The organism is uncultured Shimia sp., assembly GCF_913054185.1.
In the GTDB taxonomy this organism is placed as follows: domain Bacteria; phylum Pseudomonadota; class Alphaproteobacteria; order Rhodobacterales; family Rhodobacteraceae; genus Shimia.
In genome coordinates this window covers 1-57,671 of record NZ_CAJXIV010000009.1, presented here as the reverse complement: position 1 = coordinate 57,671, position 57,671 = coordinate 1, and the positions used below count along the sequence as shown (strand labels likewise).

The 57,671-nt window shown below is 56.3% G+C and carries 53 protein-coding genes (1 of these 53 running past the window's edge); 41 read left to right on the top strand and 12 right to left on the bottom strand.

Annotated features, from left to right (window positions below):
- The 4 genes from QZ517_RS03575 to trxC form a co-directional block, all read left to right on the top strand.
- Positions 1 to 224, top strand: partial view of an ABC transporter permease gene (locus tag QZ517_RS03575; RefSeq protein ID WP_294222209.1) — the final stretch only. The gene continues 649 nt to the left of window position 1, outside the view; only the last 224 of its 873 coding nucleotides appear in the window; its start codon lies beyond the left edge, outside the window; the stop codon is at positions 222 to 224.
- Entirely contained in the window at positions 224 to 1,069 is an 846-nt protein-coding gene (locus QZ517_RS03570; RefSeq protein ID WP_294222206.1) for an ABC transporter permease, read from the top strand. The genes QZ517_RS03575 and QZ517_RS03570 overlap by 1 nt, the downstream gene beginning before the upstream one ends.
- Before the next feature lie 194 nt (positions 1,070 to 1,263).
- Positions 1,264 to 2,244, top strand: coding sequence for an ABC transporter substrate-binding protein (locus QZ517_RS03565; RefSeq protein WP_294222243.1), 981 nt, complete (start codon positions 1,264 to 1,266; stop codon positions 2,242 to 2,244).
- A 120-nt stretch (positions 2,245 to 2,364) separates the two neighbouring features.
- Entirely contained in the window at positions 2,365 to 2,796 is a 432-nt protein-coding gene (gene trxC, locus QZ517_RS03560) for a thioredoxin TrxC (protein ID WP_294222202.1), read from the top strand.
- Here trxC and QZ517_RS03555 read toward each other — a convergent pair.
- Entirely contained in the window at positions 2,780 to 3,937 is a 1,158-nt protein-coding gene (locus tag QZ517_RS03555) for a geranylgeranyl reductase family protein (protein ID WP_294222199.1), read from the bottom strand. The two genes, trxC and QZ517_RS03555, sit on opposite strands and share 17 nt — an antisense overlap.
- An 87-nt stretch (positions 3,938 to 4,024) precedes the next feature.
- Between QZ517_RS03555 and QZ517_RS03550 the strand changes: the two genes are divergently transcribed.
- Positions 4,025 to 4,432 carry an acyl-CoA thioesterase gene (locus QZ517_RS03550; protein WP_283426925.1) on the top strand — a complete coding sequence of 136 codons (408 nt, stop codon included), beginning with the start codon at positions 4,025 to 4,027 and terminating at the stop codon, positions 4,430 to 4,432.
- A gap of 144 nt (positions 4,433 to 4,576) precedes the next feature.
- Positions 4,577 to 4,942 (top strand): BrnA antitoxin family protein, encoded by a 366-nt coding sequence (locus QZ517_RS03545; RefSeq protein WP_294222194.1) that lies wholly within the window; start codon positions 4,577 to 4,579, stop codon positions 4,940 to 4,942.
- 60 nt (positions 4,943 to 5,002) lie between these two features.
- Here QZ517_RS03545 and QZ517_RS03540 read toward each other — a convergent pair whose 3' ends face one another.
- On the bottom strand, positions 5,003 to 5,218 hold the full coding sequence (locus QZ517_RS03540; protein ID WP_294222191.1) for a hypothetical protein: 216 nt from the start codon (positions 5,216 to 5,218) through the stop codon (positions 5,003 to 5,005).
- Between the two features lie 303 nt (positions 5,219 to 5,521).
- Here QZ517_RS03540 and QZ517_RS03535 point away from each other — a divergent pair, with 303 nt between their 5' ends.
- The gene (locus QZ517_RS03535; protein ID WP_294222188.1) at positions 5,522 to 6,001 is read left to right on the top strand and encodes a transposase; all 480 of its coding nucleotides are present in this window, start codon (positions 5,522 to 5,524) and stop codon (positions 5,999 to 6,001) included.
- Between the two features lie 1,067 nt (positions 6,002 to 7,068).
- Here the strand turns inward: QZ517_RS03535 and ettA are convergent.
- Positions 7,069 to 8,724 (bottom strand): energy-dependent translational throttle protein EttA, encoded by a 1,656-nt coding sequence (gene ettA, locus QZ517_RS03530; RefSeq protein WP_294222186.1) that lies wholly within the window; start codon positions 8,722 to 8,724, stop codon positions 7,069 to 7,071.
- A 63-nt stretch (positions 8,725 to 8,787) separates the two neighbouring features.
- On the opposite strand from ettA, the gene QZ517_RS03525 reads away from it, so the two are divergent.
- From QZ517_RS03525 to QZ517_RS03500, 6 genes are all read left to right on the top strand, one after another.
- Complete coding sequence (locus QZ517_RS03525) at positions 8,788 to 9,381, top strand: hypothetical protein (protein ID WP_294222183.1); 594 nt, start codon at positions 8,788 to 8,790, stop codon at positions 9,379 to 9,381.
- Between the two features lie 114 nt (positions 9,382 to 9,495).
- Positions 9,496 to 9,834 (top strand): hypothetical protein, encoded by a 339-nt coding sequence (locus QZ517_RS03520; protein ID WP_294222180.1) that lies wholly within the window; start codon positions 9,496 to 9,498, stop codon positions 9,832 to 9,834.
- Between the two features lie 49 nt (positions 9,835 to 9,883).
- Complete coding sequence (locus tag QZ517_RS03515) at positions 9,884 to 10,414, top strand: YcnI family protein (protein WP_294222178.1); 531 nt, start codon at positions 9,884 to 9,886, stop codon at positions 10,412 to 10,414.
- Positions 10,415 to 10,521: 107 nt separating this feature from the next.
- Positions 10,522 to 11,127, top strand: a complete 606-nt coding sequence (locus tag QZ517_RS03510) for a nicotinate-nucleotide adenylyltransferase (RefSeq protein WP_294222175.1) — start codon at positions 10,522 to 10,524, stop codon at positions 11,125 to 11,127.
- A gap of 317 nt (positions 11,128 to 11,444) precedes the next feature.
- Positions 11,445 to 13,175 carry a methyl-accepting chemotaxis protein gene (locus QZ517_RS03505; protein ID WP_294222172.1) on the top strand — a complete coding sequence of 577 codons (1,731 nt, stop codon included), beginning with the start codon at positions 11,445 to 11,447 and terminating at the stop codon, positions 13,173 to 13,175.
- A gap of 158 nt (positions 13,176 to 13,333) precedes the next feature.
- Entirely contained in the window at positions 13,334 to 13,459 is a 126-nt protein-coding gene (locus QZ517_RS03500; protein ID WP_294222169.1) for a hypothetical protein, read from the top strand.
- Positions 13,460 to 13,474: 15 nt separating this feature from the next.
- On the opposite strand, the gene QZ517_RS03495 is transcribed toward QZ517_RS03500, so the two are convergent.
- A complete protein-coding gene (locus QZ517_RS03495; protein WP_294222166.1) occupies positions 13,475 to 14,263 on the bottom strand; it encodes a family 16 glycosylhydrolase in 789 nt (262 codons plus the stop codon).
- A gap of 151 nt (positions 14,264 to 14,414) precedes the next feature.
- Entirely contained in the window at positions 14,415 to 14,948 is a 534-nt protein-coding gene (locus tag QZ517_RS03490; RefSeq protein WP_294222163.1) for an OmpA family protein, read from the bottom strand.
- Between the two features lie 155 nt (positions 14,949 to 15,103).
- Between QZ517_RS03490 and QZ517_RS03485 the strand changes: the two genes are divergently transcribed.
- Genes QZ517_RS03485 through QZ517_RS03465 form a run of 5 tightly spaced genes read left to right on the top strand, consistent with a single transcriptional unit; the run spans position 15,104 to position 21,806 of the window.
- A complete protein-coding gene (locus QZ517_RS03485) occupies positions 15,104 to 16,243 on the top strand; it encodes an acyltransferase (protein ID WP_294222160.1) in 1,140 nt (379 codons plus the stop codon).
- A gap of 27 nt (positions 16,244 to 16,270) precedes the next feature.
- Entirely contained in the window at positions 16,271 to 17,782 is a 1,512-nt protein-coding gene (locus QZ517_RS03480) for a sugar phosphate nucleotidyltransferase (RefSeq protein ID WP_294222154.1), read from the top strand.
- Positions 17,779 to 18,618, top strand: coding sequence for a hypothetical protein (locus QZ517_RS03475; RefSeq protein ID WP_294222151.1), 840 nt, complete (start codon positions 17,779 to 17,781; stop codon positions 18,616 to 18,618). Before QZ517_RS03480 ends, QZ517_RS03475 begins: the two co-directional genes overlap by 4 nt.
- A gap of 31 nt (positions 18,619 to 18,649) precedes the next feature.
- Positions 18,650 to 20,509: a cellulose synthase catalytic subunit gene (locus tag QZ517_RS03470; RefSeq protein WP_294222148.1), complete on the top strand. Its 1,860-nt coding sequence runs from the start codon at positions 18,650 to 18,652 to the stop codon at positions 20,507 to 20,509.
- Positions 20,484 to 21,806, top strand: a complete 1,323-nt coding sequence (locus QZ517_RS03465; protein ID WP_294222145.1) for a DUF3131 domain-containing protein — start codon at positions 20,484 to 20,486, stop codon at positions 21,804 to 21,806. Before QZ517_RS03470 ends, QZ517_RS03465 begins: the two co-directional genes overlap by 26 nt.
- Before the next feature lie 105 nt (positions 21,807 to 21,911).
- Here QZ517_RS03465 and QZ517_RS03460 read toward each other — a convergent pair whose 3' ends face one another.
- Entirely contained in the window at positions 21,912 to 23,084 is a 1,173-nt protein-coding gene (locus tag QZ517_RS03460; RefSeq protein ID WP_294222142.1) for an HlyD family efflux transporter periplasmic adaptor subunit, read from the bottom strand.
- Entirely contained in the window at positions 23,065 to 25,038 is a 1,974-nt protein-coding gene (locus QZ517_RS03455; protein WP_294222139.1) for an ATP-binding cassette domain-containing protein, read from the bottom strand. The genes QZ517_RS03460 and QZ517_RS03455 overlap by 20 nt, the downstream gene beginning before the upstream one ends.
- 183 nt (positions 25,039 to 25,221) lie before the next feature.
- On the opposite strand from QZ517_RS03455, the gene QZ517_RS03450 reads away from it, so the two are divergent.
- The 5 genes from QZ517_RS03450 to modC all read left to right on the top strand — a co-directional run bounded on the left by QZ517_RS03450 (position 25,222) and on the right by modC (position 31,272).
- Complete coding sequence (locus QZ517_RS03450) at positions 25,222 to 26,910, top strand: DUF3131 domain-containing protein (protein WP_294222137.1); 1,689 nt, start codon at positions 25,222 to 25,224, stop codon at positions 26,908 to 26,910.
- Positions 26,911 to 26,921: 11 nt separating this feature from the next.
- Positions 26,922 to 28,508: a hypothetical protein gene (locus QZ517_RS03445; RefSeq protein WP_294222134.1), complete on the top strand. Its 1,587-nt coding sequence runs from the start codon at positions 26,922 to 26,924 to the stop codon at positions 28,506 to 28,508.
- A 210-nt stretch (positions 28,509 to 28,718) separates the two neighbouring features.
- Entirely contained in the window at positions 28,719 to 29,498 is a 780-nt protein-coding gene (modA, locus tag QZ517_RS03440; protein ID WP_294222131.1) for a molybdate ABC transporter substrate-binding protein, read from the top strand.
- The gene (modB, locus tag QZ517_RS03435) at positions 29,495 to 30,190 is read left to right on the top strand and encodes a molybdate ABC transporter permease subunit (RefSeq protein ID WP_294222128.1); all 696 of its coding nucleotides are present in this window, start codon (positions 29,495 to 29,497) and stop codon (positions 30,188 to 30,190) included. The genes modA and modB overlap by 4 nt, the downstream gene beginning before the upstream one ends.
- The gene (modC, locus tag QZ517_RS03430) at positions 30,187 to 31,272 is read left to right on the top strand and encodes a molybdenum ABC transporter ATP-binding protein (RefSeq protein ID WP_294222125.1); all 1,086 of its coding nucleotides are present in this window, start codon (positions 30,187 to 30,189) and stop codon (positions 31,270 to 31,272) included. Before modB ends, modC begins: the two co-directional genes overlap by 4 nt.
- Positions 31,273 to 31,417: 145 nt before the next feature.
- On the opposite strand, the gene QZ517_RS03425 is transcribed toward modC, so the two are convergent.
- Entirely contained in the window at positions 31,418 to 31,849 is a 432-nt protein-coding gene (locus QZ517_RS03425) for a DUF1489 domain-containing protein (protein WP_294222122.1), read from the bottom strand.
- A gap of 180 nt (positions 31,850 to 32,029) precedes the next feature.
- Between QZ517_RS03425 and QZ517_RS03420 the strand changes: the two genes are divergently transcribed.
- From QZ517_RS03420 to QZ517_RS03350, 15 genes are all read left to right on the top strand, one after another.
- Positions 32,030 to 34,312 (top strand): adenosylcobalamin-dependent ribonucleoside-diphosphate reductase, encoded by a 2,283-nt coding sequence (locus QZ517_RS03420; RefSeq protein ID WP_294222119.1) that lies wholly within the window; start codon positions 32,030 to 32,032, stop codon positions 34,310 to 34,312.
- 654 nt (positions 34,313 to 34,966) lie between these two features.
- Complete coding sequence (locus tag QZ517_RS03415; protein WP_294222116.1) at positions 34,967 to 35,986, top strand: substrate-binding domain-containing protein; 1,020 nt, start codon at positions 34,967 to 34,969, stop codon at positions 35,984 to 35,986.
- Positions 35,987 to 36,138: 152 nt separating this feature from the next.
- Entirely contained in the window at positions 36,139 to 37,650 is a 1,512-nt protein-coding gene (locus tag QZ517_RS03410; protein ID WP_294222113.1) for a sugar ABC transporter ATP-binding protein, read from the top strand.
- The gene (locus QZ517_RS03405; RefSeq protein ID WP_294222109.1) at positions 37,647 to 38,672 is read left to right on the top strand and encodes an ABC transporter permease; all 1,026 of its coding nucleotides are present in this window, start codon (positions 37,647 to 37,649) and stop codon (positions 38,670 to 38,672) included. Before QZ517_RS03410 ends, QZ517_RS03405 begins: the two co-directional genes overlap by 4 nt.
- A 5-nt stretch (positions 38,673 to 38,677) precedes the next feature.
- On the top strand, positions 38,678 to 39,712 hold the full coding sequence (locus QZ517_RS03400) for an ABC transporter permease (RefSeq protein WP_294222106.1): 1,035 nt from the start codon (positions 38,678 to 38,680) through the stop codon (positions 39,710 to 39,712).
- Positions 39,709 to 40,680, top strand: coding sequence for a sugar-binding transcriptional regulator (locus tag QZ517_RS03395; RefSeq protein ID WP_294222101.1), 972 nt, complete (start codon positions 39,709 to 39,711; stop codon positions 40,678 to 40,680). Before QZ517_RS03400 ends, QZ517_RS03395 begins: the two co-directional genes overlap by 4 nt.
- Positions 40,681 to 40,696: 16 nt before the next feature.
- Positions 40,697 to 41,680: an aldo/keto reductase gene (locus tag QZ517_RS03390; RefSeq protein ID WP_294222099.1), complete on the top strand. Its 984-nt coding sequence runs from the start codon at positions 40,697 to 40,699 to the stop codon at positions 41,678 to 41,680.
- A gap of 57 nt (positions 41,681 to 41,737) precedes the next feature.
- Positions 41,738 to 43,462, top strand: a complete 1,725-nt coding sequence (locus QZ517_RS03385; protein ID WP_294222096.1) for a glycerol-3-phosphate dehydrogenase/oxidase — start codon at positions 41,738 to 41,740, stop codon at positions 43,460 to 43,462.
- On the top strand, positions 43,453 to 44,295 hold the full coding sequence (locus QZ517_RS03380) for a class I fructose-bisphosphate aldolase (protein ID WP_294222093.1): 843 nt from the start codon (positions 43,453 to 43,455) through the stop codon (positions 44,293 to 44,295). Before QZ517_RS03385 ends, QZ517_RS03380 begins: the two co-directional genes overlap by 10 nt.
- The gene (locus QZ517_RS03375) at positions 44,288 to 45,808 is read left to right on the top strand and encodes an FGGY-family carbohydrate kinase (protein WP_294222090.1); all 1,521 of its coding nucleotides are present in this window, start codon (positions 44,288 to 44,290) and stop codon (positions 45,806 to 45,808) included. The genes QZ517_RS03380 and QZ517_RS03375 overlap by 8 nt, the downstream gene beginning before the upstream one ends.
- On the top strand, positions 45,805 to 46,815 hold the full coding sequence (locus QZ517_RS03370; protein ID WP_294222088.1) for a zinc-binding alcohol dehydrogenase family protein: 1,011 nt from the start codon (positions 45,805 to 45,807) through the stop codon (positions 46,813 to 46,815). Before QZ517_RS03375 ends, QZ517_RS03370 begins: the two co-directional genes overlap by 4 nt.
- A 23-nt stretch (positions 46,816 to 46,838) precedes the next feature.
- Entirely contained in the window at positions 46,839 to 48,452 is a 1,614-nt protein-coding gene (locus tag QZ517_RS03365) for a GMC family oxidoreductase N-terminal domain-containing protein (protein WP_294222085.1), read from the top strand.
- Positions 48,453 to 48,743, top strand: a complete 291-nt coding sequence (locus tag QZ517_RS03360) for an antibiotic biosynthesis monooxygenase (RefSeq protein WP_294222082.1) — start codon at positions 48,453 to 48,455, stop codon at positions 48,741 to 48,743.
- A 555-nt stretch (positions 48,744 to 49,298) separates the two neighbouring features.
- Positions 49,299 to 50,675 carry a hypothetical protein gene (locus QZ517_RS03355; protein ID WP_294222079.1) on the top strand — a complete coding sequence of 459 codons (1,377 nt, stop codon included), beginning with the start codon at positions 49,299 to 49,301 and terminating at the stop codon, positions 50,673 to 50,675.
- The gene (locus QZ517_RS03350) at positions 50,665 to 53,691 is read left to right on the top strand and encodes an adenylate/guanylate cyclase domain-containing protein (RefSeq protein ID WP_294222077.1); all 3,027 of its coding nucleotides are present in this window, start codon (positions 50,665 to 50,667) and stop codon (positions 53,689 to 53,691) included. The genes QZ517_RS03355 and QZ517_RS03350 overlap by 11 nt, the downstream gene beginning before the upstream one ends.
- 138 nt (positions 53,692 to 53,829) lie before the next feature.
- On the opposite strand, the gene QZ517_RS03345 is transcribed toward QZ517_RS03350, so the two are convergent.
- Positions 53,830 to 54,180, bottom strand: coding sequence for a hypothetical protein (locus tag QZ517_RS03345; RefSeq protein WP_294222074.1), 351 nt, complete (start codon positions 54,178 to 54,180; stop codon positions 53,830 to 53,832).
- Positions 54,181 to 54,637: 457 nt separating this feature from the next.
- Here QZ517_RS03345 and QZ517_RS03340 point away from each other — a divergent pair, with 457 nt between their 5' ends.
- On the top strand, positions 54,638 to 54,769 hold the full coding sequence (locus QZ517_RS03340; protein ID WP_294222071.1) for a hypothetical protein: 132 nt from the start codon (positions 54,638 to 54,640) through the stop codon (positions 54,767 to 54,769).
- A 65-nt stretch (positions 54,770 to 54,834) separates the two neighbouring features.
- Here QZ517_RS03340 and QZ517_RS03335 read toward each other — a convergent pair whose 3' ends face one another.
- Positions 54,835 to 55,059, bottom strand: a complete 225-nt coding sequence (locus tag QZ517_RS03335) for a hypothetical protein (RefSeq protein ID WP_294222068.1) — start codon at positions 55,057 to 55,059, stop codon at positions 54,835 to 54,837.
- Positions 55,060 to 55,343: 284 nt separating this feature from the next.
- Complete coding sequence (locus tag QZ517_RS03330; RefSeq protein WP_294222065.1) at positions 55,344 to 56,255, bottom strand: LysR family transcriptional regulator; 912 nt, start codon at positions 56,253 to 56,255, stop codon at positions 55,344 to 55,346.
- 86 nt (positions 56,256 to 56,341) lie between these two features.
- Here QZ517_RS03330 and QZ517_RS03325 point away from each other — a divergent pair, with 86 nt between their 5' ends.
- Positions 56,342 to 56,773 (top strand): VOC family protein, encoded by a 432-nt coding sequence (locus QZ517_RS03325; protein WP_294222061.1) that lies wholly within the window; start codon positions 56,342 to 56,344, stop codon positions 56,771 to 56,773.
- A 25-nt stretch (positions 56,774 to 56,798) separates the two neighbouring features.
- On the top strand, positions 56,799 to 57,296 hold the full coding sequence (locus QZ517_RS03320) for a hypothetical protein (RefSeq protein ID WP_294222058.1): 498 nt from the start codon (positions 56,799 to 56,801) through the stop codon (positions 57,294 to 57,296).
- Positions 57,297 to 57,426: 130 nt separating this feature from the next.
- On the opposite strand, the gene QZ517_RS03315 is transcribed toward QZ517_RS03320, so the two are convergent.
- On the bottom strand, positions 57,427 to 57,671 hold a 245-nt coding region (locus QZ517_RS03315; protein WP_294222055.1), incomplete at its 5' end, for an ABC transporter permease subunit.

Below are 57,671 nucleotides of genomic sequence, written 5' to 3'. Positions count from 1 at the left end.
CGCTGAAGGTGGCCATGGCGGCCTCTCTGGTGGGGGCCATTGTCGGCGAGTTGCCAACTGGCGCGGTGGCTGGTTTGGGCGCACGTTTGTTGGCCGGTAGTTATTATGGACAAACGATCCAAATTTGGAGCGCGTTGATCACCGCGGCGGCCCTTGCGGCGGCACTGGTGGCGATCATTGGCGTGATCCAGAAAGTGGTTCTCAAACGGATGGGGATGGCGTGATGGTCTGGATTGTATTTGGAATAGTGACGTGGCTGCTTGGCTGGCGGATAAATTCATATCTGTCACAGCAGCCTAGAACACGGTTCACTGCGCTGGCAGTGCCGGTGATCTTTGGGCTGACCATTGTGATGCTTTGGGAATGCGCGGTGCGTGGGTTTGAAATCAACCCGGTGTTGCTGCCCGCGCCAACAGCCATAGCGGTTACGTTTGCCACGTCAATCCCGACGCTGTGGCAAGACTTTGTACAGACTGTGATCAAAGGCGCGATGTCGGGCTATATCCTAGGCTGCGGCGCAGCCTTCCTGACCGCATTGGTGATTGACCGCTTCCCGTTTTTGCAACGGGGCCTGCTGCCGGTTGGCAACTTTGTGGCGGCGCTGCCGATCATTGGCATGGCCCCCATTATGGTGATGTGGTTTGGCTTTGACTGGCAATCCAAGGCGGCAGTGGTGGTGATCATGGTGTTCTTCCCGATGTTGGTGAACACCGTGGAAGGCCTTCAGGCGACGGATCACATGCAACGTGATTTGATGCGGACTTATGGTTCTAACTACAAACAAACACTGTTTAAGTTGCGCCTGCCTGCGGCAATGCCGTTTGTCTTCAACGGCCTCAAAATCTCGACCACGCTTGCGCTGATTGGCGCGATTGTTGCTGAGTTTTTTGGCAGTCCAATCAAAGGCATGGGCTTTCGTATCTCCACAGAGGTCGGACGGCTTGCACTGGATATGGTTTGGGCGGAGATTGTTGTCGCCGCCCTTGCAGGTTCGCTGTTTTATGGCGGTGTGGCTTTGCTGGAGAAGTCGGTGACCTTCTGGCACCCCTCGCAAAGGAAATCGCGATGACGAAAAGGTAACTTCCTTTTCCTTCCGGGTAGGGGATGTGCAATCCTGTGCCCAGAAGATGCGGAGTTAGGCACAGGCCATTGAATTAATTCATAGCAATCCCAGAGGGTTCTGCTTTGTGACAGGCATCACGGAGATGGTGCATCAATAACAAAAAGCCAAATACCAACAAGGAGAAAGCCAAAATGAAAACGATGATGAAAGCACTGACCGCGGCAGCGCTGGGCGTTGCTGCCAGCGTGGCACAAGCGGCCGACGATGTGACGCTGCAATTGAAGTGGGTCACGCAGGCGCAGTTTGCGGGTTACTACGTGGCGCAGGACAAAGGCTTCTACGGTGAGGAAGACCTGAACGTGACCATCAAGCCAGGCGGTCCAGACATTGCCCCGGCGCAGGTGATTGCCGGGGGTGGTGCCGATGTGGTTCTGGACTGGATGCCATCCGCGCTTGCAAGCCGTGAAAAGGGCTTGGCGTTGGTCAACATTGCACAGCCGTTCAAAGCCTCTGGCATGATGCTGACTTGCCGCAAGGATGCGGGTGTGTCTTCGCCAGAGGATTTCGCAGGCAAGACATTGGGCGTTTGGTTCTTTGGCAACGAGTATCCATTCCTGAGCTGGATGAACAAGCTGGGTCTGGCAACAGACGGCTCTGACGGCGGCGTGACCGTACTGAAGCAGGGTTTCAACGTAGATCCAATTCTGCAGGGTCAGGCGGCCTGTGTATCGACTATGACCTACAACGAATATTGGCAGATCATTGACGCGGGCCTGAGCCCGGATGATCTGGTGGTATTTAAGTATGAAGACCAAGGCGTGGCAACGCTCGAAGACGGCATGTACGTCATGGAAGAAAAGCTCGCTGATCCGGCGTTTGAAGACAAAATGGTACGCTTTGTGCGTGCGTCCATGAAAGGCTGGAAGTGGGCTGAAGAGAACCCAGAAGAAGCGGCGCTGATCGTACTGGACAATGATGCTTCCGGCGCACAGACCGAAGAGCATCAGGTGCGCATGATGAGCGAGATTGCCAAGTTGACCGCGGGCAGCAATGGCGCGCTGGATGTGGCTGACTTTGACCGCACTGTAGACAGCCTGATGTCTGGTGGGTCTGATCCTGTGATCACCAAAAAGCCAGAAGGTGCGTGGACCCACGCAATCACCGACAAGGCCCTGAACTAAGTTCGTTTCAAGCGTGGGGAAAGGCCGGGTTTTGCCCGGCCTTTTTTCTTTGTGTGCAGGCTTTCAATTCTGTCGCTTGCCACATATGTGGATTGCGGAATGTGACGGCGGAGAGTGACCATGAGCGGCAAGAAATTGACCTGTTTTGACTGTGGCCAAGTGAACCGCGTGCCTTATGACAAGCTAAGTTCGGAGCCCAATTGTGGCAGCTGTGGCAAAGGCTTGATGAACGGCAAGGTGGCTGAGGTTGATCTCGCGACGTTTGAGAAGGCGGTGCGCACGGATGATGTGCCGCTGGTGGTGGATTTCTGGGCGCCGTGGTGTGGGCCGTGTCGCCAGATGGCGCCGCAGTATCAAGCGGCGGCACAGGAGGTCAAAGGCACGGTGCGTTTGGTGAAGCTGAACACCGAAGCGCATAAAAACGCGGGCGCGAAATATCGTATTCGTGGTATTCCAACGATGGCGGCTTTCACAAACGGCAAAGAGCGCGCCCGGCAGTCCGGCGCGATGCCCAAATCGGCGATTGTGAAGTGGGTTAAGGCGTCCGTCTGAACGCGTTGAGCAGGTAGCGGGGCAGGCGCGCTAGCACGCGGCGTGACAGTTCTGGATATTCCACTTCACCGGCCAGAAGACGCATATACATCATGCGCACCGTATCAGAGCGGCGGAAGGTGCTGATGAAAGCTTTCTGCCAGCGCGGGGCAAAGATGATGCGGCGCAGATTGCGGGCGATGCGCAGGTTGCGGTGCATGTCCTTGAGCCCGGTTTTGTAGCGCGCCAGAGCGGTGTGCGGTTCCGTGGCCGCGAGCGCGTCACAGGCCGCTTGGGCGGCGATTTGACCGCTTCTCATGGCAAAGGCGATGCCTTCTCCAGTGATCGGGTCCACTAGGCCAGCAGCGTCGCCTGCCAAGAGAATATGAGCGCGGCCCGGCGAGGCGTGAAAGTCGCCAAACGGCAGGTGGTGGCCTTTTATTTTCACGGCTTCAGACGGCAGGCCCAGCGTGCGCATGTAGCGCTGCATGTGGTCTTTCATATCTGGGTTTGGAGTGCGTAGTCCGCCAACGCCAACTGTGGTAGAGCCTTGTTTTGGAAAAGACCAGCCATATCCCCAAGTCGCGGCGGCGAAGTCGATCCGTAAAGGGTGGTCATGGGGGTCTTGCACCGACAGAGGGGCTTCGATTTCGAGACCAAATCCGATGGTTTTTGTGTCGAAAGATTTGCCAAATAGCTGTTTGGCGACAATGGAATTCACCCCATCTGCGCCAATGATGACCGCGGCAGTCAAGGTTGTGCCGTTGCGCAATTTTACCGCTGTTTCAGTGAGTTGGGATATGGCTTGGCCTGAGAAGTCCTCGGCGCCGGCGTCCAAGGCATGGGCAAACATGGCCGCATCCAGATCCAAGCGCATGGTGAGATGCAGGGGCGGGACTTCCTTGAGAACAGCCAGCTCACGGCCGTCATGCCAGAAGGCAATTTCATCGCGAGTGACAGCGTGAGAAAGGTCCACATCCTGACCAAAAATCTCGTGATAATAGGCGCGGCTGCGCTCGGTAAAGAGGCCGCCGCAGAGCTTGCTGCGTGGGAAGGTCGCCTTGTCGATCAGTGCCACAGATCGCCCCTGTTTCGCGGCCCATGTGGCTGCCGCACTGCCGGCAGGGCCTGCGCCAATTACGATGATGTCAAACTGGGTCATGCGCGTGTCCTTCTGGGGCGGGTTTCTACCAGCTTTTCGCGGCGGCGCCAGAGGGTTAGGGTGGGGAAAGTCTAGAAAGGATGCGCGATGAGTGATGAGAGACAGCCAGACGGGGAAGCGACGCTGCGGGTTTTGGCGATGCCGTCAGATGTGAACATCAATGGCGATATCTTTGGCGGCTGGGTGCTGAGCCAGATGGATATTGCCAGCGGGATCATCGCAGCGCAGCGGGCCAAGGGGCGGGTGACCACGGTTGCGGTGGACGCGATGCAGTTCATCAGACCGGTGCAAGTGGGTGATATCCTTTGTGTTTGGGCCTGGGTGGAACGTGTCGGGCGCAGCTCTATGGGCATCAAAATCGAGGCCTGGGCGGTGCGACACCGGCGGGGTGTTTCGGAGAAGGTGACCGAGGCGGTGTTCACCTATGTGGCAATTGATGAGGATGGAAAACCGCGGGCTGTGCCGCAAGAAGATGCGGCCTGGCCGCCGCGCTAAAATGGGCGATTTGCACGTCGGTATAACGTCTGTATCGCGGCTGTTTTGCGGAGGTGCATATTTGGGCGCGCGCAACGGCGGCGCGCGGTGCAGTTTGGTGGGTTTAACCTCTGATCGGCAGGGTGTCCTTCAAGGAGGCGCAGCATGTCTGAGGATCAGAGCGAGGATTGGCCGCCGTTTCAACGGGCCAGCAAAGGCACCAAGACACAGCGCATGGCGCGGGAGGCTTTGGGGCGCAACCTGCTGGCATTGACCGCTGAGACCTGGATCACCGAGGCGTTGCGGGAGGCGGTGCCGGAGGCGTGGCACACGCTGGAGCAGGATCTGGATGTGGCGGAGCCGAAAGAGAAAGTGACGCTGTATCTGGATCGCTCGGTAGCGAAGTTTTACCGCGCCATGGGGCAGGGGTATCAGGCGCGCATCAATCGGTTGCTCGCAACCTGGGCGCAGATGAAGATTGCCGAAGAGGTGCAACTGGACGCGCATTTGGCGGCGCGGTTGCGGGATTAGGGGCGCGGCCCCGTCACAGCGGGCTGTGACTCCCCGAGGTATTTTTAGAAAGAGAAAGCGTTAGGCTTTGTAGAGGCCAAACTCGTCTTGCTCGGCAAAGCGGCCGCGCAGGGCGGTCAGCGTCAGCGCGATGAGGCCAGAGCAGAGCGGGAAGCCGAGCGAGAAGCTCAGGTAGGTGGTGAGGGCGGTCCAGACCGAGGCGTCCTGAAACATCATCTGAATGCCACCAAGCAGGATGCCTGCGATGCTGCCAGCAAAGATGAGGATAAGGGCCATGTCTGCGTCTCCGGTTGATGTCGTTAACCATTACTAAGGTGAAATGGGGCGCAAATGTGGCACGGAAAGGGCTTTGCTGTGGGCGGTGGCTAAAACTTATCTGGCTTTGCGGGGGCGTAGGGACTGGGTGAGGGCGGTGAGCAAGTGGCGGATGGTTTGATCCCCGTGGTTTGGTTCATTCGAAGTTAGGCACAGGGCGTGGGATTTAATTGGTGTTACAGTTGGATAGCGGGGGATGTCAGGGAAAGTGGCGAGCCAATATTGGTTAATCAGCCGTTAACTGGCATTTGGTAGTCTGCAGATATGTCCCGCTACATTCGCCCCAAGGTGCCCGGTGCAACGGTGTTCTTCACCGTCAATCTGGCTGCGCGTGGCGAGGACAGTTTGATAAAGCACATTGATGCGCTGCGAGATGCAGTGCGCAAAACGCTTTCGGAGCGCCGGTTCTATATCGATGCATGGGTGGTGATGCCGGATCATATACATTCGGTTTGGACATTGCCCCCCGGGGACAGTGATTATGCAAGGCGATGGCAGGTGATCAAAGCCCGGTTTTCTCGATCCGTGCCGAAAGGACACCAACGCAGTAGCCATGTTGCACGACGCGAACGCGCTGTGTGGCAGCGGCGGTTTTGGGAGCATCATGTTCGTGATGCAGAGAGCTACCGTGCGGCGATAAGCTATTGCCATTTGAACCCGGTCAAACATGGGTTTGTTCAGAACGCAGAAGAGTGGCCGTATTCGTCGGTGCACAGGGACATTGCGATTGGGCGGTGGATGTAGGGTGTGCATTTGTTGCGCACCGTAGGAGTGTTTGGGGCGGGAGTGGTGCGCAGTGAATGCGCACCCTACGGGGGCCATTATCTGTGAAGGCACTCGTTAAAAACTTCGGATCGGGTTAGTTTTTCCGCGGAGAAAGTGCTGGAGCCACACTTCCACAAACATTCGAGTTTTCTTTCAGTTTTAGGCCAGAGGTTCCTGGAGACGCCAACTTCGAATGGGAAGAATTGTGCTCTGAGCGCGGCTCCCGAGAAATCAAAGGAGTCTTGGTTTACACTGTCTGCTAGTTCTCCGATCAATTCGGAGTAGAGATCTGAATATAGGAGAAACAGCAAAGCATCATAGTCTGCATCCAGGGTCTCTTGTAGAAGGATCTTTGTTCTCATCGCGTCAACCAGATGTAGCCGTTGCACAAGATCCTCAACAGGAAAGGGAACGAAGAATTCTCCGATAAAAGATTCCGAGTAGAGGGACACCCTTTGTTGTTCCGTGACGCCAGGGAGCGCGCAAAACTCCATTGCCAAATCCAACTTTGGATCGCAACTTTTACTGCCTTCGAGGTACTCCCCGCTAAGGAATTGGCGGGTATCTACACATGCATCGGAGCCCTGTTTGGAAAGAGGCAGATCCGATTGTGCAAATGCCAAACCATGGCAAATCAAAAGGACGGCGAAGCCGTATATCGTGTCGGTAAACCTACACAAAAATCTGTTTTGTCTGAACACTTCGATAACCTCACTATTCGCCAATTCACTGATGGCGAGACAAACTTGTTTTCAACAGATACTGGAAATTGTGCTGTAAAAAACAACTTTCGCTCGAGGTTGAATTACTTCACTTGCGCTGGACGGAGTGAAGCAAGGGGGCGGGGCGGACGCGTAAGCCCTCTTTGGGGGCTTTGGGGGGGCTAGCTATTGAGGTGGTGAAATGAAAACACCCGCGCCGGGGCGCGGGTGGATTGTTGTCTCGGTCACGCGACGCTTATGTGGTCTCCTCCGTAGGGTGCGCGGTTGCCGCGCACCGTTTTGTTTGGTCGGGAGGAGTGGTGCGCAGTGAATGCGCACCCCACGTTAGCGGCTGAACTTTTTGTGCTTGAGCCGTTTAGGCTCCAAGGCATCTGCGCCAAGACGGCGCTTTTTGTCTTCTTCGTAGTCTTCAAAGTTGCCTTCGAACCATTCCACATGAGCGTCGCCTTCAAAGGCCAGCATGTGGGTACAGATGCGGTCGAGGAAGAAGCGGTCGTGGGAGATGACCACGGCACAGCCTGCGAAATCCACCAAGGCGTCTTCGAGTGCGCGGAGGGTTTCTACGTCGAGGTCGTTGGTTGGTTCGTCGAGCAGCAAGACGTTGCCGCCTTCTTTCAGCAGACGTGCCATGTGCACGCGGTTGCGTTCCCCGCCGGACAGCAGGTTCAGCGGTTTCTGCTGATCGCCACCTTTGAAGTTGAAGGACGAGCAGTAGGCGCGGGAGTTCACCTGAGCGTCGCCCAGTTCGATGATTTCCGCGCCGCCGGAGATGGCTTCCCAGACAGTGTCTTTGTCGTTCAGGTCATCGCGGGACTGGTCGACGTAGCTGAGCTTCACGGTGTCGCCGTATTCCACGGTGCCTTCGTCCGGCTGTTCCTGACCGGTGAGCATTTTGAAGAGCGTGGATTTACCAGCCCCGTTGGGGCCGATCACGCCCACAATCCCACCCGGAGGCAGAGAGAATTCGAGGTTTTCGATCAGCTGCTTGTCGCCATAGTGCTTGGAGAGTCCGTTGACCTCAATGACTTTGGAGCCCAAACGAGGCCCGTTTGGAATGACGATCTGTGCGCGGCCGACTTTTTCACGCTCTGACTGGTTGGCCATCTCGTTATAGGCGCTGATACGGGCTTTGGATTTGGCCTGACGGGCTTTTTGACCCTGACGCATCCAGTCAAGTTCGCGCTGCAAGGTTTGTTGCTTGGATTTGTCTTCGCGGGCTTCCTGCTCCAGACGTTTGGCTTTTTGCTCCAGCCATGCGGAGTAGTTGCCCTCATATGGGATGCCCTTGCCGCGGTCGAGCTCGAGAATCCAGCTGGTGATGTCGTCGAGGAAGTAACGGTCGTGGGTGACGCAGAGGATGGTGCCTTTGTAGTCGATCAGGTGCTGTTGCAGCCAGGCGATGGTTTCCGCATCGAGGTGGTTGGTCGGTTCATCGAGCAGCAGCATTTCTGGCGCTTCGAGCAGCAATTTGCACAGCGCCACGCGGCGGGCTTCCCCGCCGGAGAGGTCTTGAATGCGGGCGTCATCTGGCGGGCAGCGCAGAGCTTCCATGGAGATGTCGACCTGGCTGTCGAGATCCCAGAGGTTCTGGGCATCGATGTCGTCTTGCAGGGCGGCCATTTCGTCAGCGGTTTCGTCGCTGTAGTTCATCGCCAGTTCGTTGTAGCGGTCCAGAATGGCCTTTTTTGCAGCCACGCCGAGCATGACGTTTTCGCGCACGGACAGGCTTTCGTCGAGCTTTGGCTCCTGAGGCAGGTAGCCGACGCGGGCGCCCTCAGCAGACCAGGCCTCGCCGGTGAAGTCTTTGTCCAGACCGGCCATGATCTTCATCAGGGTGGATTTACCGGCGCCGTTGACACCAACCACACCAATTTTCACGCCCGGAAGGAAGGACAGGTGGATGTTTTCGAAACACTTTTTACCGCCGGGATAGGTCTTGGACACACCCTGCATGTGATAGACGTACTGATAAGCTGCCATGGGAGTCGACTCCGAAGAAAAATGCTGTTTCAGCGGGTCTAGCCAAGCGCGGGCAAAAGGGCAATGATCCGCGCGATTATGAAGAAGGAATTTGCCATGCGATGGTTGGCGGTTGTTGGAATGTTGTGGGCCACTCAGGGGGCGGCGCAAGTGACCAATTATGAGGCGGATGGCAATCTGGAGAGCACTTATGATGTGGGATGTGTCGCGTTGAGCGAGCTGTCCAACGCCTATTCACCGGCGGATTTGGCTGGTGGGGTGATCCGCTGTTTTAAAGATGGTCAGGACGACCGTGCCTTTGAAATGATTGTGACCATGCAGCTGCGTACGGCGTTTGACACTTTGCGGGTGGAGGACACCACCGCACATCAGGCTGGGCAGGTGATGATGTTGGAAATTCAGTATGCGGCAGGTGAGGCCTTTGGGCCGCGCATGCAAGACGCTGCGGCGCAATTTGGCGATAGCGGCAGTCCGAGGCATTCAGCGTTGTGTGCGCAGATGGCGGAGTTCGGGCCGCCGAGCCACTCGCCGCGCTATATGGTGCAACATGGGATGACGGCGTTTACCGGACGCGAAGGCGACGGGCTGTTGGATGACTTTGATCCCGTCGAAAGCTGGGAGATGTTGTTGGAAGAGTATCTGCAGTGCGAGGCCTGACAGGGCGCAATAAAGCTGTTTTCTTCCCATGACTTGAGATAGGTCATGTCGCAGCGGTCGTCGGAGGGCGATATAGCCAAAAGTTGCCCTCGATTTTCTGAAAGACCGTTTGCGTTGAAATGTAGAGTCCCGATAAACCTCATTGTGTTGCTGTTTGCGGCGCTGAGTTTTGCGACGTTTTCAACCGCACATGTCACCCGAGTAATTGCAGAGCCCTTGGCTGAAGTCGCTGGGCTATTTGGTGCGGGCGACATCTGCGGCGATATGGGCAGCGACGCCGGGCAAGAATGCCCAAGCTGTGTTGTTGCGTCGACCGCTCTGTTTGCACAATCGCATCACCTGTCGCGCGCTGCGTTTTTCCATAAAGAGAAGTTTCAGTGGCTGTCTCAGGCATGGTCCGGGCGGGTGTCCAACGCGGTCTATCTTGCAAGAGCACCGCCCTCGTTTTCCTGACCTCTCACCGAGGGTGCGCCCTCACGTCAAAGATATCAGGAAAATGAACATGAAAATCTCGCACTTTGTATCCGCCTGCGTGTTCGCAGCGGCAGCCGGAACCGTGGCCAATGCACATGCCACACTGGAAGTTAAAGAAGCAGAGGTCGGCAGCTACTATAAAGCTGTTGTCCGCGTTGGGCATGGGTGCGATGGCTCGGCCACCAAATCCATGCGGGTTCAGATCCCCGAAGGTGTGCTGTCGGTGAAGCCAATGCCCAAGCCCGGCTGGACGCTGGAAACCGTGAACGGCGCGTATGAAAACAGCTATGATCTGCATGGGCGGACCATGACAGAAGGCGTCAAAGAAGTGGTTTGGACCGGTGAATTGGCGGCTCCTCACTTTGACGAATTTGTCTTTATGGCGAAGCTTGATAAGTCACTTCCAGCTGGCGAAATGCTGTTCTTCCCAACGGTGCAGTCCTGTTTCGAGGGCGAAAACCCATGGGTGGAAATCCCGGCCAAAGGTCAGGATCCGCATGAGCTCAAAAAGCCAGCCCCTGGGTTGATGCTGACCGCACCCAACGCGCACTCGCACTAAACCCACAAATTGAAATTGAAGATGGGCGGCCAAGATCGGGCCGCCCTTTTTGTTGGGGGTGGCGCTTTGATGTTGACTTCCTGGCTGCTCAAAGCTCTTTAGCCAGCGTGCCTTACGGATTGCCATATGTTGCGCGCGGCCAGAAAATTGGGCTGCTTGGGGGATCGTTTGATCCGCCACACACAGGTCATGTGCATATCACCAAAGAGGCGCTTAAGCGGTTTGGGCTCGATCAGGTCTGGTGGCTGGTCAGCCCGGGCAATCCGCTTAAGGATCGTGGACCAGCGAAGCTGGAACAACGCATGACAGCGGCGCGTGACATTATGGATCATCCGCGGGTGCATATCTCTGATTTTGAGAGCCACGTGGGCACGCGGTATACCGCAGAAACCATTGCGGTGTTGCAGGACAAATGCCCGCAGGCGCGGTTTGTCTGGCTGATGGGCGCCGATAATCTGGCGCAGTTTCACCGATGGCGAGACTGGCAGGACATTATGGCGCGGGTGCCGGTGGGCGTGTTGGCGCGCCCCGGTGACCGGATTGAGGCGCGCACAGCCAAGGCAGCGCAGGTGTTTCGCAAAGCCCGATTGCACCCGCGCAATAGTCGCCAGTTGAGTCGCGCAATTGCGCCTGCCTGGGCCTTTGCCAATGTGCCAATGCAGGCCATCAGCTCCACAGAACTGAGAAAAAACGGCGCTTGGCCAAAGGGTTAAAGTGTTTCATTTTTATAAGTGAAATCCGGCCGCAGCCTGTAAGCCTCTATTAACTCAGCAGTTCTAGTTTGACCGAGGAACTAAAGGCGTCTGTGCGTCTTTTGGACAAGCGGAACTGCGGTTTCCCCAACAAGACACACAGAAGCACACAGTGTTTACGGGTTTTCATTTGGCCAATTGGGCCAAGTGGGAGGTGAGGATTTGGGCCTGTCAAATTGACACGCCGTGATCGCGTAACAGATTGAAACTGCGCCGAGAAAATGGCGCCTAATCAGGCCCCGCCGCAGGATGTTGGGGTGGTCTGGCCGGAGCGAATAATGACTGGTGAAAAGAAGCGGTCCTTTGGGCTGTCGATCATGGGGCGGCTGTTGCTGCCGATCGTGGCCTGTATTTTGGTGTCCTTCATTGCGACCACTGTGTTTTGGGTGAGCAAGCAGAGCAACACGCTGATCAAAGCGTTTGAAAGCGAACTGGCGCTGTCGCAGACTTTTGTGGCGCCACCCGTAGCGGCAGCGGTTTGGGATTTTAACACCGATGGGGCCGCCGGTGCCATTGCCGGTGTGACCCAGATGGAAAATGCCTTGTTTGCCAAGGTGTTTGTCGACGATGAGCTGTTTGCGAAAGTGGCCGTAGACGGTGCGGATCAAACCGGTTGGGAAGAGGGCGTGGCCGAGATTTTGGCCATGGACGAAGCCGAAGCGCGGTTTGAATCCAACCATGTGGCTTATGTGAAATTCCCGATCCTGCACACTGATGGCACCGTTGTGGCCGAAATGGTGATGGGATTTTATGACGGCGTGATCGCTGCGGTGGTGAACAAGCTTTACATGCAATCGTTGATTGCTGTGGCTGTGATTTGCTTGGTGATGTCGGCGATTGTGTATTTCTCAGCGGCCGGTGTGACCCGACCGTTGGCGCGGATTGTCGCGCGGATCACCGCGTTGCGTGATGGGGATACGGCAAGTGAGGTGCTATCGACCGATCGCAAAGATGAACTGGGCCGGCTGGCGCGGGCCGTGCGCGAATTTGTGGAAACCATCAAAGCCAACAAAACCATGGAAGAGCAAGCTCACGCCTCGGCGCGGGAGCAATCCGAAGTGGTTAGTGAACTGGCAGATGGGTTGAACCATCTGGCACAGGGGCAGTTGAGCCATCGCATCACCACCGCGTTCAGCAGCGACTATGAAATGTTGCGGGCGGATTTCAACAAGACCGCGGAAGCGTTGGACGATGTGATTGGCCGTGTGTTGGGCACCATTTCGCAGATCGAAGACGAGACTGGCGAAATGGCAGAAGGCACGCAGAACCTGGCCAAACGTACGGAAGCACAGGCCGCAACGCTGGAAGAGACCGCAGCGGCGATTGGCTCGATCACTGATGGCGTGCAATCGGCGTCTGATCAGACCAAATCTGTTGAGAACACGGTGGATGCCACCAAATCAGAAGCGATGCGGGGTGGCGAGATTGTGAAATCCGCGGTGGACGCCATGCAGGACATCAAAGACAGCGCCGGAAAGATCAGCGAAATCAACCGGGTGATTGAAGATATCTCGTTCCAGACCAACTTGTTGGCACTGAATGCCGGGGTTGAGGCCGCGCGGGCTGGGGACAGCGGACGTGGGTTTGCTGTGGTCGCTTCAGAGGTGCGCTCGCTGGCGCTGCGCTCTGCAACCAGTGCGCATGAGATCAAAGAATTGATTGATACCTCGTCTGATCAAGTGGACGTTGGCGTCGATCTGGTGGACCAGGCGGGCAAAGCCATTGAAGGCATCATCACCAAAATTCAGGAGGTGAGCCGGCTGGCGGTGCAGATTGCGAACAGCTCGCGCGATCAGGCGACCGCGATCACCGAGATCAATTCTGGCGTGATGGATCTGGACCGGGTGACGCAACAGAACGCCAGCTTGGTGGATCGCTCCAGTGCGCAGGGGCGAGCGCTGCAGGAAGCCGCCAGTGAGTTGGCGGAGCTGGTTGGCAGCTTCCGTCCGTCTTCGGTGGGTGGGGCAAGCTCGGATGCTTATGACGAGGACTTCCGCCAGACCGCCTAACCAATGGGCATACAAGTTTGAAAGGCCGGTGCGCAGAGAATGTGTGCCGGCCTTTTTGTGTGGTGCGGTCCGCCTAAACTCTTGCCGAATTCACCTCCGTTTTACCGAATCCCACCAGCATGAATGCGTGGCGAGTGGTGCCAGAGAGAGGATTTCTTATGCAAAAACGCGCGATGATGTTTGTGGTTCTGACGGTTATGGCGGTGTCGACAATGGCTGCGACGGGCTCCGCCGAAAGAGGATTTGCGACTGTGGCACCCTTTGGGTTTTTCACGGATTATTAAACCGCAATGGCTGGGTCACGGTGTGGACTGTGCGGCGGTGTGTGTTGTTTGCAAGCTTGAAGTAAGCGTGACAAGTGGGGCGAACTGCATGTGGCCGACATAAGCCTGTGCGGAGGTTCCATCTGCGGCCACGCCAGCCCAAGAGGCGACGCTTTTGTCCACTGCCCATAGATTGGCAAACAAATAACCTGGTTCCTTTGGCAGTGGGGACTCTGCCTCGGTCACTTCGAAAATCATGGTGTCTTCGACAAACCACCGCAAGCGATCCGGATGCCATTCAAAGGCGTAACGGCGTGGGTGATCAGCGGCGTCAAACCCTAGGGGGATTTTACGGCTCCTGAGGTGGCCGTCCACAAACCAGGCAACCTGAACCTGGGTGGTATCTTGTCCGAGAAACTCTATGTCGATTTCATCATGCCGGGTGCCATAGTGCGGGCCGGTATAGGTGAAAAAACCGGTAACTATGCCGTCCCCGCGCGCCGGGTGCAGAACTGCCTCGTAGCGGCCATAGTGACTTGGCGTTTCACGCCGGATTGAAGCCCCCAGAAAGCGGTTTTCTGCGGAGGTCTGCGGCGTCACAGACAGATGCAGCCCTTGATCAAATCGCAGATTTTTGCGGCTCCAGTCGGTGTCAAATGCCGGGTGGATGAAGGTGTAATGTGCAACATGCCAACCGGCCTCAGGTGGCTGCGCAAACTGTTCGCTAAATCCGTTGATTGGATCAGCCAGCGCTGGGTTGGCCGCCGCTAAAGCCACAGCCAAGCCAAGACGCAATCTGCGCCAGCTTTCGAGTATCCCACGCATCAGGCCCCCACCCGATTAAGGTTAATGGACTATTTCCACACCTTTGAAATCATCAGGCAGGGCTGGAGGGCAAGAAAAAACGCGCGCGTTGGTTAATGCGCGTCGTGGTTAATGAATACGGCGGATTTGCCGTTATAAGCCGTTTGCCGCGTTAAGGGCAGGTCTTGGCCTGAATTTCCACGCGGCGGTTATGTACGGACGTGCTTTCCAAACCGGACAAAGGCCGTGCTTCGCCTGCGGAGCCAACGGTGCGGATGCGCGAAGGGTCTTTCAGCCCGTCGCGCAAGGCGGCGGCCACCGTTTCGGCCCGTTTGAGCGCCAGTGCTTTGTTTGCGTCCTCACCACCGCTGCTGTCAGAGTGGCCAATCAGGCGCAGGCAGGCGGATTGCATCACAGACGTGTTCAGCACGGACAGCAACACCGCAAGCTGTACCTGTGCATCGTCATTCAAACTGGTGCCGCCTTGTGGAAAAAAAATGTGGCTTTCCAGCACTTCATTGGACAGGGCCGTTGGAGAAGACGACGGCGATCCGGCGCTGGGCAAACCACATTGCGTGGGTTCCACGCCGTATTGTTCCACGGCACGGGCACAAAGTTCCGTTTCATTCAACGCAGTTGCAGCGCTTGGATCAAAAACGCCGAGCAAAACCAGTATCAGCAGATGGGGGAACCGAAAGACACACATAACAACACTCCTCGCCCCGACAGGGTAAGAACAAACTGTTGCGAAGCGGTTAATGAAACTAGAACAAAATAAAAACAAATGCGCATTTGTTCACTTTTTGTTCAGGTTTGGCAGTGACACTGAATGTGTTGTTTGTTTGGTAAATGGTGAACTGCATGGTTGCAGATGGTCCTGATACGGGGCGGCACACCTGGATCGACGCCTTGCGCCTATTTGCAGGCGTGTCGATGGTTGGGCTGCATGTGACAGCGGATGCTCAAGGGCAGCCGTTCCCGGAGGCGGATCCTGCGGCGCGCTTAGCGCCTATGGTGCTGCGCGCGCTGCTGTATACGGCGCGGACGGAACTGTTTTTGATGATCTCGATAATGTTGCTGTTGATGACGCTTTCCCGGCGCCCCCGCAGTTATGGAACAGTGATGGCTGAGCAGGCACGTCGGCTGTTGATCCCTTTTGTGTTCTGGACCGCGGCTTATGCGTTTTACAACCTGCTGAAGGCCAGGTCATTGGGGTATGAGGCTGAGGTTTTTGCCGCGCTTCAACAGCCAGTCACCTGGGCCGGGTATCTGCTGTTGGGGGATGTGAAGTATCACATGCATTTTATACCAACGCTGTTTGCGCTCTTGCTGTTTTTTCCACTGTTTGAGGTGGCAGAACGCAGGCCAATGATGGGCTTGTTTGTGGTGCCAGCCTTGCTGCTGAAGCAACTGGTAGACCCTCTGCTGTATGCCGCCCTGTGGGACACGGAAATTCTTGGCTATGCGGTGCGCGCCCTCAAGGTGCTGAGTTACCTTGGCTACGGCATGGCGGCAGGTGCGGTTTTGGGGCTGTGGCGCCAAACCACGGCAGTAGAGCGGCAAACCTGGGTTGGGCCAATTGCCCTGACTGCGAGTGTGTTGCTTGTCCTCAAACTGATTGGCACGGTCAAAGTGATCGCAACTGGCCGCTGGGTGTATGACAATCCTTTAGCCTTTTGGGCGGACTATCTGATGCCAGTTGCGCTTTTGATTTTGTGCCTGACCCTGGCCCATAAGGCCTGGCCGGCCGGGCTGTCGCGGCTTTCAAAATATGCGTTTGGGCTCTATCTGTGCCATCCGGTTTTTCTGGATCTTGCAGAAATGGCTTTGGCAGGACGGGATGTCACGCCAAGTCAGTCGGTTGTGTTGGAACTTGCCTGGACGCTTCCCGCAACTGGTTGTTTCGTCTGGACGCTGAGCCACCACAAGTTGACCGCGTGGACAGTGGGATTGGGCTCTCTGCCTGAGTTCCCTTTGCTGCGTCGCCCAGGCAAAGCCTGAACGTGCCCTAAGATCAAGGAGACCCCTATGCTTACCAATTCTGAAGATGTCGGCATGATTTCGATCCTGAAGATCGCTGCGGCACGGCTGACCTCGGCCGACTATGCCACACTGAAGGCTGCAGAAGCCCAATGTGCCGCCCGTGGGCGCTCGGCCATTTTGGTGGATCTTAGCGCGGTGCGCCGGATTGCACGGTCTGGTCTTGCGGCTTTGGTCGAGTTTCAAAGTGAAGCGCCACATCAGATGGCGGTTGGCTTTTTTGGGGCGGGCGAGCGCGTTCAAAAGGAAATCTCAAAGTGCACTTTGTCCAGATTGCTGAGGGTGTTTAAAACCCGCAAAGACGCGCTTGCGGCTCCGGTGTTTCGCGCCCGGCAATTGACCGGCGTTAAGGCTGTGATTTTGGTCGCAGGACAAGGCGCGCGCATGGCGCCGCTTAGCCATGACACCCCCAAACCGCTGCTCGACTTTCTTGGGCGGCCGGTGCTGGACCATGTGCTGCGACACCTGTCGGCGTTTGGGATCAGGGACTTTATCCTTAATCCCGGACACCTAGCCCCTCAGTTCCACGCGCATGTGCGCAGCTCGCCATTGCGCAGTTTCCAATTTTTGAACGAAGGCCAGTGGCACGGTGATCAATGGCAATCCGCTCCGCTTGGGTCGGCCAGCACCCTGCGCCATCTGCAGCGCACCACCCGTGCGTTTGACGAGGATTTCCTGGTGTTTTGCGGCGACGCGGTGACCAATATCGATGTGGCGGCATTGTTGGCGCAGCATCGCGCCAGTGGTGCGGATGTGACAATAGCCGCCCAGCACGTGCCGCCCGCCCAGGTGCAGAAGTATGGCATCATTGACGCAGAGCGCTCTGGACGTATTTGTCGGTTTGCCGAGAAACCAGCGCCCAAAGACGCCCCATCCTGTCTGGCCAGCAGCGGCATTTATGTATTTGCCCCAAGAGTTCTGAAACATGTGTCAGCGCAGTCTGAGCAAGACATCGCGCAACATTTGCTGCCCAGTCTTTTGGCTGCCGGGCGACACTTGCAGGTCTATGACGCTCCGTTCAGTTGGATCGATCTGGGCAACCCAAACGACTATTTCTCCGGCCTGTCTCGCGGGCTGCGCGGGCTTATCCCCGACCTGATGCCAAACGGGCAGCTGATACGGCGGCACGTCTGGGCCGCAGATGGAGCGGACGTCTCGCCGCGCGCGGTGATTGTTGGGCCCGCCTTTATCGGCGCCGATGCGGTGGTGGAAGCTGGCGCAAAGCTGGAGGGACCAGTTGTGCTTGGCGCCGGGGCACGGGCCTGTCGGCGCAGCTTGGTGCGCCGGTCGGTGGTGTGTGCACAAACCCGCATAAATGCGGGCACCTGGGTTGATGACATGATTGTGGCACCTGATTGGGCGCTTGATCATCGGTACATGGACAGCCATGCGCAACCGCACACGCCGCTTGACGGCATTGCGGTTGAGCCTCTTCAGGATGGGGCGCCATTGATGCAGCCTCAACCCGTGGTACGGCAGGCTGGCGGAGGCGCGCGATGAGGCAAATCAGACACCTGCAGCGGCTGACCGAAATGGCTTGGCGGCGAATTTTCCGATGGGTGGGGCAAACTGGACTGACCGGAGCCTGTATCGTTTTTATGAGCCAGCAGGCGCAGGCCGATTCTGTTACCGCAGCTTCTGCACAGGACAGGTTTTGGATTTTGTGGGAGCGGGTTACCTTTGTTGGCACACATTGCCCAGGCGGCGCGCAGTGTCAGGAGCGGCGCAGCTTTTCCAGCCGCCCTTTGGACACCAGCAACACAGGCTTCATCTATCGATTGTTTGGTGTGCGTGATGGCGGAAATCAAGCAGGAGGCCTGCCGCGTGACCATCCCGAAGCGCCGGAAGTTTGCCTGAAAAGTCAGGCTGATTTGAGCCTTGGTTTTGACCCGAAGGCTTTGCCAAGGTCTGAAAAAGGAGAGGTATTACGGGGGGTTAAGAAGCTGCACCTAGACCTGACAACCCTTAAGCCTCCGCCTGGATTTGATGGAACATTTGGGCGCCAGCTGCAAAAAGCCTTTGACGCCAAACTCACGGCTGCAGGCATTCGGATTGTCCCTCAAGATCAGCTTCATCTTGTGCCAGGCCAACCCACCTTGAACCTCTATTTTTCATTCTCCGATCCAAGCGATTTATGCAAATACGAATATTCGGTTTTTGCCAGTTTGTCGCAGGAGGTGCTGTTGACCCGGGATCTACGGATCAAAGTTGCCGCCGGTGTTTGGTCTTACTCCACAGGATCCACGGCAAAGGACCATCAGGGAACAGAGGCGGATGCAATTATGCGTGTTGTGGACATGTTTGTGCGCGATCACCAGCAGGCAAACGCGCGCTGAAGATCACAGGGCCAACGGAGGCTGAAACGCAATGACAAAGTCGTATTTTGAGATGTTTTCCCATCGTCAAGCTCCCATCTACACGCCTCTCGGGGCCTGGCGCCGGTGGGTTTGGCACTTTCTGGCCGGCGCAGCCATTGCCGCGGGCGCGGCCTATTTGCACTGGCGCTGGACCGCCTCCCTAAATCCGGACGCATTTGTATTTTCCGTTTTTGTGGCCACTGCGGAGAGTTTGTTTTTCTTGGGTACGTTGTTGTTTTACTTCGACATTTGGGATGAGGGGGATACGCCTTTTGTCGCGGTTTTGGATGGTCATCCCTGGCACGCGCCGCACTCCACAACAACCTCCGTGGATATTTTCGTCACAACTTATGACGAACCGCTTGAAGTGGTGCGCCCCTCGTTGGAGGCGCTGTTGGCTGTGCACGTGCCTCACGGGGTACGGATACGCGTGTGTTTGTTGGATGACGGCGATCGAGCTGAGATGGCTTTGGAAGCGGAGCGGCGCGGCATTGGCTATTTTTCTCGGCAAACCAATGAGGGGTTTAAAGCGGGCAACTTGCGGCATGCGCTGTTGCGCACATCCGGGGATTTTGTGGTGATTTGTGACGCGGACACAAGGCTGCTGCCGACGTTTTTGCAGAACACTTTGGGCTATTTTTGTGATCCAAAAGTCGCCTGGGTGCAGACGCCGCATTGGTTTTACGACCTGCCGGACGGGGAGAGCTGGCAGAGATGGGTAACACGCCAAAGCCCACGTTGGTTACGGGCGTTTCCCAAAGCAGAAAGCTGGTGTACGCGCCTGAGCGCGCGGGTTTTGACTTGGATGAGTGGACAGGGCCGCGTTGGGCGGGATCCCTTTTTATCTGACCCAAGTGTTTTTTTTGATGTGATCCAGCGACGGCGAAATCGAAACGGCGCCTCATTTTGTTGCGGGGCGGCGTCCATTCATCGCCGAGAAGCGGTGTTTGACGCCGCTTTGCGGGACAAGGCACACTCGATAAGCAGGGACGTGACAAAAATTCGTTTGGGCACTCAGGCCCACTTGGCGGCACATCTCTTACAGCCATACCGGTTTCACGTGTCCGAAGACCTTTCCACGTCGATTTTGCTGCACGCAGATCAAGCGGCAGGGTGGACTTCGGTTTACCACCCACAGGTGGAAGCACGCATGTTGTCGCCGTGGAGTATGTCCGCCTGGGCAGCGCAGCGGCTCAAATATGCCGGTGGCACGTTTGACATCGCGATCTGGGACAATCCTCTGTTTCGCAAAGGGTTGAACTGGCGTCAAAAGCTGCATTATGGGGCGACGTTTTGGTCTTATGTGAGCATCCTATGGGCGCCGGTCCTGCTGTTGGCGCCGGTGGTGTCCCTCGTCATGGGATTGGCCCCGGTTTCGGCCTACTCGGTTGAGTTCTTTCAACGATTCTTGCCTGCGGTGGTCTTGGGAGAATTGGCCATGGTTGCGGCTTGTAAGGGACACGCCATTGGCGCTGGACGTGTCATGACGGTTGTGGCGCTGCCAGTGCAGCTGCGCGCGCTTTTTTGTGTGTTACGTCGCCAAACGCCCCAGTTTGCCCCAACACCCAAGTTGCCCGGTGCTGAGGGCACGCCAAACATGCGACATGTCTGGCCGCATGTGACCCTTTTGGCTGTCATGGGGGGCGCGGCCGTCTTTGGTGTTTGGCAAACCGTGCAAAACGCTCCCGGCTACAGTGCGTCACTGCTGTGGGTGAACCTGTTTTGGTTGAGCGTGAACATGAACCTTGTGGTGCGTGCTGTCCAAATGGCGCGCTGGCGGCCACCTGCGCGATTGCCCCATGACCACACAACAGCTCCTCAACAGAGAACAGCGGAGATGCATCATGTCGTCCAGTCCTATTCGAACTGACGCCCCGGTTCGGCCCAATCGGGCAAGCTTTGCGTTCCTCACCGGGCTTTTGCTGACAGCAGGGATTGCGGTGCAACAAGACAGTTGGGGCCGCGTTATGCGTGACACCGGCTTGGCGCAACTGCCACAAGCCGAGGGGCTTCAGCCCAAACCTGGTCTTGGAATGACAACACAGGATTGGCGCTCTGCCGAGACGGCTTGGCGGTATTTCGAAAGCCATTACCGGGCTGAAACCGGGCTTGTCGATGCCATCCACGACCACCCCAGCGCAACCCTTTGGGATCAAGGCAGCTATCTTATGGCGCTTCTGGCTGCAAAGGGCCTGGGGATTGTGGATGACGGCAAATTTTTAAGCCGCAGCGCCGCGTTTTTGAGCGGATTGGAGCGCTTGCCTCTGTTTGAGGGGCAGCTGCCAAATAAGGCTTATGATACCCGCAGTCTTGCCATGGTGGACTATGCCAACACCCCGGTGCCGGAGGGCATCGGCTGGTCTGCGCTGGATGTGGCGCGGCTGCTTATGGCCTTGCGTATTCTGGAGATCCAAACGCCGGAATACGGCCCGCGCATTCGGGCGCTGCTTGCAACCTGGGACCTGGCAGCGATGACCGCTGAGGGGCGTCTTTGGGGTAGTAGCCGGCAGGACGGCCAAACACGATATCATCAGGAAGGGCGTATTGGCTATGAACAGTATGGTGCACGGGCGGCCGCGCTCTGGGGATTGGATGTGTTGGGCGCAAGCACTGCGCGCCCAATCATGGCGTGGGAAGAGGTGTCAGGCGTAAACATTGCCATCGATCGACGGCGTGCCAAAGATTTTGGAGCGATCACACCAGTGGTCAGTGAGCCTTATGTTTTGCAAGCGTTTGAAACAGGTTTGAACGCAGAGGGGCGGCTTTTGGCCAGTCGGTTGTATCAGGCACAGGAGGCGCGGGCAAAACGGACTGGCAAGATCACTATGGTGAGCGAAGATCACATTGATCAGGCGCCGCATTTTTTGTACGGGGCAGTTTTTGGCAACGGGGCAGATTGGGCGGTGTTGGCCGAGGACGGCAGCGCGCATGATGTGCTCAGGACTGTCAGTTTGAAAGCCGCGTTTGCCTGGCAGGCCCTGTATGGGACCCCGTATACAGAGGAGGTGGTAGGTGGTCTGGATCATCTGGCTGGTGAACACGGCTGGTATGCGGGGCAATATGAGGTGGATGGCCGTGTCAATATGGCGCTGACCTTGAACACCAATGCGGTTGTTTTGGAAGCCCTGCACTATAAACACAAAGGGCCATTGCTGTTGGTTGATTGACGGCGGTCGCAAATCCTAAGGGCAAGAAAAGTGCTGCAATAGAAAAGCTCCGGTGTGGTTCCGGGGCTTTTCTATTGTCAAATCACGGGTGGGGTGGCTGGCGAGCTAAAACGACTGTGTCAGGCGGTCAGTTGCCGCGCTTAAGAGGCTACCAAGCTGTTGCGCTGGCAGGTCGACCTGCATGGAAGAGCGTGTGCCTGCAGGCAGGGTGCGCAGCGCGTCTTGTGTTTGTTGGTTTGGCGTGGACAGGCGCACAAGCACTTCGCTGGTGTTGCTTGCGTTGGTGCCCATGCTCTTGATGGTTTGCACGCGGGCTGGAAAGCGGTTTTGCGGCACCGGTATACCTGCCAGGGTGACAAACAACGGATCCCCAACATGGAGGGTGTCCGCTTCTGACATCGGGATCACAAACCGGGCTTGATACGTATTGGGGGCGTCTGTTTGAATTTGCGCCAAAGTGACATTCCAAGCCCGCCCGGCGGTGTCCGGCAGCCGGCGGAGGCGCTCGATCCGCCCGCCCTGTGGGGCGTAGAGCCATGGATCCGCGGCGATCTCTTCCAGAGACAGCAAGCGAGTGTGCAAGGCAGCGGAGTCCGCCTCCAACGCAGTTAGCTGCTGCAGACGACTGGCCTCTTGAGATTGAATAAGGTCAGCCAATTCAAACTCCACATCGCGCACCACACTGTTGAGGGTTTCCCGCTCCACCGCGGCACGCAGCATCAGGATTTTTTGCACAGACGCTGGCGTATTTTTTGCGCGCAAGACCAGTTCGCGCACGGCAAGCGCGGTTTCGCGTTGCAGGCTAAAGCGGCGGTGCATCAGTTGCTCCCGCGCCAGTTGCTGGTGACGTTTGGCGTTGTGACAGGACTGCAGCGCTGTCGAGAGCGCTTCTCCGGAGCTTGCGGGGGGGAGGGAGGGATCCCGCCAGCACGTGCTTTCGGCTGCATTTTCCGCGAGATCTGCGCGCAGTCGGTGGAGCAGCTCATGGAGCGCAATTTGGTCCAGTCTCGCGAGCTTTTGCCCTGCAACAACTTGATCACCATCAATAATCAGAACTTCTGTCAGAGTGACGCCAGCCGGCAAAACCACGTCAACAGAGGGCGTTTGGCTTTCAAAGGAGCCAACGACACTGCGCGCGGACTGTACCGGAAAGCGGGCGGCAAAAGCCCAAGCGCTGATCACCAAAAGGCTTGTCGCCAAAAGCGCCCATAACACCCACATCCATTGCAAGGGATTGAGGCTGCGCGGCGGGTGAAGATCAAGTTTGGGACGGTGCATCGGCATGCCCTTTGCGGTTTTCCTGCAGCCGAGGATCATAGGTCTTCATTGTGACCTGAAGATAGCCATGCCCTTCTTCGCCACCGGTTTCGACTTCGAGGCTGTCGCGCATGATTTTGGCAAGTGGCGACAAACGCTCGCCTTCGACGGAGGTGTCCGCGGCGACCCGGGCTTTTTGCATGGCGCCAGAGGACAGAGCCAGGCGAGGGTCAATCAAGCGCAGCTGGCACTGTCCCACAAAGTGTTTGAATTCAAACGAGACGTCGTCGGCGTGGAGATTGTTATCGCTTGGCGCCTGGCAGGCCACCGCCAGCATTTCATTGGCAACCATACAGACCGCGCGGCGGTTTCCTTCGTCCCCGTCGCGGCGAAATTGGCTACACAGCCAGGCATCCAGTGCCTCTTCATTGTCCAGCTCTCGTGTGGTGACAAAACGGCTCCAACCGGAAGACAATCGGGCCCGGATTTCTGCAGTTGAGGCAAATTCAATCACGCGCCCGTTTTGCATCATTAACAAGCGGTCGCAGCGTTCCAGGAGCTGGCGGTTTTCGGTGGCGAGCAATGTGGTATGGCCCAGTCGGGCCTCAGAGCGCAGTCGGTCACCAAGGGCCGCAAGCAAGCTTTCGCTGGCACCATCCTCGGGGCGGTCGATCAAAAATAGCCCAGGGCGCAGTGCCAATGCGCGTGCCAGAGACAAGGCTTTTTGCTCCGTGCGAGAGAGATGGCGTACATCGGATGCATTGAGAATTCGAGACACGGTGTCCGCGGTAAAGACCAAAGATTGCAGGGCTTTGCGGGCTCGGTCCAAGTGCGCGTCTCCGCAAAAGCAGGATAGGTTTGCCGCGCCGCCACCCGGCACCGCCAGAGTGCCCGGAGGCACCATCACACTTTGGACGGGGCGGTCTTTGCCAGTGCGCCCCCAAAGAGAGGCGCCTTGCAAGGCGACATATCCTTCAACCTGTAATCCGGTAAGGTCATGTGGCGCGTGCAGGGCCTGCATCAAAAGGGATTTGCCGGAAAAGCTGTCGCCGGAGAGGCCAATCACCTCGCCCGGCTCAACGCGAAAGGACACATCGGACAGAAGGGACGCTCCGTTCGCGGTACGAACAGATAAATGGTGCACTACAAGCGCGGTGTTGTCCCCTTCCGGGTCCGCAGAATAGGGTGGGGGTAAAAGCACAACCTCTTCGGCGCGGCCAAAGCGTTCGGGATCTGCCACGGAGCGTTGGCGGAAATAGGCAAAAAACGCGTCCACAGACCAATATGTCACCAACGCAATGGTGGCGATGGCCGCGATGTTGATGACCTCGTTGGCGGAGAGCCAGCTGGCCACAGCAAAACCTGCGATAAGCGCACCAAGGCTCAGCACTTTCTGCAGCCCTTCCAGTACTGCGCTGTCGCCGCGGGCGGCGTTTGCCAAATCAATGGCTCTTTGATCTCGCCCGGACAGGAAGCTGGCGGCCTCTTGTGGCAAAAACTCCCACATGGGTTCGCGGCGGGTCCATCGGGCGGCCATGCTACACAGAAGCCAGCTCAATACACCACCGATAACAAAGGGGGCTGCCATCAACGGGTGCAGAAAGCCAAACACCCCTCCCGCCAGCACCGCAACAAGGGCCTGACCGGTCACGGCGTTGCGCTTTCGGATGTGGCGGTAGCCGGATAACGCCCGGGCGTGTCCAACATCAAAAATCAGAATGCCCAGGATTGGCACCACGGTCCCCAAGGCAAGTAAAACCGCAAGAATGCGTTGCCCCTCCTGCGCCACAAGTTCGTAAAAAAACACAACAAAAATAGCGACTGCGAGGAGGCATATGCCGCCACCAAACGAAAACAGAAATGACACCCCATGGGTCCACATGGGCACCGTACGATCCCGAAAGGCACTTGGCTCATTTGAAACGGTGCCAATGGCATCCAGGGGTAGGTCAGGCAGCGCGCGATCATGAGACATAAAACAATACCCGGTTACTCAAAGAACATGGAAAGAATATCGATCTTAGGTTAAGGAGGTGTTTGCGTTTTATTTTTTGTTCTTATTTTGTCCAATATCGTTAATTTATGGGGATAATATCGAAGTTGCCAATTCTTAACCATTTTCGGTTTATATGGATGTATTCCGTTTGGAGTGTGTTTGATGAAGAGTGCTGTTGGTTCCAGCAAGCGAGCCCCGATTGTGGGTGTCTTGATGTTCTGTCTTGTGGTGGTGTGTATCACCGGGGCGAGTTACGCAGTGGGCGTGTCTGCGCGCCGTGTGTTTCTGGCTCAGGAAGACGAGGTCATTCCGATCATAGCCGGGGGCGCGTTGGATGAAATCCCCGCCCTTATGAGAGGAAATTTGCCCAGCGTCACCAGTAGTATGGTCATCGATGAGCGACGCCGTGAAAAGCCACCGCGCATGTGCGACATGCCTGCGGACTTCTTTGACGACCTTCGGCGGGGGGAGAACGCCCCGCATGGCTATGACAAGCACAACGCTTACGTGCGCAAGTACCGCAGCCGCCGTGGGTTCCTAAACGAGCGCGACCTGCGAGCGGCGCAGGTCGCGTGGCACTATTTTGAACAGTTTACGCAGGAGTCCACCGGCTTGGCTAATTCCGTGGGCAATTATCCCTCCACCACGCTGTGGGACACCGCGTCTTATATGGCAGGGTTGGTCAGCGCTTATGAGTTGTGCCTCATTGAAAAGCCAGAATTTGACCGCCGCATCACGCAGTTGTTGACGACCATCAAGGGTTTGGATTTGTTTCGCAAAGAGATGCCCAACAAAGTGTATCACACCAAAACCGGCGCAAAAGTGGATTATACCAATAAGCCGGGTGAAATTGGATTTTCCGCACTGGATATCGGGCGCTTTCTTGTGTGGATGCGGATTTACAAAAATCGCTACCCCTATTTGGCCAACACCATCGATTCCGTGCTTCTGAAGTGGGATTTTCGCAATGTGATTGACGACGAAGGGCTTATGTTTGGCGCTTATGTCGACAAGGAAACAGATGAGACGGTCTATGCCCAAGAAGGACGGCTGGGGTATGAGGAATATGCAGCCAAAGGTTTTGCGCTCTGGGGGTTTCGGCCGCGATTGGCCCATCGTGCCGAGCCGTTTTTGACAGCGTCCATTTTTGGTATTCAAGTGCCGTATGATGGCCGCGACCCTCGGATTTTTCACTCCCAAAACTATGTGGTGACAGAGAGTTACCTGCAAGACGGGTTGGAGCTGGGCTTTGATCTCCCACATGACGACAGCAGCCCGGAGTGGGTGCATACCGATGGGTGGCGCGCCGAGTTTGCCGATCGGATCTATCAGGTGCAGGAAAACCGTTGGCGTCAGACCGGGTTTATGACCGCGCGTTCAGAACACAATGTCAAAGGGCCGCCGTATTTCACCTACGATACAATTTTTTCAGACGGCTACCCGTGGAACACTGTGACGCCACGCGGCGACTACGTCCCGGATCATTCCGCAGTGGCGGCCAAGGCGGCGCTGGGTCTCTGGGCCTTATGGGAGACCGAGTACACCGATGTGCTCTATGAGGCGATGATCGAGCTCTACGACCCGGAAAATGGCATGTACGAAGGGCTCTATGAGCGCGGGCAGGGACGGGTTGGCATTTTTACGGCCAACAACAATGGCATTATTCTCACCGCCTTATTGCACAAGGTGCAGGGCACAATTTTGACGCCTTACACGGGCGACACTGAGGTCTGGTACACCGCGTTCCGCGATCAAGACATACGATTGCTGCGCCATTATCCGGATCCCCCCCAGAAAGACGACTGGCTGCCGGCTTTGCGTCATTCAGTACAAGAGAAGGCTGATTTCTAATGCGACATACCATGCAGGTACTAATTCTCTCCTTGGCCGCTTCGACCGGCGCCGCGTCCTTTGTGGCGGCGCAACCAGCATTGGGTCAGGATCGGAGCGCTGAGGCGTTTGCCTCGGAAAATGCCATCCTGGATACGGCCATTCCTTTTGCGATTGGCGCGCGGGAGGCGCGACAGGCGCTGCGGGGCGCGTTTGGCTGGCCCAGCTTTCAAGAAGGGTTGGTGCAAGGGGTGTATTTTCGGTTTGACCCAGACGGGTACGCGCGGTTTGCCCCTACGCCGCGGTTGGATGTGGACGTGTTTGAGGTGATCTGCCGACCGCGCACCTTTGCGTGTGCGGCGCGTAAAGACGGGCTTGAGGTGTTCCTGACGGAGCGGGGGCAGCTGCAGATGCGACTGGAACACGCGTTGGCTGGCGACATGTTTTATGTGTCTGAGGGCGTCTCGGAGATACAGGTGCCAGAGCGCATCTTACAGCCATTAGATGTGCAACTTGAATTGCTTTTGGGCGCGGGTGGGGAGCTGAGCACCCGGCGGGGGGCCACCGAAGTTGGGCGGGTGTCGCTCAAAGGGTTTTCGGCTGTTACAGCCTATTTGCGATGGATTGCCGCGCGGCAGGATTATTCGGTGTTGCCAAGAGGGTGGCCCGTGCCAAATGCAGAGAGCGCTGGGGGAATGACACAACCGGCGGCGTGGAACTCTCCGATGCCACAGCCGCAAGTGGTTGCGCCGGGGTACGGAACCCCAATGACAACCGGGATTGCGCCGGCAACCTCGGCTGCCCCACTCACGTACTCTGCGCAAGCGCCGCAGACCACCTTGGTGCAAAGCAACACTCTTCCGCCCCTGCAAGTGCAACCATTGACGATCCAGCCGGTACTGTCACCCTACAATGCGGATGCACCAAACGTGCTAGATGCTGAAACTTTGCGACGAGAATTGGCCACGTTGAAAGACTTGTTTGTTGAGGCACAAGAGGCGGGCACGATGCGTGCCAGACCCTCGGAGCAGTTTTCGCAGCAAGGTGCTGAGCCTATTGGCCCACCATCGCAGGCCGAGTTGAACAAGCTGTTTGAGGCGATGGAGCGGCTGCAGGTGCGGGTGTCTCAATTCCAGCCCAATGCACCAGGTGTGTTTGCCGCATTAAGCAACTCAGCTCCGCAAGTGCATTTGGGCAATCCGGGACCAGACGGCGCGATGTCGGGTTCTTCTGCGCCAGATCAGGATCAGAACAGCGCCCGCATGACCTATTTGGTTCAACACCTGGGATTTGATGCACAGACAGCGCAGGCAATTTTGCTGGCGAATCCAAACAATGGGGCCAAACCCTCTCAGGTTGGCGCAATTCCAGTGCAAAGCACCGAGACAGAAATTGCTGCAACACCGTCGCATGTTTTGTTTGAAAACGCGATGGTGGATCAAATTCTGGCAGAATTGGAGGCCGAAATGGCCGCCGCCGGTACGGTGGCACGCCAAGGTACAGCGTTGTCGGGGCAGGCGTCAGTGGAAGAGTATCAACTGTTGTCGCGGTATTTTGTGTCCGCGGCGCTGCCAGCTTTGTTGTCGCGCACAGGGGCTGGGCATGTGTCGCAGCCGTAAGGTCTCGGTTGGCGTTCGGCAAAGGCCGCGAGCGCTTTGGCTGTCGGGTTTGACATGTGTATTGGCATCGGATGAACGATCGTTCATGGATTTGCCTCGCAAGGGGGGGGCATCCTGAATGTCCGGACGGGGCGCAAAGCCCTTGCGTAGGTTGGCCTACATTGGCTAGGCCTATGCAGGCAATAAACTTGTCTGGACACAATGGGTTCCATGCTGCGGTCTTATCTCTCTGTACTCGTTCTGGCGACCGGCATCTTCGGCGCGGCTGTGTCGCCTATCCGGGCTGAACAGATCAGCATTTTTGCCGCCGCCAGCTTACATGAAGCGGTTTCAGACATAATTTCCCGGTTTGAAGAGAAAAGCGGACATATGGTCACCGCTTCGTTTGCCGGATCTTCCACCTTGGCGCGGCAGATCGCATACGGGGCGCCTGTGGATGTGGTAATGTTGGCAAATGTCAATTGGATGACGTACTTGGACGACAAAGGCTTGCTGGCCGAAAATTCCCAAAGCACGATATTTGGCAATGAGTTGGTGCTTGTGGTTCCAGCAGATGCGGCGGTCAATTCCGATGTGACGGATAGCAGTGAATTGTCCGAATTATTAAAGACTGGTAAACTGGCGATGGCTCTGGTTGAGGCGGTGCCCGCGGGCATTTACGGCAAAGAGGTTTTGCAATCCCTTGGGCTCTGGGAGGCTACTCGACCCAAAGTGGTTGAAACAGATAATGTACGTGCGGCCTTGGCGCTGGTTGCACTGGGTGAAGTGGCCGCAGGGATAGTGTATGCCACGGATGCAGCGGTGAATGATCGTGTACGGATTGTCGCCCGGTTCTCGGCGGGTTTGCACAGTGAGATTGTTTACCCTGCCGCCGTGATAACGGGGCAAGATCGGCCTGAAGTGGTTGAATTTATGGACTATATGGAAAGCGATGCGGCAAAAGACGCCTTTGCCAATCGTGGGTTTGTTGTGTTGGAGGGTACACAATGACCGAGTGGTTGGGGCCGCAGGAATGGGCCGCAGTGGGGCTGTCTCTGAAAGTGGCATTTTGGGCAATGTTGGGGGCTGTATTGCCGGGAGTTTTTGTCGCCTACGCACTCGCGCGCTGGGACTTCTTCGGTAAGCAATTTGTTAACGTTTTGGTGCACTTGCCGCTTGTACTTCCACCGGTTGCAACCGGGTATCTGTTGCTGGTGACATTTGGCACGCAGGGGTTTATTGGCAGCGCGCTTAAAGAAATCGGTGTGGTGTTTGCCTTTCGTTGGACGGGGGCAGCCTTGGCGGCAGCCGTTATGGCGTTTCCTCTGTTGGTGCGCTCGATCCGGCTTTCAATCGAGGCGACTGATCCCAAGCTGGAGCAGGCGGCTGCCACGTTGGGGGCATCGCGCTTGTGGGTGTTTGCGACGGTCACATTGCCGTTGATGTTGCCAGGCTTGCTGGCCGGAATGGTGCTCGCGTTTGCCAAAGCGATGGGCGAATTTGGGGCAACCATCACATTTGTCAGCAATATTCCCGGCCAAACGCGGACCTTGCCAAGTGCAATCTACGCGTTCTTGCAGGTGCCCGGCGGAGAGACCGCGGCGATGCGGCTTGTGGTTGTGAGCATCATTGTTGCTGCGGGAGCGTTAATTCTGTCTGAAGTGCTTGCGCGTCGCATTGCCAAGAAGGTGGGGCAGGTATGAGTGTTGAGGTGCAAATCCGGCAAAATTTTCAAGGCTTTGATCTCGATGTGGGCTTTGAGGCACCGTCCGGGCTGACAGTGTTGTTTGGCAGTTCAGGGTCTGGAAAAACCAGTGTGATCAACGCGGTGGCGGGGTTGAGCAAGCCTGCACAAAGTCGGATTGTTGTGAATGACGCGGTTTTGAGTGACAGCGCGGCTGGCGTTTGGGTGCCAACACATCAACGCAGTCTGGGCTATGTGTTTCAGGAAGGGCGGCTGTTTCCGCATATGAACGTGCGTAAAAACCTGTTGTATGGCAATGGGTTGGCTAAAACCCGGCCAGAAATTGCGAGTTTTGTTCAGGTGGTGGACATCCTCGGCATCGGGACGCTGTTGCATCGACGTCCATCGGAGTTGTCTGGCGGCGAAAAGCAGCGGGTCGCGATTGGGCGGGCGTTGTTGGCGCGGTCCAAATTGATCCTGGCGGATGAACCTCTGGCGGCGTTGGATGAACCTCGCAAAGCGGAAATATTGCCGTATTTCGAGCGGCTCAGAGATGAATTTTCCCTGCCAATTCTGTATGTTACCCATTCGATTGCCGAGGTGGCGCGGTTGGCGACTACGGTTGTGGCACTCAAGGATGGCAAAGTTGACCGGGTTGGCCCGGCGGCCGAAGTCCTTAGTGATCCGAGCTTTACACCAATGGGACCACGGGCGGTGGGCGCGGTGTTGGATGCGACGGTGATGCGGCACCACGAAGATGGATTGACCGAGTTATCCGCCAATGGCGTGGCGTTGATGTTGCCGCAGTTGTCTCATTCTGTGGGTGATCAGGTCCGTGTGCGGGTGGCGGCGCATGATGTGATCCTCTCAAGAGAGGCGCCTAAAGGGTTGTCCGCGCTGAATATTGTGGAAGGCAGGGTGCATTCGGTCCGATCTGGTGATGGACCTGGGGCAATTGTCTCTGTTGATACCAAAGCCGGGCGCATTTTGGCGCGGATCACACGGCGCTCTGCCGCAGCGCTGGAGCTGTCAGAGGGCGTGACATGTTATGCGGTGATAAAATCCGTGTCCGTGGCACCGCAGGATATTGGCGCACGTTGATGGCGGAGTTTGTCGCGGTGTTAACCGAGGCAGATTGGACTGAATCCGCGTCGGTAATACGTCTGTATCGCGACTGCATATGAACGGTGTGTTTTTGCGAGCGCAGGGCGCGCGCAACGGTTACTGCACCGCGCGTTGCATCCCTTTAGAGCACGCCAATTTCTGCCAGGGCGCGGTTGAGGTCGTCCGGCAGGACATCGTCATTGGCGCGGTTGGCGGGAAGGTCCGCCGGAGCGTCTTCGGGCTTCAGGTAGCGCCATCCTTGGAAGGGGCGTTTTAGCGCGGCTTGTGTCAAATGTACCTCTGGTTCCAAAACAATGGCGCAGCGGCGAATGCCGTCTTCTCCGATAAACTCGTCCAGACGTAATATGCGTTGACGGCACTGGATGCTGCCCTTGATGACCCAATAGATTGAGCCTCCACTGAGAATTTCAGCTTCTCGTTTAGGCCACATACGTGTGACGTGACGAGGCAGCCCATCAGAAAACCGTGCTTTATTGGCCTCTTGCCACGCAGCAAGGGTTTCGGGGCTCTCTGAGCCCACAGACAGTTTCACAAGATGCACGAATTTATCCACAGTTTTCCCACAGGATTATGCACGGGACACACAGTATATAGTGGGGTTGTTAACCTTCAACCCCAAAATAAAGTGGTCATCTTTCGAAAAACACCATATTTGCCCGTTGTCAGATGACGTAGATTTGATATAGATTAAAAAACCCTAAACACACGCGCAGCACAACCAAGGAATCCACCGATGAGCCGTTTCGCCGCCCCCATCGCAGAGCAAATCTGGGACATGAAATACCGTTTCAAAGAGGCGGACGGTACGCCGATTGACCTGTCGGTGGAAGACAGCTGGCGACGGATCGCTCGCGACCTGGCCAAGGTAGAAAAAGACTCGGCCAAGTGGGAAGAGAAATTCTACGGCGCGTTGGAAGACTTTAAATATCTGCCAGCCGGGCGCATCACCGCTGGTGCGGGCACCGCGCGCAATGTGACGCTGTTCAACTGCTTTGTGATGGGCACGGTGCCTGACAGCATGTCCGGCATTTTTGACATGCTCAAAGAAGCGGCTTTGACCATGCAGCAGGGCGGCGGCATCGGCTATGACTTCTCCACCATCCGTCCGCGCGGCGCGGACGTTATGGGTGTGGCGGCGGATGCTTCTGGGCCGTTGAGCTTTATGGATGTGTGGGACGCAATGTGCCGCACGATCATGTCTGCGGGCTCTCGGCGGGGCGCGATGATGGCGACAATGCGCTGCGACCACCCGGATGTGGAAGACTTCATCACCGCAAAGTCTGATCCAGCACGCCTGCGCATGTTCAACATGTCCGTGTTGGTGACCGATGACTTCATGGAAGCGGTGAAAGCCGATGGCCCGTGGGAGCTGAAATTTGGCGATCGGGTGTATCACACCGTGGATGCGCGCGATCTGTGGAACAAGATCATGCAGGGCACCTATGACTATGCTGAGCCAGGTGTGATTTTCATCGACCGCATCAACCAGCGCAACAACCTCAGCTATGTTGAAGAAATTGCAGCGACCAACCCGTGTGGTGAGCAGCCATTGCCGCCATATGGTGCGTGTTTGCTGGGCTCAATCAACCTTGCACGACTGGTCAGCGATCCGTTTGAAAAGGCGGCGGAACTGAATGAGGAGGCGCTGACTGACCTGGTGGCGACCGCCGTGCGGATGATGGACAACGTTGTGGACGCGTCCAAATTCCCGCTGCCGGAACAGCAGAATGAAGCTCAGAACAAGCGCCGGATTGGCCTTGGTGTGACCGGACTGGCCGATGCACTTTTGATGCTGGGTTTGGAGTATGGCACCGAAGAGGCTGCGTTACAGACCGAAGCCTGGATGAAAGCCATTGCGCGGGCGTCTTATTTGGCGTCGGTGGACCTTGCCAAAGAGAAGGGCGCCTTCCCACTCTTTGACAAAGAGAAATACATCAACGGTGGTCTGGTTCAGGACATGGATCAGGACGTGAAAGACGCGATTGCCAAACACGGCATCCGCAACGCGCTGCTGACCTCCATCGCGCCAACCGGCACCATCAGCCTCTATGCGGGCAACGTCAGCTCGGGCATCGAGCCGGTATTTGCCTACGCCTATACGCGGAAGGTTTTGCAGAAAGACGGTTCACGGACCGAAGAGGAAGTTGTTGATTACGCAGTGCAAATGTGGCGTGACAAGTTTGGCGATAAAGAGCTTCCCAGCTATTTTGTGAACGCGCAGACATTGGCGCCAGCGGCGCATGTGCGCATGCAGGCGGCGGCGCAGAAATGGATCGACAGCTCGATCTCCAAAACCATCAACTGCCCGGAAGACATCGACTTTGAAAGCTTCAAAGACGTTTACATGCAGGCTTGGGACACCGGTTGCAAAGGCTGCACCACCTACCGTCCAAACGATGTAACCGGCTCGGTTTTGACCGTGTCTGAGAGCAGCGAACAGGCACCGGGTGAGCAGCCAGCCGACAATGTGGCTGATTCCGGTGAGGTCATTTACATGGCGGAGCCGCTGGAGCGTCCGCAGAGCCTTGAAGGCGCGACCTACAAGTTGAAGTGGCCAGACAGCGAACATGCAATTTACCTGACGGTGAACGATGTGATTATCAATGGGCATCGGCGTCCGTTTGAGGTGTTTATCAACTCCAAAAACATGGAGCACTACGCCTGGACATTGGCACTGACCCGGATGATTTCGGCGGTGTTCCGTCGCGGTGGCGATGTGTCGTTTGTGGTCGAAGAGCTCAAAGCGGTGTTTGATCCGCGTGGTGGCGCGTGGATGGAAGGCAAGTACATCCCATCGATTCTGGCCGCGATTGGCGGCGTGCTGGAGCGCCACATGATTGCGATTGGCTTCATTGAGGGCGAGGGCATGGGGCTGAAATCTGACCCGCAAGCGGAAGTGATGGCTGTTGGTGGTGCCCCACGTGGCAAAGCCTGCCCAAGCTGTGGTCAGTTTGATTTGCAGATGGTGGAAGGCTGTATGACATGCCGCAGCTGTGGCCACAGCAAATGCGGCTGATGTGATCTGAGATACAGATTTGTGTGGCGTGTCGCGCGACATGCCCAAAGCACCTCAATAGGTCCTATTGAGACGTGATACCAAAAACGGCCTCGGGTTTCATCCGAGGCCGTTTTATTGTCTGGCCGGGGCTGGCCGACTGTGATGATGGCGGACTGCCGCTGCGTTGGGTTCAATTAGAAAGACTGAAAGCCGTCCGTCACAGCAAGTCTTAAAGACCACTGGGACGCCGCTAAAGCAGACATTGAGAAAGACTTGGGTCGGGCTTTATTCCATTTTTTGGGTGGGTTTTACCAGAGTAGGTCGCACTGATTGTGGCCCTGATTGGACGCGTCGGCACATCGCTAGAGGAGAGAATCTGGCAGGCGGACGGCCCGATCCTCTAGGGGCTTTGGATCACAAGGCAACACATTCTGTGGCTTTCGAAGAAGCCGACCTGTGGTGATGTGACATTGGTCCGAGTTAAGAGGTGAATAATTTCAAATGGTTGGAGTTCTCAAAGTGTTTTTGGGAAGTTCTTATTGACACAAATCTCACTTGTGTGAATTATATTTCATCGGTTGATATTTATTGCGGATTCGGGAGGGTGCGCGGGAGGCCGGAAAAGGGAGGTGACTGTCATCTCTGTGATCCAATGCATAGGAGGAGTGTGTAATGGGGATCTTTGGAAAGAAACTAATGGCGACCACGTTGATGGTGTCATCCTTGGCGATATCGGCAGGGGCGGCGCTTGCAGACGATGGTAAGCGTATCGCGTTTTTTGTTTCAGACTTGTCCAACGTGTTTCACCAGTCGCAGGCCGCGGCTGCTGAGAAGTACGCGATGGAGGAGTATGGCGCAAAGGTTGTTGTGTTTGACGGTCAGGCCGACAGTGCGGTGATGACCCAAAACGTTGATCAGGTTGTTGCTGGTGGCTTTGACGCGGCAACGTTGCACATTTGGGATGCTGAGGCGGCAACGCCTGGTGTGATGGACGCGCTGGACGAGGGCATTGTCATGACCTCCTTCTTTAGCCCCATCACCGACACGGGCATTCCAACGGCGCGCAGCGATGAAGCGTCGGTGTCGTTTGAAATGGGCGCCCAAATGGCGACCGCATGGAAAGAGGCCCATCCCGACAAGCCGATTGTGATGGTACAGCTTGGTTGGCCAAACCACACTGAGGTCAACTCTGGACGCACAGCGCCGTTTGTTGAAGGTGTGTTGTCCGTGGATGCGACGGCCGAAAACCTCGGTGCGTTGGACTCCAGCAAAGGCCAGGAGGCGGCCAAGCAGATCATTGTTGACCTGTTGACCCAGCGTCCTGAAGTGAACCTGATCTACTCGGAAGCGTCAAACCTGACCGTTGGCACCATGGCGGGCCTGTCCCAACTTGGGCGTGGCAAGTTTGAAAACGGCAAGCCGTTGACAGAGATCGTGGCCAGCGTGGATTTTGACGCGGTTGAAGTTGACCATGTGTTTGATCCGGACTCGAGCCTGAAAGTGTCCATGGGTTTGCCACCGCTGGAAACAGCGATGGGCCGTATCGACCTGATCATGGACGTGCTTGAGGGTAAGGTTGCGCCGCAATCGGACACCGCTGAAGAGTTCTTCTACAAAGCGTATACCATTTCCAATTGGACAATGGACAAAGCAGACGCGGAGAAGTGGTTGGACAGCCAGTTCGGCGGCTAAGCCAACACTAAGGCGGCTGGCGGTTCTGACGTGACCGGGGATGGGTCATAGGGATCGCCAGCTTGCCAATATTGTTTGAGAATAGCGGCAAGCACACAACGCTGAGGCGCCGCAAGTTGAGATGAAGTGCTTCGAGCCAGGGGGAAGCAGGCATGACCGAAGAGCAGAAAATATCGGTGCTCTCCGTTGACGGGCTGACAAAAGATTATCCGGGGGTCCGGGCTGTCGACAACGTCACATTTTCTATTCAAAACAGTGTTGTGCACTGTTTGGTGGGGGAGAACGGTGCTGGCAAATCAACGCTGGTTAAGATGCTGACGGGCGCACTTGCGCCAACGGCCGGCGCAATGACGGTGAATGGTAAGGCTTATGTCCCAACCAGTCCGCAAGAAGCGCGTGACGGCGGGATCGCAACTTTGTTCCAAGAACTGCACGTGGTTGATGAGTTGACCGTTCTTGAGAACCTGACCTTGGGCATGGAGAAAAGCCGATTTGGGTTCTTTGTGAAGTCGGACCTTGAAGACCGAGTGACCCAGACTTTGGCCACGATTGAGCCTGCGATTGATCCGGCTGCGCGGGTGTCGACCTTGAGTGTCGCACAAAAACAGATTGTTGAGATTGCACGCGCGGCATCATCCGGTGCGAATATTATCATTATGGACGAACCCACAGCGGCGCTGTCAGAGCGCGAAGTGGCGCGTTTGTTCACAGTTATTCGGCGACTGCGCGAAAACAATGTCACGGTGATCTATATCTCCCACAAGCTGGACGAGATTTTTGAATTGGGTGACACGGTCACGGTTATGCGGGACGGCAAACATATCACCACCTGCCCGCTGAGCGACGTGGACGGACGCGCGGAATTGATTGAATTGATGATTGGTCGGACGGTGTTTCAGAGCTATTCACCGCGCGGCAAGATCGGGGACAAAGTGGTGCTCAAGGCCGAAGGTCTGAACACCAAGCTTCTGAAAGATGTGTCCTTTGACATCAAAGAAGGTGAGATCATTGGGTTTTACGGGCTGGTCGGGGCCGGAAAAACCGAGGTGGCACGGGCGTTGTTTGGCGCAGACACCTTTGACGGCAAGGTCATATTTCACGGCAAACCCGGCGGTAAAACACCCAAAGAGGCAATTGCCCAAGGCATTGCGCTGGTGCCGGAGGAACGCCGCACGCAGGGCCTGTTCACCAGTTTGACCATTCGTGAAAACGTGCCGGTGATGAACCTGCCAAGGGTGACGCAAAACGGTGTGTTCAAAGCTGAGGACGTGCGCGCTGCGGCCGAGGAATTTGTCACTCAGCTGGGCATCGCGACCAGTTCGATTGAGAAACACACAGAAAAGCTTTCTGGCGGCAACCAGCAAAAGGTTGTTCTGGCCAAGTGCCTGTTTTCGCAAGCAGACCTGCTGCTGTTGGATGAGCCAACGCGCGGCGTGGATGTTGGCGCAAAGACTGAAATTTATGAAATCATAAAAGACCTGGCAAACGAAGGCAACGCGGTGGCGGTGTTTTCCTCGGAGCTCGAAGAGGTTCTTGGCATTTGTGACCGTGTGTTTTTGATGTTTGACGGGTGTCTTCAGGAAGAAATCGAAAACGGCCCAAATGTGGATATCGCCCATATTTTGAATGTGGTGACCGGTGGTCAAGACGAGGACGCACGATGAGCAGCGTGACAGACACTCTCCCTACACGGCCAACGCGGTCTAAGATGAGCGACGAAGGGTTCATCTCGTCCCTTGTGGCGGCGGTTGCGATCAGTCTCTTTCTGATTGCCTCGCTGTTGGTACCCAATTTTTTCCAATGGCAGAACGTGGTCAATTTGGTCACCAACAATTGGGCGGTGATTGCGCTTGGTGTGGGGGTGTCCTTCCTGTTGGTATCTGGCAATTTTGACCTGTCGGTGGGCGGCATTGTGGCCTTGTCCGGGGTCTTGTCGGTCTGGTTTGCCCAAAGCACGGAGGGCGCAAATGCGCTGTCCACAGGGCTGGGGCTGCCTTATGGGCTGGCGATTGCATGTGCCCTGCTTGGGGCTTTGGCCATTGGGGCGCTGAACGCGTTGTTTGTGGTGCGATTTGGCATCCCATCAATCATTGTCACCTTGGGCACAATGATGGTGGCGCGGGGCATTGCGCAGGTCATCACTCACGGCTCTCAGCGCAACACAAACTTGCCAGAGGCTTTTGGGTATCTTGGAAATCTGAGTGTGTTCGGCACATCAATCAAATTTCCCGTGGTGCTTATGGGGCTGTTGTTGGTGGTTGCCATCTTTGTGGAGCGGAAAATGGTGTTTGGTCGCATCACCTATTGGATTGGCGCCAACCCAGAAGCCGCAACCCTGTCTGGCATTGATCGGGCGCGCCATATCACCAAGCTTTATCTGTTTAGTGCCGGTATTGCCGGGGTCGTTGGGATCCTTCTGGCGTCTGAGTATAAGTCCGGATTTTCCAACCGTGGCCTGCTGATGGAGTTTGATGCCCTGGTCATCGCATTGCTGGGCGGCGTTGCCATTGCAGGCGGCTTTGGCTCCGTGATTGGCATGTTCTTTGGGGCCATCATTCTCGCGGTGGTCACCTCTGCGGCCACCGGATTGGTGCTCTCGCCGGACTGGCAGTTCATTCTCAAAGCGGTGGCCGTGTTCCTCGCGATTGTCACACAAACCTGGGCGCTGGCCCGTCGGAATAAGTGAGTACAATGTCGATGTCATCTCAATCCAAAACTGCGGAACTGAGCGTCACGTCTGGTGCGGCCAACTTCCTGCGCAACTACTATATCTACTTTGTGCTTGTGGCTGTTGTGGCGCTGCTCAGCCTGGCTAATTTGGATCAATTTGCTTTGTTTGAGCGCGGCAACTTTCTCAACAAGCGCAACATCATCAATATTCTGCGTGTGTCTGCGCCCATTCTTGTGGTCGCTGGTGCGTTCACATTGCTGATGGTGTCAGGCTACATCGATTTGTCCATTGGCAGTACAATGGGGCTGACGGCGGTGATCTATGCGATGTTGGCGATCAATGGCATGCCGTTTGTGCCCGCCTTTTTGCTGACAATGCTGGCAGGTGCGGTGTTGGGAGCGATCAATGGGATTTTGGTTGTGCGGCTCAATATCACGCCGGTGATTGCAACACTGATTACGTTGAGTTTGTTCAAAGGCATTGCGCTTTTGTTGGTGCAGGACGGGGTTTCGGCGATCAAATCCGGTGGTGGATTAAAAATGCCAGCGTGGTTCAACGACTATGGCCGGGACGGGGTGTTTCTCAAATTGCCGGCTGCCTTCTGGGTTGCTGTGGCGGTGACGCTGGTGCTGATTGTTGTGCAAAACCGCGGCAAGCTTGGCAAATACGCAGCCGCAACAGGCGGCAACCCAACTGCTGCCAAACTTTCTGGCATCAATACCGGACGCACGGTTTTCCTGCTTTATGTCATCGTTGGTGTCGCCGCAGCCTTGGCTGGGATCGCCCGATCCAGCTTTATGTCTCTGGGGGACCCGCTGTCTGGCGACGGGATGGAACTCACCGCGATCCTGGTGGTTCTGCTTGGCGGGACGGCGTTCAGCGGTGGCGAGGGGCGGGTGTTGCGCTCTTTTGTCGGTGCGCTGATCATCATGGCGCTGACAGTGGGCATGTTGACGATTGTCCCTGCGTATTATCAAACACTTGTAATTGGCGCGGCGCTTTTGACAGCGGCAGCCACCAACCACCTTGTTAGTCAAAAGGGCAAAGTATCGTGAGTTCCCTGACCCCAAATCCAGAACAAATGCGGCTGATCGTGCGTGTGTTGTCGATGCATTACGAAGAAGAACGTGCGCAATCTGACATCGCCAAAGCGTTGGAGCTTTCAACCGCCAAAGTGAACCGTCTGATCAAGCAGGGCCGAGAGCTTGGCATGGTGCAGATCACGATCAAAAGCCCGTTGATGCGCTTTTTTGATCTGGAACGTGAAATTGCGGATCGCTGGTCTTTGAAGCGGTGTTTGGTGGTACCATCTGTGACGGGCAGTGAGACATCGACGTTAACCGAAGTGGGCAAAGGTGCTGCAAACCTGTTGCTGGATGCGATCCGGGACGGCGACAAGATTGCGGTCTCGGGTGGCAAAACGCTCAGCGTTATGATCGAAAACCTGTCTGCCAGCGCCGAATATGACATTGAAGTGGTGCCAATGACCGGCGGCGTTCAAGGGCAGCATTACACCGACGTCAACCACATCACCACGCAGCTGGCCGACAAGTTGTCGGGGCGCGCGCGGCTTATTCACGCGCCATTGCATGCGGATTCCGAGGGGGAGCGCGATCTGGTGATGTCGGTTAAGTCTGTGCGCGAGGTCATGAGTGAGGCCCGCAGTGCCAATGTGGCTGTGGTTGGGATCGGCGCAGTGGTTGGTGCGGATAGCACATATTACATGGCCCACCCCGTCTCAGAGGTGGAACGCAGACGCCTGTACAAAACCGGGGTGCGCAGCGAGTTTTTGGGCCACCTTATTCAGGAAGACGGCAGCGTCTCCGGCAACACTTACAACTCCCGTCTTGTGGCGCTGTTGCCGCAAGAATTGGCCCGCATTCCCGTCACCATTGCCATTGCGTCGGGGGCCGAAAAGGTCGAACCCATCGCCGCTGCGCTGAATGGTGGCTATTTCAATTCGCTTGTCACTGACGAGCACACCGCAACCGCCTTGCTGAAAGAGGAAGTGCTCAATGCTTGATCGACAGGAACATAACATGCTGACGCGTGAAATTGGCCGCTCCGGTATCCAGGCCTCTGCCATTGGGCTGGGCACCTGGGCCATTGGTGGCTGGATGTGGGGGGGCACCGATGAGGCCAAATCCATCAAAGCCATTCAGGCCTCGATTGACGAAGGCATCAGCCTGATCGACACGGCGCCGGCCTACGGGCAAGGCGTGGCTGAGGAGATTGTTGGCAAGGCCCTAAAAGGACGGCGTGACAAGGTGGTTTTGGCCACCAAATGCGGCTTGGTCTGGCACACGCAAAAGGGAAATCACTTCTTTGATTACGACAGCGGGCCGGTGCATCGCTATCTGGGGAAAGATGCGATCATCTATGAGGTGGAGCAGAGCCTGAAACGTTTGGGCACAGATGTGATCGATCACTACATCACCCATTGGCAGGATCCGACAACCCCGGTTGAAGAGACCATGGAAGCTTTGGAACTGCTCAAAACCCAAGGCAAGATCCGCTCGATTGGCGCCAGCAATACCGCGCCAGAGGACGTGAAAGCTTATCTCGCCGCAGGTCAATTGGATGCGGTGCAGGAAGAGTACTCGATGATCAAGCGCGATCTGGACACCACTTTGGCGCCGCTGTGTGTTGAACAAGGTGTGTCGATCCTGAGCTATTCGTCGCTCGCGCTGGGTCTGCTAAGTGGCAAAATTGGCCCGGATCGCGTGTTTGAGGGCGATGACCAACGCAAGGATAACCCGCGCTTCTCGATGGCCAACCGCCAGAAAGTGGCGCAGCTCATGCAGGCCATTTCAGGAGTTGCGGAAACACATGGGGCCACCTGCGCCCAAACGGTCATCGCTTGGACCGTGCAACAACCGGGCATAACCTTTTCACTCTGTGGTGCGCGTGACGCGGGTCAAGCCGCAGAAAACGCCAAGGCTGGGCGCTTGCGACTGAGCAGCGACGATCTCGAAATCATCAGTGCTGCGGCTCAAAAGAACCTGACCGACCTCGACGAGTAACCCTCGTCACAATGAAACCTTTGCAACATCGCATGTGCTGCGGTGAACGGGAAAGCTATGTCTGACGCACGCCAAAATAACCTGGCTTTGATCAAAGATAACAATGCCTTTGACGTTGTTGTCGTTGGCGGCGGAGTGAATGGGATCGGAGTCTATAGAGACCTGGCGCTGCAAGGGCTGCGCGTTTTGCTGGTGGAGAAAAACGATTTTGCCTCAGGCTGTTCTGCGGCGCCGTCTCGCATGATCCACGGCGGCCTGCGCTATCTGGAAAACGGTGAATTTGATTTGGTGCGGGAGTCATTGCAGGAGCGCGATGCGTTGCTGCGCAATGCTCCCCATATGGTGAAGCCGCTGCCAACGGTGATCCCAATCACCTCCTTTTTTTCGGGCGTGCTCAATTCTGCGGCGAGCTTTTTGGGGCGGCAAGGCAAACCGTCAAGCCGCGGTGCGCTGCCGATCAAATTGGGGCTGGGGTTGTATGACTGGGTGACCCGGAAAAGTCGAGCGGTGCCAAGACATGCGTTTTTTGGCGGGGCGGAAACCCGTAAGCGCTGGCCTGACATCACGACACAGGCCAAATGTTCGGCGGTCTATTACGATGCGTGGATTTCGCATCCGGAACGGCTGTGTCTGGAGATGATTTCCGATGTGAGTGACGCCGCGCCACATTGTGTCGCCCTGAATTATGCCGAATTGCAGAAATCTGGAGACACTTACACACTGACTTGTCAGCGCACCGGCAAAAGTTGGGGCATTGAACCCCGCACAATTGTGCATGCAACGGGCGCTTGGCTGGACAAATCCGTGTCAAACTTGGCGGGCGCACCTGAGAAAAAGATGGTTGCCGGCACCAAAGGCTCCCATCTGATCATCGACAACCCTGCGTTGGAAAAGGCGCTGGGTGGCCATATGGCCTATTTTGAGAACGCGGATGGGCGGGTGTGCGTTGTGTTCCCGTATCAGGGCAAAGTTCTGGCGGGCTCCACCGATATTCGGGTGGAAGAGGCCGCCCGGGTGCGGTGCGAAGCGGATGAGCTCAGCTACATCCTGGACTCGTTGAGGTTGGTGTTTCCCAATATCGAGATGTCCGCAGCTGACGTTGTGTTTAGCTATTCGGGCATTCGGCCGTTGCCGCAGAGCACGCAGGAGTTCACTGGGCGAATTTCCCGTGGCCATGACGTAAAAGTGCTGCCCGGAGATGTGCCCCAGTTTTGTATGGTTGGCGGCAAGTGGACAACATTTCGTGCCTTTGCGGAACAGACCGCCGACATGGTTTTGCAGGAACTGGGCAAGCCCCGGCGCCGCGACACGCGAGGTTTGGCAATTGGCGGCGGCAAAGGCTATCCTGAGCGGCCTGAGGTGCTTACCCAAGCTTTGCAGCACCGCTTTGATATCAGCGCGGATCGGGCGCAGCATTTGATCTCGCACTACGGAAGTGCAGCAGCTTCGGTCCAGGAGGTCTGCGCCTCCTTTGGGGGGGATATCTCCCTTGGCGAAGGTGTCCAGTATTCGAAAGCTGAGATACGTCGCCTTATCACCGATGAACACGTTCAGACGCTCGCTGACATTGCATTGCGACGCACCTCTTTGGCGATCACCGGGCAGATATCCTCAGGGCTCATCGAGGAGCTGGCGCAGGTGTTGTCAGAGGAGATGGCCTTGTCGGCTGCGCAAGCCACAGCACAGAAAACGCAACTGATCGAAGAATTGTCAGACTTCTACGGGGTGACCCCGCAGATGCTGGCCGAACGTACAAAACAATGGAGTATGAAATGCGCGTAAGCACTAAAGCGCGGATGAACCGCATGTTCACAAATGGCGGGTGTCTTGATGTGGCAATTGACCATGGCGTCTGTAACGAGCCCAGCTTCATGGTGGGTCTGGAAGATATGCCAAGTGTGATGGACACGCTGATCAAGGCCAAGCCGGATGCGATCCAATGTGCCTATGGTCAGGCCGATCTGTTGCAAAGCCGCCCCGAAAAGGACAAGCCCGCGTTGGTGATGCGCATCGACATGGGCAACCCCTACAACGACCAACGCCACCGGGTGATGTGGTCGATGCTGCAAAACGCCGATGAGCCCATTATTGGCGCGCTGGAAATGGATGCGGCGGCAGTGGTGGTCAATCTGTTCATGTTGCCTGACGAGCCAGAGCTGTTCCGTCAGTGTGTGGAAAACATCAGCCGTGTGCGGGCGTCCTGTGACAAATACGGCATGCCTTTGATGATTGAGCCGCTGGTGATGCTGCCCAATGACGTGCGCGGTGGCTATCAAGTTGATGGCGATGCTGAGAAAATTGTGACGCTTGTGCGCTTGGCTTCAGAAATGGGTGCGGATATCATCAAAGCTGACCCCACTGAAAACGCTGAGGATTTTCATCGCGTGATTGAGGCTGCTCGGGTGCCGGTGCTGGTGCGCGGCGGCGGCAAAGACGATCTGCAATCCGTGCTGAAAAAATCTGCAGAACTAATTGCCCAAGGCGCGCAGGGGATGGTCTACGGCCGCAATATCTATCAGCATGACAATCCGAAGGCTGTGGTTGCTGCGCTGATGGCGCTGATCCACTCCGGCGCGTCGGGGGATGAAGCATGGGATATCTATAACCGTGGGTGAAGCAGCGCAAAAATACCTTCTGGGTCTGGATGCAGGCAACACCGTGATCAAAGCGGTGCTGTTTGATCTTGAAGGCCGCCAGGTTGCGATGCAGGTGTTGGACGGTCAGACCAGCACGCCACAGCCAGGCTACGTTGAGCGTGATTTGGGCGAGCTTTGGGCAAATGCAGGCACTGTGATTGCCGCCTGTATCGCGGAGGCTGGAATTGCGTCGAAGCAGATTGCAGCGGTTGGCTGTGCCGGACATGGCAACGGGCTTTATTTGCTGGATAAAGCCGGGGCGCCGTTGCTTGGCATCCAATCTCTGGATACGCGGGCAGCGTCTGTGGCTGAGGAGCTGTCGCAGGCCAATGGGGAGCGCTTACACGAGCTCTGCTTGCAAAAACCATGGCCCTCGCAAACCCCTGCGCTATTGGCATGGGTGAAGCGGCATCAGCCGGACCTCTACGCCGCCACTGGCACGGTGCTGTTGTGCAAAGATTTCATCACCAACCGACTGACTGGCGCGCGGGTCAGTGACATCTCCGACATGTCCGGCTGTGGCTTTACGCGGATGCCTCAGGCCACTTATGACGCGGAACTTTTGGCGCTGTACGGCTTGGCTGACGCAGAAGAGATGTTGCCTTGCCTGATCGATCCCGCTGATATTGCGGGTCATGTCACAGCCGAGGCTGCAAAAGTCACCGGCTTGGCCGAAGGCACACCTGTGATCGGGGGCTATTTTGACGTGGTCTCCAGTGCGTTGGGCTCTGGGGCAGGGTGTGCGGGCGATGCCTCCATTATTGCGGGCACCTGGAGTATCAATCAGGTGTTCTCTGACGCGCCTGTGGTTGATCCCAGCGTCTTTATGGTCAGCGCGTTTGGCGCCGGCCAGTTTGTCAATATCGAAGCAAGCGCCACCTCTGCGGTGAATCTGGAGTGGTATGTCCGTGAATTTGTCGAGCGGGGCGCCCATCACGACGATCCTTTTGGCTATTGCAACCAACGCGTTGGGGAAATTGCGCCGCGCTTGGATGATCCATTTTTTCACCCGTTTCTTTATGGCTCTGGGCAGGGCGCAGAATTTCGCGCCGGGTTTTATGGGGTGGCAGGGTGGCACACCGAAGGCCACATGCTGCGCGCCCTGTTTGAAGGGGTGATGTTTGAGCACCGTCGTCACATTGCGGTTTTGCAAGATGCCGGAGTGAAAATCGACCGTGCGATCTTGTCAGGCGGCGGCGCTCGTAGCCCCCATTGGCCGCAAATGTTTGCGGATTGTTTGGGCGTGCCTATCGTGGTGGCGGAGGCGCAGGAAACTGGCGCGCTGGGTGCCGCAATTGGCGCTGCGGTGGCCGTGGAACTGGTGGCGGATTACGCCGATGGCATCGCCAAAATGACGCGCCCACGCCAGACGTTTGCGCCCAATCCGGCGATGCACGCGCACTACCAAAAACGTGCCGAAATTTTTGCGACCCTGTCAGACGCAATGCAACCTATCTGGGCGCAGATGCGCTCTCTGGAGGACAACTCATGAAAGCCATTGGTTTTGTAAACTCTCTGCCAATCGAGCACCCCGACAGCCTGTTTGAGGTTGATATGCCCACGCCTGAAATTGGCGCTATGGATCTTTTGGTGGCGGTGGAAGCCATCTCGGTCAATCCGGCAGACGCCAAACGGCGTATCCGCACTGCTGTGGACGTGCCACATGAGGATCCGATGATTTTAGGCTATGACGCCGTTGGCCGCATTGAGGCCATCGGGGCAGATGTGTCCGGATTCGAGGTGGGCGATCGGGTGTGGTATGCGGGCGATGCCAACCGCCCCGGATCTTATGCGGAACTACAGGCAGTGGATCACCGGATCGTGTCCCATGCGCCTGGCAATGTGGCACCGAAGGCTTCTGCGGCTTTGCCGTTGGTGTCGCTCACAAGCTGGGAGATGCTGTTTGACCGATTGCAGGTGGCTTCTGGGCCGTCGCGTAAATCGTTGCTGGTGATTGGTGGGGCCGGAGGGGTCGGGTCGATCACACAGCAATTGGCGCGAAAGCTCACGGGTTTGGAAGTCATTGCCACGGCGTCGCGCAAGGAAAGTGCGCAGTGGTGTCGAAAGATGGGGGCGCATGAGGTTGTGAACCACCACGACTTGATTTCGGACACACGGGCCGGTGGCCGAGAGTTTGTGGACTTCATCGCGCAATATGCCGACACCGCGCAGCATTGGGAGGCCATGTGTGACTTGATCGCCCCGCAGGGTCGGATCGGAACCATTGTGGAAACCGATGAAAAGCTTGATATCTCTGCGTTACAAGGCAAATCAGCCGCTTTGATGTGGGAGCTCATGTTTACACGCTCCCTGTTTGGGACGCCGGATATGGCGCGTCAGGGGCAGATACTGGCCCGCATGGCCCGCCTGGTGGACGACGGTATCGTCAGCACAACAGAGACCACCACGCTCAATGGTTTAAGCGCAGACACCCTGAAAGAGGCGCATGAGTTAATTGAACGTGGCACCATGATTGGCAAGCTTGTGGTTGCCTTCTGATCCAAACAGCCGAGACGAAGAAAATGACAATTCCAACCTCTTTAGAGGGTGATTACGACTACATCATAGTCGGGGCGGGGACAGCCGGATGTGTGCTGGCCAACCGCCTGACGGAAGATCCCAAAACCCGGGTGCTTTTGTTGGAGGCGGGCAAGTCGGACAATTACCATTGGGTGCACATCCCGGTGGGCTATTTGTATTGCATCGGCAATCCGCGCACCGACTGGATGATGAAAACTGCCAAGGAGCCGGGCTTGAATGGGCGGGCGCTGGTCTATCCACGTGGCAAGGTGCTGGGCGGCTGTTCCTCAGTGAACGGCATGATCTACATGCGCGGGCAGGCCGCGGACTATGATCACTGGCGGCAATTGGGAAATGCTGGTTGGGCGTGGGATGACGTCTTGCCGTATTTTTGTAAATCGGAGGATCACCACGCCGGTGAGAACCCGTTGCATGGCGCGGGTGGTGAATGGAAGGTGTCCAAACAACGTTTGGGTTGGGATATCCTGGAGGCGGTTCAGGACGGCGCGCGCGAATTTGGCATCGCGCCACGGGCTGACTTCAACGATGGGAACAACGAAGGCAGTGGCCTGTTTGAAGTGAACCAGAAAGGCGGAGTGCGGTGGAACACGTCCAAGGCATTTTTGCGTCCAGCCGTGAAACGCCCCAACCTGCGTGTGCTTACTGAGGCGCATACCGACCATGTGGTGCTTGAGGGCACGCGGGTCACGGGGGTGTGTTTTACCCATAAGGGGCAGAAAACTTTGGTCAAAGCCAATGCGGAAGTTTTGCTTGCTGCAGGGGCGATCAACTCTCCCAAAATTCTGGAACTGTCGGGAATTGGACGCCCGGACGTGTTGAATAAGCACGGCATTGATGTGCGCCATATGAGTGCGGGTGTTGGTGAAAACCTGCAAGATCACCTGCAAATTCGCACGGTGTTTAAGGTCAAAAACGCCAAAACGCTGAACACCATGGCCAATTCGATCATCGGCAAAGCGCGGATTGGGTTGCAGTATATGTTCACCCAATCTGGTCCGATGTCGATGGCCCCCAGTCAATTTGGCATGTTCACCAAATCAGATGCGGCCATGGCGACGCCCGATCTGGAGTACCATGTGCAACCCTTGTCCACCGACAAATTGGGCGACCCTTTGCACCCCTATCCGGCCATTACCGTGTCCGTGTGCAATTTGCGGCCCGAGAGTGTTGGAAGTTGCCATATCTCAACCTCGGACCGGCAGGTTCAACCAGACATCCAGTTGAATTACCTGTCAGCTGCCAAAGACAGGCAGGTGGCCCTGACCTCCGTGAAGCAGGTGCGCGAGATTATGACCGCAAGTGCGCTTGAGCCTCATGCGCCTGAGGAGATGCTCCCGGGACCTGAGGTGCAAAGTGACAACGCGCTTCTGTCTGCCATTGGTGATATTGCCACCACGATTTTTCACCCGGTTGGCACCTGCAAAATGGGCACGGATGATGCCGCTGTGGTGGGGCCGGATTTGCGGGTGAGAGGGCTTGAAGGATTGCGCGTTGTTGATGCCTCAATCATGCCAAAAATTGTGTCGGGCAACACCGCGTCACCCGTGATTATGATCGCAGAAAAGGCCGCCGACCTTATCCGGGAGGCGCACTAGATGCCTGTATTTGTGGTTGTTGCTGAGGTGGAGGCTGGTGACGGTCACGAGGAGACCATGGCGGCGGAGCTTGATGTGTTGGCCAAAGCATCACGCGCAGAGGCTGGGTGTGTGCAATACAGCCTTTGTGAGGAGGAAGGCGCCATTGGAACGTGGCTGATTTATGAAGTGTGGCAATCGGAGATGCACTGGCGGCAGCACCTGGAGACGGATGTGTTTCGCGCCTTCAAGTTTGATGTTTTGCCCAACATTGGTCGCTTGTCTGCCCGAAAGTTTCGGCTTGTTCGTTAGGATACATCCCATTCCTTTGGGAGCGTTGGCAGATACGGAAATAATCAGGCCTGCGTGACACCGCGGCGCTTCTCCAAATCTCCGTTAATCCCAAACTCAACGCCAATGGCCCCAGTTGATGCAATCCATTGGTCGCACCTTGTGCGGCGACGCCAATACGCACGAGGCCTGTGATGTAGCGCCATGCCTTAGCGACGGAACGTTGGGTGTGTTGATCCCGCCATCCTTCCTACTGGTGATCTTTGCGTTGATGCCCTGGAGGCAATTGGCGCTTTGTCTACCGGGCGATGCTGCCAGGTGATTTGATCTCGGGAAGGCTTGATCACAAAAGGAGGGCAGGTCCCACATGAGGTTGATCCGCAAACCAGGGGGTGTGACAGACTTAAGGTAAGCCAACAACCTAAGGGGGATCGCAATCCGGTTTGATCGGCAAATGCGTGAAAAGCCTTATTTTATTGACGAATTCGCGTGTGGCGGTCACAGTGAATAGATCAATTCTAATAAAATCTTAGTATCGCATTTGTCATTTTTGTCTTGTTCAAGGAGCAGGATTCCATGAGCTTATTTTCCATTTTGCTGCACGCTCCCAATCACTTACCGCGGGCGATTGTAGCGGCTTCCTCACTTGTTTTTCTCAGCAGTTTTGGCGCGTTTGGCGACCCGTTAACATCCAACAATGGGTTCTATCCTGACGCTTCGGATTACGCCGGTCCTTTTGTCGCCGCCAATTTGGATTACCCGGACACATTGCCTGATGCGCGGTTTCCGGCTGGCGGGGCATTGCAACAACCGCTGACGGTCGAAACTGCGCAGGACTACATGCTGCTTTTGAAAGAGTACATCACGCCGAGTTTTTCAACGATTATCAATGAGCCAACGTCGTGGGACCCTAAAGCTGCTGGTTGGTACGATCTGGTTTGGTCTGGGGGCTCAAACGCGCCAACAGGCGGACGGGAAGCGCTGATGAATACCTATACGGGGCAAATCATTCATGCGACGTCGTTTGGTGCCCCGCACCAACCTACAAGCCAATATGTGCAGAACCATGCGGTGATCTACTATGACGCGCGCGCAGCCTCGATGCTTGGGTCGGTTTGGGCTGATTTGTACGACGCCGATCTTTCGGCGCTGTCTTTCCCAGAAGGCTCGATTGTGATCAAGGCAGAGGCAACAACGCCGGCGATTTCGCAATGGCCCTCCGTTTTGGACGGGGCAGCCACATGGCAGGTTTTCCGGCCTTCCACGTTGGATCAGGCCACCAAAAAAGCCAACCCGGTTCCGAAAGTGGTAGAGGCGCATCCGCTGCAAATGTCGATCAAAGTGAAAGACCGCGTGGCATCTCCCGTCACTGGCTGGGTGTTTATGGCCTTTGTTTATGATGCCGCTGCTGATGGGCCGACGGTATGGGATCGGTTTGTGCCGTTGGGGGCGATGTGGGGCAACGACCCGCAGTTCAACCGAGACCCCAAAGGGCTGCCAGCAAATGCCCGGCTCACGGAAACATGGGTCAATCCCGATAAACCTGCATTTACAGAAGACACACTGGGCTGGGGGGGGCGCATGGCTGGGCCTATGGATGTGGCCACCCGCCAAGGGGTGATCACGGCGCGCGGGACCCATATGGGGGACAAGAACTTAGGGGCATCGTCTTGCATGAGTTGCCATGGCGCTGGTGAGTACCCCTTTACGGTCAATCTTTATCCCTCTCCGAACAGCAGTTTTCCGCCAAATGGCGAGCCGTTTCTGCTGTATGAACCGGGGTCCGTACAATGGGCGCAATGGTTTGAGAACCGACCGGGCGACACAGCCCAAAGTGGCGGGCGCGGCCCGGTTGCTACGGACTATGACATGGCGATCATGTTTGCGTTGGGCGCAACGCCGCATGTGTCAGGCAAACCTGTGCGTGCTTTGGAGCGTTTCAGTGTCCACTGATGTAGAAACCGGCGTTTCTGACACGCGTGGCGGCAATCCTCAGACAAGTGGGGCCTCCGAACACCGGAGCGTGTCTGTTCTGTTTGCAGACCTTGTGGGATCCACGGAGCGGATCGAGGAGTTTGGCGCGGAAGGTTATGCGCAGTTGATCCGGCGATTTCACACAATTTGCAACGACACCATCCGCGCACATGGAGGGGTTGTTGCACAATATCAGGGTGATGGCATCATTTGTTACTTTGGTTTTCCTTCTGCGATGGAAGACGATGCCATTCGAACGGTTGCCGCCGCGTTGGACATTTGCGCGGCTCTGACAGACGCGGGCGGTGCAACGGCCATGGAAACTCGGATCGGTATCGCCTCGGGCAACGTGATGATCCGCTCTGATGGCGATGATTTTGGGGCCAATGCGGTGGGCAGTGCGATCAATAAAGCGGCCCGGCTAGAAGCCCTCGCAGAGGCTGGGGAGATTGTGATTTGCCATGATACACAATCGCTTGTGGGTGCGTTTTTTCACGCGCGCGATCTGGGGCCTCAGACCCTCAAGGGTTTCAAGGACCCGCAGCCAGCCTATAGAGTTGAGCGCCGTCGTACAGGCTTACTCACTCGATTTGAGGCACTGCGGGGGCGCAAGTTGGGTGGTCTCGTTGGGCGTGCTGTTGAAATGGATGTACTCAACAGTTGTTATGCCAAAGCCGCGCACGGGGCCGGAAGCGGGGTTGTGATCAGCGCAGAAGCCGGCCTTGGGAAATCTCGGCTATCGCGAGCCTTTCTGGCGCAGGATAGGATAAAGCGTGCGGCGAGTTTTGTTTTGCAATGTTCGCCTGAGCATCGCGGTACGCCGCTGTATCCGGTTTCCACCTTTCTTGAGTGGATCGCGGGCACGGGGGCTCATGACGCGGACGCGCAGCGCCACAAAAAGCTCAAACGCTTGTTTTCAAAGGTTTGGGGATGTTCGGACGTGGAGCTGAACTCACTCCTGGATTTGCTGTCGCCATTGGGGGCGGAAACTGAGGTTGATCAGACGGAGTCTGTGCCGTTGCGACGGGGGCGTGCGCTGTCGACGTTGGCGGATAAGATCTTTGCCTCCGGCGCAGGGCGCGACATTGTCATCGTCGAGTTTGAGGACGCGCATTGGATCGACCCAACCTCAGCGATGTTGGTGGAGATCCTTGCGGGAAAGGTGGCAGATCACGCCGCACTCATAGTTCTGACAACGCGCCCTGAACCGCCGTTTGGTGAAGGCGCGCCCAATTGTGAAACCTTGCTGAAGTTGAATCGGTTGTCAGATCAAGACTCCCGTGAACTGGCGCGTCAAAGCCTTGGTTCCGCGGATTTACGCGATGAGCAGATTGACGAAATCATCGCAAAGTCGGATGGCGTGCCGTTATTCCTAGAAGAATACGCGGACATGCTGGCGCGGTCAGGTCGTGGTGAGGATTGGAAAATTCCACTCAGCTTGGCGGCTTTGGTGCAGAGCAAACTGGATCAGTTGCCCGCAGAAGCGCGATTGTTGGCCACCGTTGGATCTGCTCTTGGGCGCAGTTTTGATCCCGCGTTTGCGATCTCAATCGCCAATTTATCAAACGAGGCCGCCTCCCGTTTGTCGGAAGACCTGATTGCAGGGACGTTGGCGGAGCGGCCGCATTCGAAAACCGAAGACAGCAGCCGTTTGATGTTCAGCCATGCGTTGGTGCAGGACGCGATTTATGGCGTGATGTCATCGGAGCGGCGAAGACAATTGCACAACGACATTGCGGATGCATTCCTTGGCGATAGTGCGCGTATATCGGTGGCAGATCACGTTTTGGCCAATCATCTGGCCCGTGCACATCGCCATGAAGAAGCAATCATGCGTTACATGCAGGCAGCACTTGCTGCGGCGGGTCGTGGCGCGGCGTTTGAGGCGATGAGCCACCTTGAGGCTGGCTTAGCCTGTATTGATGCCTTACCGGAGGGGGAAGAACGCGACCGTATGGAGCTCCAACTATGTGCTGTGCGCGGTCCAACCCAGATGGTGACCGGCGGACCGGGTAATCCTGCCTTTGGTGCCACACAAGAGCGCGCCATGGTCTTGGTGGACAAGCTTGGCTTGCACGCCACCATGGTGCCCGTGATTTACAACACAGCGCTGCATTCCTGGGCAACGGCTCGGTTGGATCGCGCGATGACAATTGCGGATGCCATTGCGTTGATTAATGAACAGGACGCCTCTGACGCGGCTTACATGGCAGCCAACACGATGCGGGGCTTGATTGCATGGCATCAGGGACGCAATGACATAGCACGGCAGACGCTGAGCAACACAATAGCGCGCCACAATCCTGATTTGCATCACGATTTGTACGCGTTGTTTCTCAAGGAGTTTGGCGTTTTTTCCCACTTCTATCTTGGCCTGACCCATTCAGTATTGGGCAATTTTGACCTTGCGCGCGAGGCGGCAGAGACGTCGGCTCTGCTGGGAGAGGCAATGGGATTTCCGCATGGGCGCGGCTTTGGCCTTTTGGCACGGTTTAATATGGCCATGCTGCGCAACGATGTGGACGGAGCGGAGGAATTCAGCGCGGCAAGTCTGGGTTTTGCAACCCGTCAAGGGTTTCCTGAATTCCAGGCCATGTCCCAATTTGTACAAGGTTGGGCCAAAGCCCGTCGGGGGGATTTGCGGCAAGGCGTGGAGCAGATGCAAGGCGGGCTCGAATTTTGGGCGGCTACAGGATTCTCATGTTGGCAATCGCATTTTGCCAGCTATCTCGCACAGGACATGGTGGCCATAGGTCAGATAGATCAGGCTGAAAAATTGGTTGAAACCCATCTTGGTCAATTGCTGCTAACCGGCGAAAACCAGAGCCGTGCGCCACTTATGTTGTCGCGGGCGTTGTGTCAGGAGGCTCGTGGTGACACCCCAAGAGCTTTGGAAACCGCTCAAGAGGCTTGGTACATTGCGGCGGCCCAAGGGGCGCTGTTGTGGCAGGATATGATAAAAGACAAGTTTGAAGTGACAACCAATGTGATTTGAAAGTTATCATGCTGAACTGCTGAACCGGGCCCGAACCTCTTCTGGATTGGTGAACGGCGATGTGAGCATTGCGTCATCCGCAGCTCGCCAGGGGCGGAGCATGATCGATTTTCCACCATAAGTTTGGACTGTCCTGCGTCACCTGCTGTGCAAAGGCTGGATCTGCAACTCGGTCTGTGTCGGCCGACGGGATAACCGCACGTCGGTCTCTCGCGTAATCACCTCATCCATCGATTGAAAAAGGTGCCCGCCCGACAGCAGATACATTGTCTTGTCCCGCGTTGGTGGAATTGCCAGAAATGTCAGGTCGTTAAGTAAGGCAGCGCGTTTTCCCGCGGCTGTCATCTCATAAATTGTCGATATGTCATTCACCAACGGAAGGTTGTGTGAAATCACATCCATCGCGAAGCTGTTGGTGCCGTTCACTTCGGGGATCTCTTCATCGAGGAACAATTTTTCGCGGAACTTGCAATGTCGGACAGCGTTCAAGGCGCCCCTTGTGCCGTCGCGTAGGTAATGTGAGGTCACCATGGTTGGGTTGTGTACATGGATGTCGCCCTATTGTGAAAACAGCACATCTCACACCCGCGCTCTTGAGGCGTGAATGGTCTCGTTAAGCTCAGTCCGGTTCATTTTGCGTGTCATGTGCGGTGCCCAACTCCTGTGTGCCCCTGACTTAAGTTCATGAAAAGTGAATGGGAATTTTGGTAATTGGGGGTTCCGGGGCAATAATCACCCCGCCATTTGGAAAGACAACACATGGCCAAGTTGGAATGGAATGACATCAAAGTTGTTCTGGCGTTGTTTGGAGGCAAGTTTATACGGCGGCCATTGGTGAGCTTGGGATGAGTCACTCAACCGTGTCCCGCCACCTGACTGATTTGGAAATCAGTTTTGTGGCCGTGCTGTTCACCCGGTTACGCAATGGGCGGTTGGCAAGGGCGCGATGGCAGGTCGAATCTTGGCTAAGGCAGAGAAGGTCGAAGGCGAGGGCCTTGATCTGCAACGTGAGGCGGACAGCCTGGGCACCATGTGGGCGGGGCAGGTGCGCGTGACGTCACCACCACTGTTATCCTAGTATATGCTGATGCACCTCTGGTGGAACTTTCCCGACAATATCCGGGTATTGAGAACATACTACATTTAAGCGTTTCGAGCGAAGGCCTGATGAAGGGTGTGGCTGACGTTGCTTTTCGGTCCCAGCTTGATCCACGCGACAATTTGGTGGGCCGGCGGCTGCCAGATTTTAACAAAGTTGCCCATGCCGCGCCGAATTTTTTTGCTAATCCTGCTTTTGAATAGTGACGGACCGTTGGCGATTGGATCGGGCGTGTTTTCAACGATCCCGGCAACAATTGGATCAAACACGGCCCAACTTCAACTGCGGAGGTGACGCTTCAAATCTCTAACATGTTCGATTAGGTGCATGCCGCGAAAGAATGGGTGCCTCGCGGTGCTTTTTTGTCGATGCTCTTGACGGAATTATGCGCGTCCCGGGCTCTGGCATTGTGTTTTCGCATCGGATGGGTGCTGACCCACCCCGATCTGCGGTCATCAGTGTGGGGGAGAACCTTTGCGCGGTTTCATGTAGAGGAATGTCCAAGCAGAAAGCGCAGACCACAGCCTCCTTAGAGTAGCTCGGCTGCGCGAGGCTAAAGCTGCATTGCGTCCCGACTTTTCTCGACAAGAAAGTCGATCATGGCGCGGGTTTTTGGCGCGAGGTTGTCTTTGCTTGCGTATATGGCGTGCACACCTGAAGGCGGCGGGGCAAAATCCGAAAGCACAGTCACAAGAGACCCGGCCTCAAGTTCTGCCTGACAAGACAGGTGAGGCAGCCGAGTGATCCCGCGCCCGGCGACAGCCAGAGCCTTTTCTGTTTGGGCGTCATTGCAACGTACAATTGGAGCGATTGGCACCGAAAGCTTGGCATGTTCACTTTCATGGTACATCCAGTGTTGCGTCGCACCGCGATATGAAAAATCGATCAGGTCATGATCCACAAGTGCGCTTGGGTGGAGAGGAATGCCCCGGCGCTTCAAGTAGCTGGGAGCGGCCACGGTCACGCCATTTGTTTTGAACAACTCGCGCGCAATGAAGTCGGACGGCGGCAATTCGCCAATCCGGACCAGCAGGTCGATGCCTTCTTCAATGAGATCCGCTCGGCGTTCAGAGATATCGATATTGAGTGTCATGTCCGGATAGCGTTCCAGAAATTCCGGAAGCCAAGAATTCAGGCATCCGTGGGCAAAAACCACCGGCACACTCATCCGCAGTTCACCATAAGGCCGATCGCCAAGGGCGTTGAGCCTGCCTTCGACGGCGCGTGTGTCTTCGATCATCCGCCGGGCGTTTTCAAAGTAAGTGCGCCCCGTTTCGGTCAGGCTGATCTTGCGGGTTGTGCGATTGAGCAGCCGGGTTCCCAGGCGGTTTTCGAGTCGGGCCAACTCTTTGCTGACGTGGCTTGGAGTGTGGCCCAACACACGTGCAGCGGCGCTCAGCCCGTTCTGCTCAACCACCGAGTAGAACAGATACATGCCGTCAAAGAGGTCTCTATTGCGATCCATATGGAATAAATACTGTTCTGATTGAGGGATTAATATCAGTTACAGGCATGGCTACCTTCTTTGCAAGCGCAAGGAGACATAAGCCAATGATTGAGATCAGCACTTTCGACCACATCGGAATTCGCATCAGCGACCGAGACACAACCGTGGCGTTCTACGAACTTCTGGGATTTGAGCTCATAGCTGACGGTGGCTTCGATCAGGGGCATCCGCTGGTGATGCTGCATCCGTCAGGAATCAACATCAACCTGCTTGGCCCAGCCACAGCCAAGGCTGGTGAAAATGTCTTGATGGACGAGAAAGCGAGATATCCCGGCATCACGCATTTGGCGCTGAAGGTGAAAGACGCGGAAGCAACCGAAGCCTTTGTCACTGGCAATGACATCACGATCACTGGGCGTCGCGAGTTTCGCGGCACCAAGACCATCTTCATCCGAGACCCCGATCGCAACGTACTGGAGCTTGTTGGTCCCGGACCGTCCGTTGCCCAACTTATCGCCGAACACGTGCACGGCTAACCTGTTCCCAAAAAGGAAAAATTCGATGACCACAGTTTTTAAACCCCTTGTCGCGGCGCTCAGTCTGACACTGGCTGCAGCGACCTTACCAGCGTTGGCCGAGGCACCGGCAATCAAAACTATCAATGGCGTTGCCAGTTACCCCGACGGGTATCAGGGCACTCCGGTGCGCGCGGCGGATGAAGATCCATTTTTGTCACCGAGCAACGCGGCCTTGATCTTGATCGATTATCAGCCACCGATCCTGATGGGGGTCAGAAACATTGACCACGAGGAATTGGTCAACAACACAACCGGGCTGATCAAAACCGCTGTGATCTTTGACATTCCGATCATTTTCAGCCACGTCGCCGTCGGCCTGAACGGATATGATCCGATGATCGAAGCGGGTGTTGAGCCCATCACATGGAATGTTGTGCCGGCTGAGTTGCAGCGCGACCACGCCCGCAGCGATCAGCTCCAGGCTGTCACGCGGGTATTCATGGAACATCTGTTCAAAGTTGACCCTGACTCAACTTGGTAAGCAACGCGGATCAGGCGCCTCGGCGTCTGATCCCGTGTCGTTTGCCTGCAAAAGCTTGATAGAAAAACCTGCCTAACCGCAGCTCTCCTTCAGGCATAGATGCCTGCCGCACCGACATTTGACTTCATGTTCAGGTGCGCCAACCAAGCATGCGCCGTTCGATGACGCTGATGACCGTGCTGACAATCACGCCAAGCAGCGACAGGATCACAACGCCCGCAAACAGCCGCTCCAGATCATACAGCGAGCCGGCTTCAAGAATATACGCGCCAATGCCGTATTGCGCGCCCAGCATTTCAGCGGCGACAAGCAGGATGATCGCAATCGCGAGGCTGATGCGCAGGCCAGACAAGATGCCGGGCAGGGCCCCTGGCA

Excerpts from the sequence above, each read along its gene's own strand:
- QZ517_RS03525 (WP_294222183.1), top strand. The coding sequence starts at position 8,788 with ATGATCCGCGCGATTATGAAGAAGGAATTTGCCATGCGATGGTTGGCG.
- QZ517_RS03455 (WP_294222139.1), bottom strand. The coding sequence starts at position 25,038 with ATGTCTCATGATCGCGCGCTGCCTGACCTACCCCTGGATGCCATTGGC.
- QZ517_RS03495 (WP_294222166.1), bottom strand. The coding sequence starts at position 14,263 with ATGCGTGGGATACTCGAAAGCTGGCGCAGATTGCGTCTTGGCTTGGCT.
- modB (WP_294222128.1), top strand. The coding sequence starts at position 29,495 with ATGACCGAGTGGTTGGGGCCGCAGGAATGGGCCGCAGTGGGGCTGTCT.
- QZ517_RS03500 (WP_294222169.1), top strand. The coding sequence starts at position 13,334 with ATGCAAAAACGCGCGATGATGTTTGTGGTTCTGACGGTTATGGCGGTG.
- QZ517_RS03450 (WP_294222137.1), top strand. The coding sequence starts at position 25,222 with ATGAAGAGTGCTGTTGGTTCCAGCAAGCGAGCCCCGATTGTGGGTGTC.
- QZ517_RS03465 (WP_294222145.1), top strand. The coding sequence starts at position 20,484 with ATGTCGTCCAGTCCTATTCGAACTGACGCCCCGGTTCGGCCCAATCGG.
- QZ517_RS03570 (WP_294222206.1), top strand. The coding sequence starts at position 224 with ATGGTCTGGATTGTATTTGGAATAGTGACGTGGCTGCTTGGCTGGCGG.
- QZ517_RS03545 (WP_294222194.1), top strand. The coding sequence starts at position 4,577 with ATGTCTGAGGATCAGAGCGAGGATTGGCCGCCGTTTCAACGGGCCAGC.
- QZ517_RS03320 (WP_294222058.1), top strand. The coding sequence starts at position 56,799 with ATGACCACAGTTTTTAAACCCCTTGTCGCGGCGCTCAGTCTGACACTG.
- QZ517_RS03460 (WP_294222142.1), bottom strand. The coding sequence starts at position 23,084 with ATGCACCGTCCCAAACTTGATCTTCACCCGCCGCGCAGCCTCAATCCC.
- QZ517_RS03420 (WP_294222119.1), top strand. The coding sequence starts at position 32,030 with ATGAGCCGTTTCGCCGCCCCCATCGCAGAGCAAATCTGGGACATGAAA.
- QZ517_RS03445 (WP_294222134.1), top strand. The coding sequence starts at position 26,922 with ATGCAGGTACTAATTCTCTCCTTGGCCGCTTCGACCGGCGCCGCGTCC.
- QZ517_RS03480 (WP_294222154.1), top strand. The coding sequence starts at position 16,271 with ATGCTTACCAATTCTGAAGATGTCGGCATGATTTCGATCCTGAAGATC.
- QZ517_RS03565 (WP_294222243.1), top strand. The coding sequence starts at position 1,264 with ATGATGAAAGCACTGACCGCGGCAGCGCTGGGCGTTGCTGCCAGCGTG.
- QZ517_RS03390 (WP_294222099.1), top strand. The coding sequence starts at position 40,697 with ATGCTGACGCGTGAAATTGGCCGCTCCGGTATCCAGGCCTCTGCCATT.
- QZ517_RS03380 (WP_294222093.1), top strand. The coding sequence starts at position 43,453 with ATGCGCGTAAGCACTAAAGCGCGGATGAACCGCATGTTCACAAATGGC.
- QZ517_RS03535 (WP_294222188.1), top strand. The coding sequence starts at position 5,522 with ATGTCCCGCTACATTCGCCCCAAGGTGCCCGGTGCAACGGTGTTCTTC.
- QZ517_RS03515 (WP_294222178.1), top strand. The coding sequence starts at position 9,884 with ATGAAAATCTCGCACTTTGTATCCGCCTGCGTGTTCGCAGCGGCAGCC.
- QZ517_RS03370 (WP_294222088.1), top strand. The coding sequence starts at position 45,805 with ATGAAAGCCATTGGTTTTGTAAACTCTCTGCCAATCGAGCACCCCGAC.
- trxC (WP_294222202.1), top strand. The coding sequence starts at position 2,365 with ATGAGCGGCAAGAAATTGACCTGTTTTGACTGTGGCCAAGTGAACCGC.
- QZ517_RS03340 (WP_294222071.1), top strand. The coding sequence starts at position 54,638 with ATGGCAGGTCGAATCTTGGCTAAGGCAGAGAAGGTCGAAGGCGAGGGC.
- QZ517_RS03485 (WP_294222160.1), top strand. The coding sequence starts at position 15,104 with ATGGTTGCAGATGGTCCTGATACGGGGCGGCACACCTGGATCGACGCC.
- QZ517_RS03475 (WP_294222151.1), top strand. The coding sequence starts at position 17,779 with ATGAGGCAAATCAGACACCTGCAGCGGCTGACCGAAATGGCTTGGCGG.
- QZ517_RS03400 (WP_294222106.1), top strand. The coding sequence starts at position 38,678 with ATGTCGATGTCATCTCAATCCAAAACTGCGGAACTGAGCGTCACGTCT.
- QZ517_RS03505 (WP_294222172.1), top strand. The coding sequence starts at position 11,445 with ATGACTGGTGAAAAGAAGCGGTCCTTTGGGCTGTCGATCATGGGGCGG.
- QZ517_RS03470 (WP_294222148.1), top strand. The coding sequence starts at position 18,650 with ATGACAAAGTCGTATTTTGAGATGTTTTCCCATCGTCAAGCTCCCATC.
- QZ517_RS03365 (WP_294222085.1), top strand. The coding sequence starts at position 46,839 with ATGACAATTCCAACCTCTTTAGAGGGTGATTACGACTACATCATAGTC.
- QZ517_RS03385 (WP_294222096.1), top strand. The coding sequence starts at position 41,738 with ATGTCTGACGCACGCCAAAATAACCTGGCTTTGATCAAAGATAACAAT.
- QZ517_RS03355 (WP_294222079.1), top strand. The coding sequence starts at position 49,299 with ATGAGCTTATTTTCCATTTTGCTGCACGCTCCCAATCACTTACCGCGG.
- QZ517_RS03415 (WP_294222116.1), top strand. The coding sequence starts at position 34,967 with ATGGGGATCTTTGGAAAGAAACTAATGGCGACCACGTTGATGGTGTCA.
- ettA (WP_294222186.1), bottom strand. The coding sequence starts at position 8,724 with ATGGCAGCTTATCAGTACGTCTATCACATGCAGGGTGTGTCCAAGACC.
- modC (WP_294222125.1), top strand. The coding sequence starts at position 30,187 with ATGAGTGTTGAGGTGCAAATCCGGCAAAATTTTCAAGGCTTTGATCTC.
- QZ517_RS03555 (WP_294222199.1), bottom strand. The coding sequence starts at position 3,937 with ATGACCCAGTTTGACATCATCGTAATTGGCGCAGGCCCTGCCGGCAGT.
- QZ517_RS03490 (WP_294222163.1), bottom strand. The coding sequence starts at position 14,948 with ATGTGTGTCTTTCGGTTCCCCCATCTGCTGATACTGGTTTTGCTCGGC.
- QZ517_RS03325 (WP_294222061.1), top strand. The coding sequence starts at position 56,342 with ATGATTGAGATCAGCACTTTCGACCACATCGGAATTCGCATCAGCGAC.
- QZ517_RS03360 (WP_294222082.1), top strand. The coding sequence starts at position 48,453 with ATGCCTGTATTTGTGGTTGTTGCTGAGGTGGAGGCTGGTGACGGTCAC.
- QZ517_RS03540 (WP_294222191.1), bottom strand. The coding sequence starts at position 5,218 with ATGGCCCTTATCCTCATCTTTGCTGGCAGCATCGCAGGCATCCTGCTT.
- QZ517_RS03330 (WP_294222065.1), bottom strand. The coding sequence starts at position 56,255 with ATGGATCGCAATAGAGACCTCTTTGACGGCATGTATCTGTTCTACTCG.
- modA (WP_294222131.1), top strand. The coding sequence starts at position 28,719 with ATGCTGCGGTCTTATCTCTCTGTACTCGTTCTGGCGACCGGCATCTTC.
- QZ517_RS03410 (WP_294222113.1), top strand. The coding sequence starts at position 36,139 with ATGACCGAAGAGCAGAAAATATCGGTGCTCTCCGTTGACGGGCTGACA.
- QZ517_RS03405 (WP_294222109.1), top strand. The coding sequence starts at position 37,647 with ATGAGCAGCGTGACAGACACTCTCCCTACACGGCCAACGCGGTCTAAG.
- QZ517_RS03550 (WP_283426925.1), top strand. The coding sequence starts at position 4,025 with ATGAGTGATGAGAGACAGCCAGACGGGGAAGCGACGCTGCGGGTTTTG.